Origin of the sequence: Streptomonospora mangrovi (assembly GCF_027604915.1) — a bacterium.
Taxonomy (GTDB): Bacteria; Actinomycetota; Actinomycetes; order Streptosporangiales; family Streptosporangiaceae; genus Streptomonospora; species Streptomonospora mangrovi.
Genome location: NZ_JAJAQC010000025.1, coordinates 1 through 57,671, shown reverse-complemented (window position 1 = coordinate 57,671; position 57,671 = coordinate 1). Strand labels below are relative to the sequence as shown.

General features: G+C 76.1%; 46 protein-coding genes (1 of these 46 running past the window's edge). 33 read left to right on the top strand and 13 right to left on the bottom strand.

Annotation, left to right across the window (positions count from 1 at the left end; genetic code table 11):
* From LG943_RS15305 to LG943_RS15295, 3 genes are all read left to right on the top strand, one after another.
* On the top strand, nucleotides 1–303 hold the final stretch of the coding sequence (locus LG943_RS15305) for an SAM-dependent methyltransferase (protein WP_270072961.1). 501 nt of this gene lie to the left of the window's left edge; 303 of the gene's 804 nt are visible here — the last part of the coding sequence; its start codon lies beyond the left edge, outside the window; its stop codon occupies nucleotides 301–303.
* 225 nt (nucleotides 304–528) lie between these two features.
* A complete protein-coding gene (locus LG943_RS15300; RefSeq protein ID WP_333486370.1) occupies nucleotides 529–1,647 on the top strand; it encodes a YihY/virulence factor BrkB family protein in 1,119 nt (372 codons plus the stop codon).
* A gap of 124 nt (nucleotides 1,648–1,771) precedes the next feature.
* A complete protein-coding gene (locus tag LG943_RS15295; protein ID WP_270072960.1) occupies nucleotides 1,772–2,221 on the top strand; it encodes a DUF4383 domain-containing protein in 450 nt (149 codons plus the stop codon).
* A gap of 31 nt (nucleotides 2,222–2,252) precedes the next feature.
* Here LG943_RS15295 and LG943_RS15290 read toward each other — a convergent pair whose 3' ends face one another.
* The 4 genes from LG943_RS15290 to LG943_RS15275 all read right to left on the bottom strand — a co-directional run bounded on the left by LG943_RS15290 (nucleotide 2,253) and on the right by LG943_RS15275 (nucleotide 6,264).
* A complete protein-coding gene (locus LG943_RS15290) occupies nucleotides 2,253–3,149 on the bottom strand; it encodes an alpha/beta fold hydrolase (protein WP_270072959.1) in 897 nt (298 codons plus the stop codon).
* Entirely contained in the window at nucleotides 3,146–3,652 is a 507-nt protein-coding gene (locus LG943_RS15285; RefSeq protein ID WP_270072958.1) for a GbsR/MarR family transcriptional regulator, read from the bottom strand. The genes LG943_RS15290 and LG943_RS15285 overlap by 4 nt, the downstream gene beginning before the upstream one ends.
* A gap of 182 nt (nucleotides 3,653–3,834) precedes the next feature.
* Nucleotides 3,835–5,436: a glucuronyl esterase domain-containing protein gene (locus LG943_RS15280; protein WP_270072957.1), complete on the bottom strand. Its 1,602-nt coding sequence runs from the start codon at nucleotides 5,434–5,436 to the stop codon at nucleotides 3,835–3,837.
* Between the two features lie 675 nt (nucleotides 5,437–6,111).
* Nucleotides 6,112–6,264: a hypothetical protein gene (locus LG943_RS15275; RefSeq protein ID WP_270072956.1), complete on the bottom strand. Its 153-nt coding sequence runs from the start codon at nucleotides 6,262–6,264 to the stop codon at nucleotides 6,112–6,114.
* Between the two features lie 813 nt (nucleotides 6,265–7,077).
* Between LG943_RS15275 and LG943_RS15270 the strand changes: the two genes are divergently transcribed.
* The 7 genes from LG943_RS15270 to LG943_RS15240 all read left to right on the top strand — a co-directional run bounded on the left by LG943_RS15270 (nucleotide 7,078) and on the right by LG943_RS15240 (nucleotide 17,109).
* Nucleotides 7,078–7,347: a hypothetical protein gene (locus tag LG943_RS15270; protein ID WP_270072955.1), complete on the top strand. Its 270-nt coding sequence runs from the start codon at nucleotides 7,078–7,080 to the stop codon at nucleotides 7,345–7,347.
* A 491-nt stretch (nucleotides 7,348–7,838) separates the two neighbouring features.
* The gene (locus tag LG943_RS15265; RefSeq protein WP_270072954.1) at nucleotides 7,839–10,838 is read left to right on the top strand and encodes a type I polyketide synthase; all 3,000 of its coding nucleotides are present in this window, start codon (nucleotides 7,839–7,841) and stop codon (nucleotides 10,836–10,838) included.
* Nucleotides 10,839–11,474: 636 nt separating this feature from the next.
* Complete coding sequence (locus tag LG943_RS15260; protein WP_270072953.1) at nucleotides 11,475–12,122, top strand: RibD family protein; 648 nt, start codon at nucleotides 11,475–11,477, stop codon at nucleotides 12,120–12,122.
* Between the two features lie 350 nt (nucleotides 12,123–12,472).
* Nucleotides 12,473–14,023 carry a protein kinase domain-containing protein gene (locus LG943_RS15255; protein WP_270072952.1) on the top strand — a complete coding sequence of 517 codons (1,551 nt, stop codon included), beginning with the start codon at nucleotides 12,473–12,475 and terminating at the stop codon, nucleotides 14,021–14,023.
* A 360-nt stretch (nucleotides 14,024–14,383) separates the two neighbouring features.
* Entirely contained in the window at nucleotides 14,384–15,778 is a 1,395-nt protein-coding gene (locus tag LG943_RS15250; protein ID WP_270072951.1) for an APC family permease, read from the top strand.
* Between the two features lie 267 nt (nucleotides 15,779–16,045).
* Nucleotides 16,046–16,381 carry an ArsR/SmtB family transcription factor gene (locus tag LG943_RS15245; protein WP_270072950.1) on the top strand — a complete coding sequence of 112 codons (336 nt, stop codon included), beginning with the start codon at nucleotides 16,046–16,048 and terminating at the stop codon, nucleotides 16,379–16,381.
* A complete protein-coding gene (locus LG943_RS15240) occupies nucleotides 16,381–17,109 on the top strand; it encodes a cation transporter (protein WP_270072949.1) in 729 nt (242 codons plus the stop codon). Before LG943_RS15245 ends, LG943_RS15240 begins: the two co-directional genes overlap by 1 nt.
* 130 nt (nucleotides 17,110–17,239) lie before the next feature.
* Here LG943_RS15240 and LG943_RS15235 read toward each other — a convergent pair whose 3' ends face one another.
* A complete protein-coding gene (locus tag LG943_RS15235; protein WP_270072948.1) occupies nucleotides 17,240–17,659 on the bottom strand; it encodes a VOC family protein in 420 nt (139 codons plus the stop codon).
* An 85-nt stretch (nucleotides 17,660–17,744) separates the two neighbouring features.
* Here LG943_RS15235 and LG943_RS15230 point away from each other — a divergent pair, with 85 nt between their 5' ends.
* Together LG943_RS15230 and LG943_RS15225 are read left to right on the top strand one after the other, a co-directional pair.
* A complete protein-coding gene (locus tag LG943_RS15230) occupies nucleotides 17,745–18,332 on the top strand; it encodes a TetR family transcriptional regulator (protein WP_270072947.1) in 588 nt (195 codons plus the stop codon).
* A 128-nt stretch (nucleotides 18,333–18,460) separates the two neighbouring features.
* Entirely contained in the window at nucleotides 18,461–18,979 is a 519-nt protein-coding gene (locus tag LG943_RS15225) for a lamin tail domain-containing protein (RefSeq protein ID WP_270072946.1), read from the top strand.
* Between the two features lie 98 nt (nucleotides 18,980–19,077).
* Here the strand turns inward: LG943_RS15225 and LG943_RS15220 are convergent, their stop codons facing one another.
* Nucleotides 19,078–19,887 (bottom strand): DeoR/GlpR family DNA-binding transcription regulator, encoded by an 810-nt coding sequence (locus LG943_RS15220; protein WP_270072945.1) that lies wholly within the window; start codon nucleotides 19,885–19,887, stop codon nucleotides 19,078–19,080.
* A gap of 355 nt (nucleotides 19,888–20,242) precedes the next feature.
* Here LG943_RS15220 and LG943_RS15215 point away from each other — a divergent pair, with 355 nt between their 5' ends.
* The 14 genes from LG943_RS15215 to LG943_RS15150 all read left to right on the top strand — a co-directional run bounded on the left by LG943_RS15215 (nucleotide 20,243) and on the right by LG943_RS15150 (nucleotide 36,061).
* Nucleotides 20,243–21,241, top strand: a complete 999-nt coding sequence (locus LG943_RS15215; RefSeq protein WP_270072944.1) for an aldo/keto reductase — start codon at nucleotides 20,243–20,245, stop codon at nucleotides 21,239–21,241.
* Between the two features lie 47 nt (nucleotides 21,242–21,288).
* Nucleotides 21,289–22,062, top strand: a complete 774-nt coding sequence (locus LG943_RS15210; RefSeq protein WP_270072943.1) for an HpcH/HpaI aldolase family protein — start codon at nucleotides 21,289–21,291, stop codon at nucleotides 22,060–22,062.
* A gap of 49 nt (nucleotides 22,063–22,111) precedes the next feature.
* On the top strand, nucleotides 22,112–23,059 hold the full coding sequence (locus LG943_RS15205) for a phosphoglycerate dehydrogenase (protein ID WP_270072942.1): 948 nt from the start codon (nucleotides 22,112–22,114) through the stop codon (nucleotides 23,057–23,059).
* A gap of 230 nt (nucleotides 23,060–23,289) precedes the next feature.
* Complete coding sequence (locus tag LG943_RS15200; protein WP_270072941.1) at nucleotides 23,290–24,708, top strand: Nramp family divalent metal transporter; 1,419 nt, start codon at nucleotides 23,290–23,292, stop codon at nucleotides 24,706–24,708.
* 252 nt (nucleotides 24,709–24,960) lie between these two features.
* The gene (gene nhaA, locus LG943_RS15195; RefSeq protein ID WP_270072940.1) at nucleotides 24,961–26,208 is read left to right on the top strand and encodes a Na+/H+ antiporter NhaA; all 1,248 of its coding nucleotides are present in this window, start codon (nucleotides 24,961–24,963) and stop codon (nucleotides 26,206–26,208) included.
* Nucleotides 26,209–26,468: 260 nt separating this feature from the next.
* Nucleotides 26,469–27,056, top strand: a complete 588-nt coding sequence (locus tag LG943_RS15190) for a DUF1707 SHOCT-like domain-containing protein (protein ID WP_270072939.1) — start codon at nucleotides 26,469–26,471, stop codon at nucleotides 27,054–27,056.
* Between the two features lie 31 nt (nucleotides 27,057–27,087).
* Entirely contained in the window at nucleotides 27,088–27,234 is a 147-nt protein-coding gene (locus tag LG943_RS15185) for a hypothetical protein (RefSeq protein ID WP_270072938.1), read from the top strand.
* Between the two features lie 755 nt (nucleotides 27,235–27,989).
* A complete protein-coding gene (locus tag LG943_RS15180; protein WP_270072937.1) occupies nucleotides 27,990–29,372 on the top strand; it encodes a radical SAM protein in 1,383 nt (460 codons plus the stop codon).
* Nucleotides 29,365–30,354 (top strand): hypothetical protein, encoded by a 990-nt coding sequence (locus tag LG943_RS15175; protein ID WP_270072936.1) that lies wholly within the window; start codon nucleotides 29,365–29,367, stop codon nucleotides 30,352–30,354. Before LG943_RS15180 ends, LG943_RS15175 begins: the two co-directional genes overlap by 8 nt.
* Complete coding sequence (locus LG943_RS15170; protein WP_270072935.1) at nucleotides 30,351–31,307, top strand: JmjC domain-containing protein; 957 nt, start codon at nucleotides 30,351–30,353, stop codon at nucleotides 31,305–31,307. The genes LG943_RS15175 and LG943_RS15170 overlap by 4 nt, the downstream gene beginning before the upstream one ends.
* Nucleotides 31,297–32,550, top strand: a complete 1,254-nt coding sequence (locus LG943_RS15165) for a hypothetical protein (RefSeq protein ID WP_270072934.1) — start codon at nucleotides 31,297–31,299, stop codon at nucleotides 32,548–32,550. Before LG943_RS15170 ends, LG943_RS15165 begins: the two co-directional genes overlap by 11 nt.
* Before the next feature lie 38 nt (nucleotides 32,551–32,588).
* Nucleotides 32,589–33,968 (top strand): MFS transporter, encoded by a 1,380-nt coding sequence (locus LG943_RS15160; RefSeq protein ID WP_270072933.1) that lies wholly within the window; start codon nucleotides 32,589–32,591, stop codon nucleotides 33,966–33,968.
* A gap of 185 nt (nucleotides 33,969–34,153) precedes the next feature.
* Nucleotides 34,154–35,299: a 3-oxoacyl-ACP synthase III family protein gene (locus LG943_RS15155; RefSeq protein WP_270072932.1), complete on the top strand. Its 1,146-nt coding sequence runs from the start codon at nucleotides 34,154–34,156 to the stop codon at nucleotides 35,297–35,299.
* A 117-nt stretch (nucleotides 35,300–35,416) separates the two neighbouring features.
* On the top strand, nucleotides 35,417–36,061 hold the full coding sequence (locus tag LG943_RS15150; protein WP_270072931.1) for a GNAT family N-acetyltransferase: 645 nt from the start codon (nucleotides 35,417–35,419) through the stop codon (nucleotides 36,059–36,061).
* A 1,183-nt stretch (nucleotides 36,062–37,244) separates the two neighbouring features.
* Here the strand turns inward: LG943_RS15150 and LG943_RS15145 are convergent.
* From LG943_RS15145 to LG943_RS15120, 6 genes are read right to left on the bottom strand one after another with little or no spacing between them, the layout of a single operon-like run.
* The gene (locus LG943_RS15145; RefSeq protein WP_270072930.1) at nucleotides 37,245–38,126 is read right to left on the bottom strand and encodes a hypothetical protein; all 882 of its coding nucleotides are present in this window, start codon (nucleotides 38,124–38,126) and stop codon (nucleotides 37,245–37,247) included.
* 32 nt (nucleotides 38,127–38,158) lie between these two features.
* The gene (locus LG943_RS15140) at nucleotides 38,159–39,322 is read right to left on the bottom strand and encodes an ACP S-malonyltransferase (protein ID WP_270072929.1); all 1,164 of its coding nucleotides are present in this window, start codon (nucleotides 39,320–39,322) and stop codon (nucleotides 38,159–38,161) included.
* A 16-nt stretch (nucleotides 39,323–39,338) separates the two neighbouring features.
* The gene (locus tag LG943_RS15135; RefSeq protein WP_270072928.1) at nucleotides 39,339–40,196 is read right to left on the bottom strand and encodes an SDR family NAD(P)-dependent oxidoreductase; all 858 of its coding nucleotides are present in this window, start codon (nucleotides 40,194–40,196) and stop codon (nucleotides 39,339–39,341) included.
* Nucleotides 40,186–41,391 (bottom strand): aminotransferase class V-fold PLP-dependent enzyme, encoded by a 1,206-nt coding sequence (locus LG943_RS15130; protein ID WP_270072927.1) that lies wholly within the window; start codon nucleotides 41,389–41,391, stop codon nucleotides 40,186–40,188. Before LG943_RS15130 ends, LG943_RS15135 begins: the two co-directional genes overlap by 11 nt.
* A complete protein-coding gene (locus LG943_RS15125) occupies nucleotides 41,388–42,398 on the bottom strand; it encodes a TauD/TfdA family dioxygenase (RefSeq protein WP_270072926.1) in 1,011 nt (336 codons plus the stop codon). Before LG943_RS15125 ends, LG943_RS15130 begins: the two co-directional genes overlap by 4 nt.
* Nucleotides 42,398–42,631 (bottom strand): phosphopantetheine-binding protein, encoded by a 234-nt coding sequence (locus LG943_RS15120; protein ID WP_270073007.1) that lies wholly within the window; start codon nucleotides 42,629–42,631, stop codon nucleotides 42,398–42,400. The genes LG943_RS15125 and LG943_RS15120 overlap by 1 nt, the downstream gene beginning before the upstream one ends.
* Before the next feature lie 402 nt (nucleotides 42,632–43,033).
* Here LG943_RS15120 and LG943_RS15115 point away from each other — a divergent pair, with 402 nt between their 5' ends.
* From LG943_RS15115 to LG943_RS15085, 7 genes are all read left to right on the top strand, one after another.
* Nucleotides 43,034–44,197 carry a sensor histidine kinase gene (locus LG943_RS15115; protein WP_270072925.1) on the top strand — a complete coding sequence of 388 codons (1,164 nt, stop codon included), beginning with the start codon at nucleotides 43,034–43,036 and terminating at the stop codon, nucleotides 44,195–44,197.
* A complete protein-coding gene (locus LG943_RS15110) occupies nucleotides 44,194–44,829 on the top strand; it encodes a response regulator (protein WP_270072924.1) in 636 nt (211 codons plus the stop codon). Before LG943_RS15115 ends, LG943_RS15110 begins: the two co-directional genes overlap by 4 nt.
* Entirely contained in the window at nucleotides 44,826–45,056 is a 231-nt protein-coding gene (locus LG943_RS15105; protein ID WP_270072923.1) for a hypothetical protein, read from the top strand. The genes LG943_RS15110 and LG943_RS15105 overlap by 4 nt, the downstream gene beginning before the upstream one ends.
* A gap of 19 nt (nucleotides 45,057–45,075) precedes the next feature.
* A complete protein-coding gene (locus tag LG943_RS15100) occupies nucleotides 45,076–45,789 on the top strand; it encodes a helix-turn-helix transcriptional regulator (protein WP_270072922.1) in 714 nt (237 codons plus the stop codon).
* A complete protein-coding gene (locus LG943_RS15095; protein ID WP_270072921.1) occupies nucleotides 45,786–53,081 on the top strand; it encodes a polyketide synthase in 7,296 nt (2,431 codons plus the stop codon). Before LG943_RS15100 ends, LG943_RS15095 begins: the two co-directional genes overlap by 4 nt.
* Nucleotides 53,074–55,701, top strand: a complete 2,628-nt coding sequence (locus LG943_RS15090; protein WP_270072920.1) for a type I polyketide synthase — start codon at nucleotides 53,074–53,076, stop codon at nucleotides 55,699–55,701. Before LG943_RS15095 ends, LG943_RS15090 begins: the two co-directional genes overlap by 8 nt.
* Nucleotides 55,702–55,834: 133 nt before the next feature.
* Nucleotides 55,835–56,479 (top strand): response regulator, encoded by a 645-nt coding sequence (locus tag LG943_RS15085; RefSeq protein ID WP_270072919.1) that lies wholly within the window; start codon nucleotides 55,835–55,837, stop codon nucleotides 56,477–56,479.
* Nucleotides 56,480–56,525: 46 nt separating this feature from the next.
* Here the strand turns inward: LG943_RS15085 and LG943_RS15080 are convergent, their stop codons facing one another.
* A complete protein-coding gene (locus tag LG943_RS15080; RefSeq protein WP_270072918.1) occupies nucleotides 56,526–57,248 on the bottom strand; it encodes a DUF998 domain-containing protein in 723 nt (240 codons plus the stop codon).
* Between the last annotated feature and the right edge of the window lie 423 nt (nucleotides 57,249–57,671).

Below are 57,671 nucleotides of genomic sequence, written 5' to 3'. Positions count from 1 at the left end.
GCCGAGGTCCGCGCGGTCCTGGACCGGCTGCTGGGCGCGCTGGCGCCGGGCAGCTACCTCGTGGTCTCCCACCCCACCGACGACATCGACCACGAGCGCGCCCACCAGGTCGCCCGCGCGTGGAACGAGCAGGGCACGCCCAAGCTGACGATCCGCTCGGCGGCGGCGATCGCGGCGCTGTTCGACGGCCTGGAGCTGCTGGAGCCGGGCGTGGTCTCGTGCTCCCTGTGGCGCCCCGAGACGACCGATATCGGCGCCGTCCGCCCGGTCGCCGAGTACGGCGGGGTGGCCCGCAAGCCGTAGGACGGCAGGGGCTGCCGCACACCGCCCCCGTCACCCGCCCCGACCACACACCCTGCAATCCGATGGCCGCCCGCTCCCGCCACCCGTCGCCCTCGGTGCCCCCTCACCCGCCCCGACCACTCGTGGGGGATTGGGTGTATCGGCGCGCCGTGCCTGGGTAGCCGGACCGCATCGGACGAGCGAGGACCGGCCACGGACCGGGCCAGTACTTCGGAGGTGAGGCGGGTGGCACGGCATGGGGAGCGGCACGCCAAGGCGCGGCCCGAAGCCGACGCGGGGCGGATCCCGCCCCAGCAGGCTCCGCAGCAGACTCCGCCCCAGGACCCCGAACAGGACCCGCGACACGGTCCGCAGCAGGCCCCACCGCAGGCCGGGGCCGGGCGGCAGGCTCCGCCCGAGCAGCCGACCGACATGCCCAAGCGGTCGTGGGTGGGGGTCCTGCGGCGCACCGCCGCCGAGTTCAAGGAGGACAACCTCAGCGACTGGGCCGCCGCGCTCACCTACTACGCGGTGCTGTCGATCTTCCCGGCGCTGCTGGCGCTGGTGTCGCTGCTCGGCCTGTTCGGCAGCGGGGCGATCCAGCCGCTGATCGACGCCCTGGGCCAGGTCGCCCCGGCCAACGTCCGCGAGATCCTCACCGAGGTGCTGACCAGCCTCCAGAACAGCCGGGGCGCTTCGGGAATCGCGTTCATCGCGGGTCTGGCGGTGGCCCTGTGGTCGGCGTCGGGCTACGTGGCGGCGTTCATGCGCGCCGCCAACGCGGTGTACGACATGCCCGAGGGGCGCCCCTGGTGGATGCTGCTGCCGCTGCGCGTGGGCATCACGCTCGTGGTGGTGGTGCTGGTGGCGGTGAGCGCGATCGCGGCGGTCTTCACCGGCGGGCTGGCGCAGCAGGCCGCCGCGCTGCTGGGGATCGGGCCGACGGCGGTGACCGTCTGGAACATCGCGAAGTGGCCGGTCATCCTGCTCTTCGTCATCTTCATCCTGGCGCTGCTGTACTGGGCGGCGCCCAACGTCAAGCCGCCGGGGTTCCGCTGGATCACGCCGGGCAGCGCGATCGCGGTGGTGCTGTGGCTGGTGGCCTCCGCGGCGTTCGCGTTCTACGTCGCCAACTTCAGCAGCTACAACCGGACCTACGGCACGCTCGCCGGCGTGATCGTGTTCCTGGTCTGGCTGTGGATCTCCAACATCGCCGTCCTGCTGGGGGTGGAGTTCGACGCGGAGATGCAGCGCGGGCGCGCCGTCCGCGCCGGGCAGCCGCCCGAGGCCGAGCCCTACGCCCGGCCGCGCAGCACGCGCAAATTCGACGAGCGGCAGCGGCAGCGGGTGCGCCACCCGGCCTGACCTCGGCCGGGGGCGCCCGGTCCGGATACAGCGGGTTGCGGCGCGGGCCGCGGGGTAGCGGCGCCCCTGTGCCGGCCGGGGTCCGGTCCGTTCCCCGGCCGTCCCATCCCTAAGGAGGAGCGAGATGAGCCGCTCAGCGCAACACACCACCGACGCCACCCACGGCCCCGCGCGCATCGCGGCGGGTGTGGTGGGAGCCGTCTTCCTCGTGGTGGGAATCCTCGGCTTCATCCCCGGGGTGACCACCGGTTACGACAACCTGGGCTGGGCCGGGCACCACTCGACCGCCATGCTCCTGGGCCTGTTCCAGGTCTCGATCCTGCACAACATCGTGCACCTGCTGTTCGGCCTGGCCGGGCTGGCGGCGGCCGCGCGGCCGGCGGCGGCGCGGGGGTACCTCGTCGGCGGCGGGGTGGTCTACCTGCTGCTGTGGCTGTACGGCCTGTTCGTGGACCCGCACTCGGGGGCCAACTTCGTGCCGCTGAACTCGGCGGACAACTGGCTGCACCTCGTCCTGGGGGTCGGCATGATCGCCCTGGGCCTGCTGCTGCGCCGGGCGCCCCGCCGCGCCTGAGGCGGGCGGCGCGCCCCTTCGGGGTTCGGCGCTACTCGGCCAGGAAGTCGGCGATCAGGGCGTTGACCCGCTCCGGCGACTGCCGGTTGGCCCAGTGGCCGTGGCCTTCGAGCACCTCCAGCCGGGCGCCGGGCACCAGGCGGGCCGCCTCGGCGGTGCGCGCGGGCGGGACGCCCACGTCGCGGTCGCCCTGGATGAACAGGACGGGGCAGGCAATCTCGGGCAGCCGGGGGCGCAGGTCGACCCGCATGCGCAGGAAGCCGATGGAGTCGTTCTGCCAGTCGGAGGATCCGGCGCCGGAGGCGCGGACCTCGGCGTGGACCTCGTCCACCACGGCGTCGAAGTCGTCGGTGGGCCCGGGGATGAGCGCGCCGCGCACGAAGCGCGCCACGGCCGGGCGGCCGCGCAGTGCCAGGGTCGGCAGGGTGCTGTTGAGCAGCGGCGTCTTGGCGGTGAGCCACAGGAGCTGGTGCACGACGGGCGGGAAGGACAGCACGCCGGCCGGGGCGAGCGCCACCAGGCGGTCCACCCGGTCGGGGTGGTCGATCGCGTAGGCCAGGGCGAGCGCGCCGCCCTGGGAGAGCCCGACCAGGGCGGCGCGCTCCACGCCGAAGTGGTCGAGCACGGCGGTGACGACGTCGAGCATGGCGGAGTGCGTGGCCTTCCCCCGCCAGGGCCGGCTGCGCCCCTGCTTGGGCCAGTCGGGGGCGAGGACCCGGTGGCGGGGGGCGAGGGCGGGGATGAGCCGGCGCCAGCTCAGCAGCGCGTTGTCGACGCCGGCGCCGCTGAGCAGCACCACGGGGGTTCCGGTCGCCCCGGCCTCCCCGGTTCCTCCGGTCTCTCCGGTTCCTCCGGCCTCCAGGACGTGCAGGTCGCCTTCGGGGCGGCGGATCCAGTGGCTGCGCGCGGCGGGTGCGGTGTCGGTCATGCCCGCTCCCCGGTGTCGGCGCGGCCGGGCGCGGGTTCTTCCTCGGCGCGGCGCTCCCAGCGCCGCCACAGGGCGGGCAGTTCGTCCTCCAGGAAGAGGTAGAGCCGGTGGACGTTGGCCAGCCGCTCCCGGCGCTCGGGAGGGGCGTCGGCCAGCGCCGCCAGGCCGCGCTCGGTGACCTGGCGGAAGGCGGCGGTCTTGGCGTAGCGGGCGGCCAGCATCCGGCTCCACCCGTCGGGCGGGATGCTGAGGTACTGGTCGCGCCGGCCGGGCCTGCGGGTGCGCCGGACCAGGCCGCTGGGGGTGAGCAGGCGGACGGCGCTGCTGATCGAGCTGCGGCTGACCGCCAGGGCCTCGGCCAACTGGGCGGGGGTCTGCTCGGGCGGGTCGCAGACCAGCAGGCGGCCGATGACGCGACCGGCGATCAGCGGCATGCCCTCCTCCTCGAAGAAGGCCGCGACCTCCTCGACGAACTCCGCCTCGGCTGCGGTGGGTGGTTCCATGCGGATCAGCGTACTGTCGTTGCAGTCATGACTGCAATGAGCACAACGACGGCGCTCGGGGAGAGGCGGCAGGAGGGGGCGGCCGAGCCCCCGCTCCGGCGTTGGGAGTGGGGCCGGAACGGGGGCTCGGGTTCGGTGGGGCCGGGACCGGTCCCGTGGGACCGGAACCGGCGGTGGCCGGGTCAGGGGCTGGCGCAGGTGAGCCCCGTGGGTGGGGCGGCCGAGCCGGTGGCGGTGAAGCCGAACGTGGTCGTGCCCTCGGCCGCGACGGTGCCGTTCCAGGGGGTGTTGGTCACCGTGACGGTGCCCCCGCTGGTGGTGTGCCGTCCGTTCCACAGGCTTCCGATGGACTGTCCGGACGCCAGGTCCATGGTGACCGTCCAGCCGTTGAGCGCCCCGGTGGTGGTGTTGCGGACGGCGACCTCGCCCTGGTAGCCGCCGGACCAGGTGTTGACCGCCGCGAACTCGGCGGTGCAGGAGCCGGTCGGGTCGCCACCGCCGTCGTCACCGCCCCCGTTGTCACCGCCGCCGTTGTCGCCGCCGCCGGTGCCGTCGTTGGTCAGGGTCGGCGTCTGCCAGTTGCGCCAGGCGGACAGGTCGCCCGAATCCCGGGGCGAGACCCGGAAGACGCCGGGCGCGCTGCCGGTGTCCACCAGGAACCGCTGGATGTGCTGGCGCAGGGGGCCGCTCCACTCCGACCGGGACGCGCAGTGGGTGCCGTCCTGGACGTCGGACCAGTAGGAGATGTTCTGGCCGGCGCCCAGCGCCCGGTACACCTCGGCGCCGCCCAGCGCCGCCACGCTGCCCGACGTGGCGCCCAGCCAGTCCACGTGCGGGTTCTCCATGATGAACAGCCCGCGCGGGGCGACCATCGCGACGATCTGGTGGGTGTCCACCGGCAGGCCGGCGGGGTTGCCGGTGGAGGAGCCGAACGCGTCGCCCAGCCACGGCTGCTCGGAGTAGGCGCTGCTCAGCGGCTGGGCGCCGCTCTCCCGGGCCACCGAGCGGAACGCGGGCACGCCGCCGGTGCCCGACTCGATGGGCATGGTCAGGTCGATGCGCTCGTCGAACGCGCCGGCCACGAAGGCGCCCTTGCCGAACCGCGAGCACCCGGTCACGCCGGTGGAGTCGGCCCGCAGCACGCTGCCGCCCGACTGCTCGATGACGTCGATGACCCGGCTCACACCCCAGGACCAGGCCATGAGCAGCCCGGTACCGCTGGAGGAGCCGTAGAGGGTGTAGAACGCGCCCTGCTTGTTGTTGCGCGGGGTGCCCTCGCGGCCGATCGCGTAGGGGTCGAGGTTGATGACGGCCGCGCCGGAGGAGCGGATGGTGGCGGTGTCGGCGCCCATCCCGCCCAGCACCACGACGGCCGGGAAGGGGCCGGTGCCGCTGGGCAGGTCGACGCTCGCGGTGAAGCTCGCGGTGCGGCCCTGATGGGAGACGTTCACGGTGATACCGGTCCGCGATACGGTCCCGGTGACGCTGTCGGGCTTGGGGGGCTTCTGGCCGTAGACGGCGGTCTCGGCCAACTCCCGGATCTCGGCCCGGCGGCAGCGCCACTCCGAGGTGCGGGTGATGCGGGTGCCGTCCAGCCGGGTGAAGGGGTCGGGCAGCAGGGACGTGGAGGCGGTCTGGCCGGGGTTGACCGCGCAGTCGGCGCCGCTGTCCTCAGGATCGGCCTGGGCGGCGGCGCCGGTCTGCGAACTCAGCACGGCGGCCAGGCTCAGCACCACGGCGGCGGCCGCGGCCGCCCACCGGGGGCGGTGTCGATGGAAGGGCAAGGGGACCTCCGAGGGGCGGCGCGCGCCCGGCGGGAGCGGCCCGCCGCCGAGGGCGCCGGGCCGGCGGATCCGCCGCCGCGCGCCGAGTGGGGGATGTGCGCCGGTCCGGAGGGGGTACCGTCCCCCGGCGCGGCGGCCGGGCCGGGCGCCTGCGGACGTCCGGCGGGCTGCCGTCGCGGGGGCCACCGACCGGGACCGGCGTTGAAGGGCCTCCATCGTAAGAAGAACTTTCGGCAACATTCCAGTCTCGGAGCGCGATTTTCCGGAATGTTTTGGTGTCTTCTCGACCGCCTTTCGGTGCGGGCATCCCTGACCTCGGCGCTCGGGCGGGCCTGCGCTTCGGTGGTTCCGCCGTTCCGTGGGGGACGCCGCGACAATCCCGTCGCGCGAGTGGCCACCGGGCTACCGGACGCACGCGGTCCTGCGCGAGGTCGAGTGGCCCGAACCGGGCACCGCTCCGCGCGAAGCGCGGGACCTGTTCGACGTGGTGGCCGACCTCGTCCTGCGCGAGGCGTACCGCGCGCTGACCGAGAACCGGCCGCCCGGCCCATCGGCCGCCACCTGCTCCCCCCGCCGCCCGCCATCCCGCGCGCCCTGCGAGACGTGGAGGCGCGGTATCACAAGCGCGGAGGCTGCGGAGGGACGTTCGCCCTGGCCTGGGTGGACGTCGAACCGCTACCCGCAGGAGGCGCCGACTTCGCGTTCGTGGACGCGCGCCCCGCAGTCGGCGGCCGCGCTCGGGACCGAGCGGAGCCGGTCTTCGTCACGGCGTTCGCCCAAGGTCTGCGCGAGGGCCTGGAGCAGCACGGCGGAGGACGTCCGCCTCATGCGGCCCGCGTCCTGCTGCGCGACGCCGTCCGGCACATCACCGACTCCAGTGAGGGCAGCTTCCGAAGCGCCGGGCTGTTGGCGGCCCCGGGAGATCACGGCGTGCATCGCCGAGGACCGGGAGCCGCGTCCCCGGTGGCGTCCACCACGACGGTAGCCCGAGGCGGGGCGCGGGCCGGGGCAGCGGTCGCCGGTCCCGGGGCGGATGGTCGAGGAGGCATGGGGCCGCCGAAGCCAGCCGCCGCCCCAACCCCCACCCCCGACCGATCGCCGCCACGCCGAACCGTTCGGCGGCTTGACGATCATGGCCGCCGGAGGGGCCGCCAACCCACTCCACGCCCCTCAGCGGTCCGGCCGAGCACGCCCCTCACCCCCACCCAGACTCCCCTCGAGGGCCGACGGCGCCGGACCATCCCCTGACCAGCGGAACGGCGCGGCGGGGCGGCTCGGCGGAACGATGCCGTTGCGCGAGGCGGTCGAAAGTCGCAGAATCGGCGGCAAAACGCCCGTATATCATCACAGCACGCGCAACGGGACAAGTGGCCGGGCGAATTCAACCGACGCCCATGTCATCCGATGTTGCCTTACCGATAAGAGCATTTCGGAAAGACCACTTCCCCCTGTCCTCCGCGCCTGGATCGCCGGGCACACCCGCCCTCGCGCGCTCCCCGCGCCGCGCCCGGCCAGGCCCACCCGGCGCCGCCGCACCGCCCGTGACCACCGGAAACAGCGGTCCGTCGCGGCGCCCCTTTCCCTTCCGGCGCACGAATACCCTCCTCACCCCCCGCAGCGGCGCGCACAAAATACTGATTTGTGACCAAGATCATGTTCGGCCGGAAAGGGGGACTGGGAACGAACGAATTCGTGCTGCTTGGCCGCCTTCTTCCGCTCGTGTCCCGCTACTCCGGTTTTCCTGGTCGCACCGATGCCCCGACGGCACTGGCGGCCCATCGGTGGAGCACACGCGTGCGCGGCGCCCGTCGCGGAGCCGACCCGACCCGTCTCTCCGCATCCCCTGTAGGGCAGGCGATGGAGCCCTCCCCGCAGCCCGCCGATCCGATCATGAAGCGGTACTGTCTTTAGGGCATTAGCGGGCAAACCGGTCATTGTTCGCATAGCGCCCGCGACCGGAAAAGACAGGAGGAAATATGCGCACGAGCACGCGCGTGGGCGGCGACCGGGCCGCGCCCCGACCTGCCCGCCTCCCACCCGTCCGCGTCCCGCCCGCTGCGAGCGCGTCGGCCTGACCGCCTCCAGCCACCGGCCCGCCCCCACCGTGCCCCCCGGTACCGCGTTCGGCACCCGCCCTTCGCGCGTTCCGCTCTGCGTCCGACGTACTTCCGTGCTCTCTTGACGATCCCCTGAAGTAACCAAGCGCACTCGCGCGGCTACGAGGAGTGGTTCATGTCCTTCCCCGTCCCCTCCAGCCCACCGCCCGCCCCCGGCGGCCCCGCCGCCGCACCGCCGCCGGGCTCCCGCCACGGCCGGCGCGGCGGCTCCGCCCCCGCCGCCACCCTTTCCCCCCCGTCCGCCACCGGCCGCGCGGCGGCCGGACGGCGCGAGGGGAGGACCTCATGACGGCGGCGGGCGGCGCCGACAACCGGGCCGCGATCGTGGGCATCGGGTGCCGCCTGCCCGGCGGTGTCGACGGCCCCGACGCGTTCTGGGCGCTGCTGCGGAGCGGCCGCAGCGCCCTGGGCCCCGTCCCCGAGGACCGGTGGGCCCAGATGGCGGCGGAGCTGCACGAGGAGGACCGGCCCGACGCCCCCTGGGCGGCGGGCACGCTCACGGCCGAGGAGGTGGCGGCCTTCGACCACGCGTTCTTCGGCATCGACCCCGCCACGGCCGAGCGGATGGCGCTGCTGCACCGGCTGCTGACCGAAACCGGTGTGGAGGCCCTGCAAGACGCCGGGACCACCGTCGCCGAGGCAAGCGACCGCACCGGCATCTACACCGGTTCGGCCAGTGTCGACGCCTCCGCCGCCGTGTTCGGCACCGGCCGCCGCCCCGGCCTGCTCGACGTGGGCGGCAGCGGCTCGGGCATGCTGGGCACCCAACTGGCCCGCTACCTGGACGCGCGGGGGCCGCTGGCCACCATCGACACCGCCTGCTCCGCCAGCCTGAGCGCGCTCCACTACGCGCGGCGCGACCTGGAGGCGGGGGACGTGGACATCGCGATCGTCGCCGGCGTCAACTCGATGACCTCGGCGGTGGCGACCCGCGCCTTCAACGACGGCGGCGTCCTCTCCGACGTCTGCCGCCCCTTCGACGCCAAGGCGGACGGCTACGTGCGCGGCGAGGGCGTGGTGGTGGTCGTGCTGCGGCGCCTGGCCGACGCCCGCGCACGCAACGACCGCGTGTACGCGGTGGTCGCCGGCAGCGCCCTCAACAACGACGGCCGGTCCCCGCAGGGGCTGGGCGCGCCCAGCGCCGACGCCCAGGCCCGGCTGCTGGCGGACTGCTACTCCCGCTTCGGGATCGACCCCGGGCGCGTGGCCTACGTGCACGCCCACGGCACCGCCACCCGGGCCGGCGACCGGATCGAGGCCCAGGCCCTGGACCGGGTCTTCGCCCGCCCGGCCGACGACCCGCTGTGGGTGGGCTCCAGCAAGGGCGCCATCGGCCACCAGGAGGGCGGCGCCGGTATCGCGGGTCTGGCGGCGGCGGCCCTGGCGGTCCACCACGGCGAGATCCCGCCGACCGCCGGGCACACCAGCCTGCGCCCGGCGCTGCGCCGCCTGGGCATCCGGGTGCCCACCGAGCCCGTGGCCTGGCCCGACCGGGGGCCCGAGCGCGTGGCGGGGGTGTCGTCGTTCGGGTTCAACGGCAGCAACGCCCACGCCGTCCTCACCAGCCCGCCGGCGGTCGGCCCCGCCGAGGAGGGGGACGGCGGGCGGGAGCGCGCCGCCCACGTCCTGCCCGTCTCCGCCCACACCCCCGAGGCGCTGGCCGCCACCGCCGGCGCCTGGGCCGAGGCCCTGGAGCGGGCCGCCGAAGAGGGCGCTGCGGCCCCGGCCCCGGCCGGCGCCGGCCTGCGGGGCTTCGCCGCCACCGCCGCGCACCGCCGCGACCACCACGGCCACCGCGCGGCGGTCGTCGCCGCCACCACGGCCGACGCCGCCCGGGCGCTGCGGGCGCTGGCCGCCGGCGACGGCGACCCGCGCCTGGTGGGCCCCCACCGCGCCGACGCCCCGCCCCGGCGGCTGGTCCTGGCCTTCGGCGGCCACGGCGCCCAGCGCCCGGCCATGGGGCGGGTCCTGGCCGAGCGCTCCCCGGCGTTCGCGGCGGCGCTGGCCGAGGTCGGCACCCACCTCGACGCCTGGGGCGCCGACCCGTCCTGGAACCCGCTGCGGGGTGAGCCGGCCGGCTACGCCGCCACCCAGCAGGCCGTGTTCGCGTTCCAGGTCGCCGCCGCGCGCACGCTCGCCGACTGGGGGCTGGTGCCTGATGCGGTGATCGGCCACAGCCTGGGCGAGGTCGCCGCCGCACACGTCGCCGGGGCGCTGACGCTGGACCAGGCCGCCCGCGTGGTGGTGGCCCGGTCGCGGCTGCTTGAGGAGGTGGTCGACAAGGGCGCGATGCTGGCGACCGGGCTGAGCGAGGGCCAGGCCCGGGAGCGCCTGTCCCGCCATCCCGACCTGGACGTCGCGGTCCTCAACGGGCCGCAGGCGACCGTGGTCTCGGGGCCCTACGGCGCCCTCGACCGGCTGGCGGCGGAGTTGGCGGCCGACGGCGTGTGGCACCGCGTGCTGGCGGACGCCCCGCCCGCCCACTCCCGGATCGTGGCCCCCGGCGCCGAGCGCCTGGCCGCCGAACTGGCCGGGATGGCGGCGGCCGCCCCCGTGGTGCCGATGGCCTCCACCGCCCGGCACGGCGCGCCGGCGCCGGTGCTGGACGCCGCCTACTGGGGCGCCCAGCTCCGCGACCCCGTGGACCTGCACGCGGCGGTGGCCCGCACCGCCCACGCCGGTCCCGCGCTGTTCGTGGAGGTGTCGCCGAACGCGGCCCTGGCCACCCCGATCACCCAGACCATCACCCACCACGCGCTGCCCGCCGTTCTCAGCGCCCCCGGCGCGCTGGACACCGACGAGCACACGGCGCTGCTGCACGCGGTCGCCGACTGCTACACCCACGGCCGCACGCCGGCCTGGCCCGACCGGGGGCTGCCGCACGCCCCGCTGCCCCCGCTGCGCTGGCACCGCGCGGTCGCCGAGTCGGCGCCGCCGCTCCAGGAGCAACTGTCGGGGCTGGGGGCGGCCGAACGGCAGGCGCGGCTGGAGCGCCTGGCGCGCAGCCTGGTGGCCGAGTTGGCGCCGGTGCCGGTGGGGCCCGACGACCGCGACACCCACCTGGAGGAGTTGGGGCTGACCTCCCAGGCCCGGCTGGTCTTGCGCGCCCGGCTGTCCGGGCTGCACCCCGCGCTGTCCCGGCCGGGGGCACTGGACGTGGAGAGCGCCCCGACCATCGCCGGGCTCGGGGAGTCGCTGGCGACGGTGCTGGCGGCCGACCCCGCCCGGACCGAGGCGGCGGGGCACGGCTCAGGATCGGCGGGGACCGTGAAGGGGGCCGGGTGACCCGCTGACCGCTCACCGCTGACAGGCTGACCGGCCGACTGACCGCCCGGACGAGCCGGGCCGGGTGAACGGAGCAGGTGTGGGCCGGTGGGTCCGCCGACGCGAGTCGGGGGACCCACCGGCCCACACCTCCCCGGCCATCGCAGGGCTCGGTGGGGGGCGCGTGCGACCGCGCTGGCGACGGATCGGCGGATCGGCGGACCGGCCGGCCGCTCGGGCGGGCCGGGCCAGGCGGGCCGGGGGACCCGGCCGGGTGAACGGGGTCGAGGCGAGCGGTGGGGCCACCGACGCGAGTCGGCGGACCCACCGACCCGCCTCCCTTCCCTCCTCCGCGCCCCTCCCGGCCGCCGGTCGCCGGCCGCCCGGACTCCCGCGTCCCCTCCTGCCCCTTCCATCCCTCCGCTCCCCTCCCCGGCCTCCGGCTGCCCGGAGTCCGCGCTCCACCCCTGGCCCTTCCCTCCCGCCCGTCTCCCGGCCAGCGGGCTTCCGCGCTCCCCGCTCCCCCGTGCCTCCCGCCCCGCCCTGCTCCTCTCCTTCGCACCTCTCCCCCGGTCCTTCCGCCGCTCGTCTCCACAGGGCCGGGCCGTCCCGCGTGGCCGTGCCCGCGCCGACGGGGGTACGCGCTAGCGTCGCGGCATGGCGACGCACGCGCACTCCCCGGCCCGGCCGCACGTGGTGGCGCACGTGGCGGTCTCCCTCGACGGCGCGACCACGGGCTTCTCCCCCGACGTCGGCCGCTTCTACGCGCTGGCCCAGACCTGGCGCGAGGACGCCACCCTGACCGGTGCCGACACCGTCCTGGCGCAGGAACCCGCGCTGCGCGGCGCCGCGCCCGTGCCCGCGCCCGAGGGCGCGCCGCTGCTGGCCGTGGTCGACGGCCGCGCCCGGGTGCGGGAGTGGGCGGCGCTGCGCGGCGCGGGACACTGGTCCTCGGTGGTGGCGCTGCGCGCCGAGGCCACGCCGCCCCGGCCGCGCCCGCCGGTGCCCGAGATCGTGGCCGGCGCCGAACGGGTCGACCTGGGCGCGGCCCTGGCCGCGCTCGGCGAGCGCCACGGCGTCCGGGCGGTGCGGGTCGACAGCGGCGGCGCGCTGCTGGGCGCCCTGCTGGAGCGCGGCCTGGTGGACGAACTCAGCCTGCTGGTCCACCCGCTGACGGCCGGTCCCGGCGAGCGGGTGTGGCACGGCGGCGTCCGACCTCAGCCCGCCGGGTGGACCGCGCTCGCGGCCGAACTGCTTGACGACGGCCTGGTGTGGCTGCGGTACCGCTCCCGGTCGCGCCCCTGACCGCGTCGTCGACCACACCCGTGGCCCCGCCGACCGCCCCCGGCGCCCCCGGCGCCCCGGCGATCCCGGCAGTCCCAGCCCCGGCGGTCCCGGCGGCCGTTGACTCGGGCGGCCCCTGACCTCCGCCGACCGGGGCGACCGGGACGGCCGCCCCTCCCCACACCCGTTCGCGCTCCCTCCCGGCTCCCCTTCCCAGCCCCGTTCCCCGGCCCCTGTCCGAGAGATCCTGGTGGGATCCGGGCGCGTTATGCGCAACACGGCGGCACCGGCGGCATCGGAACCGCCGGGGCCGGCGGCGCGGGGTGCGCGGCCGGTGCCGGACTGTCACTTCGTAGGTCGGACGGTGGACGATGGTCGAGGCGGGGCGGGTGCTGTCCGGGCGGTACCGGCTGGTGGAGCCGCTGGGCGCCGGAGGCTTCGGCCAGGTATGGCGGGGCGTGGACCACCGCCTGGAGCGCGAGGTCGCGGTCAAGGTGCTGCTGGGCTCCCCTGCCGGAGGCCACCAGGCCGCGCGGCTGTTCGAGCGCGAGGCCACCCTGGCGGCCCGGCTGTCCCACCCGGGCATCACCGTGGTGCACGACGTCGGCGTCGACCCCGCCTGCCGGTTCGTCGTCATGGAACTGCTGGCCGGGCGCGACCTCGCCGCCGTGCTGGCGGACAGCCCCGCCGGGGTCGCGGTGACCGACGCCGCCGACTGGGGCGCGCAGGCGGCCGACGCCCTGGCCGCCGCGCACCGCGCGGGCGTGGTGCACCGCGACATCAAGCCCGCCAACCTGATGCTGCTGGACGAAGGCCGCATCAAGGTGTGCGACTTCGGTATCGCCCGCGCCGTGGGCGCCGCCGGCGGCGCCGCCGCGCGGGGCTACGCCTCACCGGCCTACGCCGCGCCCGAGCAGATCTCCGACACCGCCGTCGACGGCCGCGCCGACCTCTACTCCCTGGGCTGCACCCTCTACCACCTGCTCACCGGGCACCCCCCGTTCACCGGCGACACCCACGTCGCGGTCCTGGCCGGGCACCTGTCGCGCACCCCCGACCTCCCCTCCGCTCTGCGCGGCGAGATCCCGCCCGCCCTCGACGACCTCCTGATGGCGCTGCTGGCCAAGGACCCCGCCCAGCGCCCCGGCGACCCCACCGCGCTGGCCGCGCGGCTGCGCCACCTCTCGGCGCCCCCGCGGCCCACGTTCCGCCAGGAGCCGCGCGCCGCGGCGTCGGGGGCCGCCGGGCCCGCGCGGTGCGCGGTGTTCCTCGGCGCGCTGGACTGGAGCACCACGGCCGCCACCTTCCGGGGCCGCGACCACGAGGTCTTCACCGCCGTCTACCCGCCCGGCGGCACCCGCCACGCCGGGCGGGTGTGGGGCGACGGCGTCTACACCGACGACTCCTCCGTGGGCCTGGCCGCCGTCCACGCCGGACTCCTCTCCCTCACCGAAGGCGGCGCCGTCACCTTCGAGATCCGCCCCGGCCAGCGCGCCTACGGCGCCGCCAGCCGCAACGGCGTGAAGAGCACCCGGTGGGGCCGCTGGTCGGGCAGCTTCGTGTTCCCCGAGGAGGCCGAGCGGGGACTCCTCGGCCGGCCCAAGCCGCAGCCGGTGTTCGTCGGCCCCATGGACTGGAGTTCCACGGCCACCGCGTTCCGCGGCCGCGACCACGAGTCCTTCACCTTCCTCCTGCCGCCCGGCGGCCCCCGCCACGTGGGCCACGTCTGGGGCGACGGCGTCTACACCGACGACTCCTCCGTGGGCCTGGCCGCCGTCCACGCCGGACTCCTCTCCCTCACCGAAGGCGGCGCCGTCACCTTCGAGATCCGCCCCGGCCAGCGCGCCTACGGCGCCGCCAGCCGCAACGGCGTGAAAAGCTCCCGCTGGGGCCGCTGGTCGGGCAGCTTCGTGTTGCGCTGAAACCACATCGTGTTCTACCGGCCGCTTGCGCGGGGGCGGCAGCGGGGACATGCTTCCTCGGTACCGAAGTCGGGTCCAGGGTGCCCGGCCGGGCGTCCGCTGGTGCCGTTTTCGCGTGGAAGTGGCGTGGTTTCGGACGAGTGGACAGGTGTGCACCCGGTCGGCCACCATAGGCAGATTGTCCGGTGGCGGCTGGTCGCCTCCTGTGCTGCCCACACCCCATGACCTGGGGTGACGGCACAGGGGCCTTCCGGTCAGCCATCGGTCCGCGGGCGCGCCTCCAGCGCCCGTTCCGACAGCCACGTACGGGCCGGGGCACGCGTGTGCCCCGGCCCGTCGCCGGACGACAAGTGAGAGCGCATGAGCGATAGCACCAAGGCAACCCCGACACCGGAGTCGGGTGAGTCCGCGGGCCCGCTGAAGCGGGTGATGGGGACGAAACTGCTGCTCCTCCTCGTGGTGGGCGACATCCTTGGCACCACCATCTACTCGCTGACCGGCGCGGTCTCCGCCCAGGTCGGCGGCGCCCTCTGGGTGCCGTTCGTGGTCGCGTTCGTCGTGGCCTTCCTGACCGCGTTCAGCTACCTGGAGCTTGTCACCAAGTACCCGCGCGCGGCCGGGGCCGCGCTGTACGTGCACAAGGCGTTCGGGATCCACTTCCTGACGTTCATGGTGGCCTTCGCCGTCATGTGCTCGGGTATCACGTCGGCCTCCTCGGCGGCACAGGCGTTCAGCGGCGACTACCTCCAGCAGGTGCTGGGCACCGGGTACCCGCCGGTGCTGCTCGCCATCGGGTTCATCCTGGTCATCGCGGCGGTGAACCTGCGGGGCGTGGGCGAGTCGGCCGGGCTGAACGCCGTGCTGACCGTCATCGAGCTGACGGGCCTGGCGATCGTCATCCTGACCGGCCTCTACGCGATCTTCCTTGGCACCGCCGACCCCTCCGTGGCGCCCGACCCCGGCCGCCTGCTGGAGTTCAACTCCGAGACCTCGCCGTTCATCGCGGTGACCTCGGCGACCGCGCTGGCGTTCTTCGCGATGGTCGGCTTCGAGGACTCGGTGAACATGGTCGAGGAGGTCAAGAACCCGGTCCGGACGTTCCCCCGCGCGCTGCTGCTGGGCATGTGCGTGGCCGCGTCGGTCTACCTGATCATCGCGCTGGTGACCTCCACCCTGGTGCCCAGCGAGGAGCTGGCCGGCTCCACCGCCCCGCTGCTGCTGGTGGTGCAGGCTGCCGCGCCGTGGTTCCCGCCGGTGCTGTTCGCGGTGATCGCGCTGTTCGCGGTGACCAACACGGCGCTGGTGAACATGCTGATGTCCAGCCGCCTGCTGTTCGGCATGGCCAACGAGCGGGTGATCCCCCGCCAGCTCGGGTCGGTGCTGCCGAGCCGGCGCACGCCGTGGGTGGCGATCCTGTTCACCAGCGCGCTGGCGATCATCATGGTGAGCTTCCTGGACATCGCCTCGCTGGGCGGGACCACCTCGCTGCTGCTGCTCATGGTGTTCAGCGTCGTCAACGTCTCGGTGCTGGTGCTGCGCCGCGAGAAGGTCGAGCACGAGCACTTCAAGGCGCCGACCATCGCCCCGGTGCTGGCCGTGATCCTGTCGGTGTTCTTCGCCAGCCCGCTGACCGGGCGCCCGCTGCGCGAGTACGCGATCGCGGGGATCCTGCTGGCGATCGGCGTGGTGTTCTGGCTGCTCAACTACGCCATGACCCGCAACAAGAAGTTCGCGCCGGAGAACTTGAACGGCTAGCCGGCTGTTCGGACGGCCGACTCCTCGGCTGTCCGGCCGGCCGCCGCCGACCCGCCGCCCCCACCGCCACGCGCGGTGGGGGCGGCGGTGCTTCCAGGGGAGGCCGGGCGGGGGCCGTCACCCGCGGGCGGGCGCGCGAGGTCGGGGCCGCATCTCGCCGGATCCTCCTGCCGGTCCCGGGCCGCAGGGACGCGCCACGAATCCCTGGATCCACCTTTCCCTGCATCCACCCTTTCGTGGATTCAGGGATTTGTGTACCGTTGTGCCGTGCTCACCATCGCCTCCGACGTCGACGCCCTCGCCCGCTTCGGCCGCGCCCTGGCCGACCCCATCCGCTGCCGCATCCTGCTGGCGCTGCGCGCGGCCCCCGCCCACCCCGCCGACCTCGCCGAGTCCCTGGGCGTCAGCCGCACCCGGCTGTCCAACCACCTCGCCTGCCTGCGCGACTGCGGCCTGGTCGTGGCCGTGCCGGTGGGCCGCCGGGTGCGCTACGAACTCGCCGACCACCGGCTCGGCCACGCCCTGGACGACCTGCGCTCGGCCGTGCTCGCCGTGCAGACCGACGCCCACTGCCCCGACGCCGCCGACAAGGACTGCTGCTGATGGCCGCGCCCGCCGTGCCCGCCGCATCCGGCCCGGCCGAGGCGCGCCGCGCCGTTCTGGTCCGCCGCGTGCGCCTGCTGGTGGCCGCGACCATCGCCTACAACACCGTCGAGGCGGCCGTGGCGCTCGCCGCCGGAGCGGCCGCGTCCTCGGCCGCGCTCATCGGCTTCGGCCTGGACTCCCTGATCGAGGTCAACTCGGCCGCCGCCGTCGCCTGGCAGTTCTCGGCCCGCACCGCCGAGGCGCGCCGCGCCCGCGAGCGCCGGGCGCTGCGGATCATCGCGGTGTCGTTCTTCGCGCTGGCCGCCTACGTCACCGTGGAGGCGGTGCGCTCGCTGACCGGTGCGGGCGGCGAGGCCGACGCCTCGGTGCCCGGCATCGTGCTCGCGGCCGCGTCGGTGGCGATCATGCCGTTCCTGAGCCTGGCCCAGCGCCGCGCGGGGCGCGAACTCGGATCGGCCACGGCGGTGGCCGACTCCAAGCAGACCCTGCTGTGCACCTATCTCTCGGCCGCGCTGCTGGTGGGGCTGCTGGCCAACGCGCTGCTCGGGTGGTCCTGGGCCGACCCGGCGGTCGCCCTGGTGATCGCGGCCCTGGCCGTCAAGGAGGGCCGCACCGCCTGGCGCGGCGACGCCTGCTGCGCCCCCGCCGGAATCGCCCTCACCGCCCGCCCCACGGCGGAGGCCGAGGACACCTGCGGCTGCGGCCCCGGCTGCACCTGCTGCTGAAGCCGTGGCCGTCGCCTCCGTCCGCCGGCGCGGCGCCGTGGTCGGTGGCGGACGGAGGCGACGGGGCGGCGAGGGCCGGGGGTCACGCGCCCGGCCCTCGGGGTACCTCCTACCTCACACCTCCTGCCTCTCACGAGGCCGCGGCATCGCCGACATAGGCGTCGGCGTACTCTCCGGTCGGCGGGATCGGCTGGATGACGTCGAGCAGCACGCCGTCGGGCGCCGCCACGATGAAGTGGCGCTGGCCGAACGGCTCGTCGCGCAGCGGCAGCACCGGCACGCACCCGTGCTCACCGGTCAGCCGCGCGTGGACCGCGTCCACGTCGTCGACCTCCAGGTTGAGGAGGAGTCCGCGAGCGGGGGTGCCGAACCCCTCGGGGACGGTGCCGTGTGCGGGGTCGAGCACGGCGAGTTCGAAGTCCCCCAGCCGCAGGCTGACGTACCAGTCGCTCGCGAAGGTCGTCTCAAAGCCCAGAACGTTCCGGTAGAAGTCCGCCGCCGCCGTGACGTCGGCGGACATGACGACCGGGTAGAAGCTGGTGACCGCCATGGGGCAGTCCTCCTTTTACGTACAATGCGTATGTATCACTGACACGGCAAGCTTACATACACAGCGCACGTAAAGGAACCCGCCCGTGCCCCGCGCCTCCGCAGCCGCCGCAGCCCAGACCGCCCGCCAGGTCCTGGCCTCGGCGGCCGACCTGTTCGCCGCCCAGGGGTTCGCCGCCGTCTCCCTTGACGACGTGGCGCGCGCCGCCGGGGTGACCCGCGGGGCCGTCTACCACCACTACGCCAACAAGACCGGCCTGTTCCGCGCGGTGGCCGCCCGCCTCCAGGCCGACGTGGCCGCGGCCGTGGTGGCCGCCGCCGAGGGCGCCGACCCCGACCCCCGGGCGCGGCTGCGGGCGGGCAGCCACGCGTTCCTCGACGCGATCACCGCCGCTCCGGCGGTGCGGGTGCTGCTGGTGGAGGCCCCCGCCGTCATCGGCTGGGCGCAGTGGCGGGCGCTCGACGCCGAGCACTCCGCCGCCCACCTCCGCGACGCGCTGGCCGAGACCGGGGTGGACGGCGGCCTCCTCGACGCGCTGACGGCGCAGTTGTCCGGCGCCATGAACGAGGCCGCGCTGTGGTTGGCCGAGCGCGCGGACGATCCCGGCGCGCGGAAGTCCGCCCACCGGGCCCTCGACCGGCTCCTCGACGCGGCGGCACCTCCGGCCGCCTAGCACGCCTCGCCCGCCACAGTGGGCCTTTCCGGCATTTCTGACCCAATATGGACAAACCGTCTCACGTGCCCCGCGACCTGCGAAGAATGGGAACCCCCAGCGGACCACCGCCTCCAAGGAGCGTTCTCATGCCCGGCCCCATCCTGCGCGCGGCCGCCGTCGCCGCCGCCACCGCCGCCGTCCTCAGCCTGCTCTCGGCCCCGGCCCAGGCCGCCTCCACCACCGGCGCGCTCATGCTCACCCAGGTGCGCCCCAACGCCAGCGGCGCCGACGTCAAGAACGGCCGCCAGGTCAACCTCAACGGCGAGTTCTTCGTGATCAAGAACGTCACCAACCGCCCCGTCAACATCCGCGGCTACGTCCCCGACATCACCAGCAACAGCTACGGCCGGGCGCTGCCCTCTTACACCCTCCCCGCCGGGGCGTCGGCCCAGGTGCACACCGGCAGCGGCACCAACCGCCGCGCCTCCAACGGCGTCCACCACGTCTACCGCGGCTACGCCCGCCACGTCCTCAACAACGACGGCCCCAAGAACCCCGACCTGCGCCTGAAGAAGCCGGGCAGCACCGACAACAACTCCTCCAGCGGCAGCATCACGTCCTGCAACTGGGGCAGGGTCGCCGACGGGCGCACCTACCGCTGCTGAATCCACCTGGTGAATCCCGCCGCTGATTCCCGCTGACGGGCTCCCGCGCCGTCCGCCGCCCCTCGCGGCGGACGGCGCCGCGCGTTCGGCACGCGGACTCAGTCGCCGCCCGGCGCCGGCGGGTGCCAGGCCGTGCCGTCCGGGGCGACGGTGACGACCTCGACTCCCGCCGCGGTGAAGGGCAGGAGGGACTCCTCTGCGGCGGTGTGGTCGGTGACCAGGGTCCAGTGGTCGGGGAGCTTGGCCCAGGCGTGGAAGGGGCGGCGGCCGAGTTTGGCGGCGTGGACCAGGACGTAGACACGGTCGGAGCGCTGGGCCATCAGCTCCTTGAGGTGGGTCTGCTCCAGGGTGGCCTCGCAGATGCCCTCCTCCGCGGTGACCGCGTCGGCGCCGAGGAAGACGCGGTCGAACGTCATGCGGCTGAGCGCGGCCTCCGTCTGGGGGCCGAAGAACCCCTGGCTGAGGTGGCGCAGGGTGCCGCCCAGGCACTCCACGCGCAGGTGCGGGGCGCCGACCAGTTCCTCCAGGGCCGTCAGGCCGGTGGTGGCCACCGTGAGGTCGCGGCGCTCGCGCAGTTCGTGGGCCAGCGCGCCGGTGGTGGAGCCGGAGTCCAGCAGCACGGTCTCACCCGCCCCGATACGGGCGGCGGCCCAGCGGGCGATCGCGCGTTTGGCCTCGAACGCCTCGCCCAGGCGCTGGCGCAGCGACGCCTCGGGGTGGGCCACCAGCGACACCACACCGCCGTAGGTGCGGGCCAGCCGGCCGTCGGACTCCAGGCGGGCGAGGTCGCGGCGGATGGTCGACGCGGTCACCCCGAAGGTCGCCGACAGCTCCTCGACGCTGGCCAGGCCGGAGGTCGTGGCGAGCTGGACGATCGCGTCGCGACGCGCCTTGGTACCGCGGGACATGGACGTCCTCTCGTGTCCGGAGCGGGCGGGGGCCACGGGCGAGCCTGAGAATACAGCAGCACCACCGAATTGCGCGTTATACGCAGAAAAGCCGACCGCGCCGTGCCCGCGTCCCCCTCACCCCGTCCCCGTCCGCTCCCCGCCCGGCCTCCTGCCCCGCGCGCTCCCACCTGCCCGTCCGCTTCCCAGGGCGGTCCGCGTGGCCGCCCGGACGCCGCCGACCGCCTCAGCGCGGCACGGATTTCGCGTGGACCGAGCCGAAGATATTGCGCAGAACGCGCAATCGTGTCAGAGTGACGCGGGCAACAGCAGCGCGGCGCCGGCCGCTTCGGCCCGCGCCGACCAAGGAGGCACGATGACCGCGAGCGCGACCCGTCCCGACACGGTGGACATCCCCGGCCTTCCGGTGCCGATGTCCCGCCTGGTGCTGGGCACCATGACCTTCGGCGACACCGTGGACGAAGCGGGCGCCGCGCGCATCCTCGACCTCGCGCTGGAGGCCGGCGTCACCGCCGTGGACACCGCCAACGGCTACGCCGGCGGCGCCAGCGAGGAGATCGTCGGCCGCCTGCTGGCCGCCCGCCGCCCAGACGTCGTGCTCGCCACCAAGGCCGGGATCCCCCACCCCGACGCCGAGGGCCACGCGCCGCTGTCGGCGGCCGGCCTGCGGGCGAGCCTGGAGGGCAGCCTCCGCCGGCTCGGCGTGGACCGGGTCGACCTCTTCTACCTGCACCAGCCCGACCGCGCCACGCCCCTGGCCGAGACCCTGGGCGCGGTGGCCGACCTGGTCGCCGAGGGCAAGGTCGGCGCGCTCGCCGTCTCCAACTACGCCGCCTGGCAGATCGCCGAGCTGAACCACGCGGCCGACGCCGCCGGCGCGCCGCGCCCGGTCGTCGCCCAGCAGCTCTACAACCTCCTCGCCCGCCGGATCGAGGAGGAGTACACCGAGTTCGCCGCGGCCACCGGCCTGCTCACCATGGTCTACAACCCCCTGGCCGGCGGCCTGCTCACCGGGCGCCACCACTTCGACCAGGCGCCCGCCTCCGGCCGGTTCGGCGACTCCCGGATCGCCGCCATGTACCGCGAGCGCTACTGGGACGCCGCCCTGTTCGAGGCGACCGCCGAGCTGGCGCGCGTCGCCGAGGAGGCGGGGCTGTCCCTGACCGACCTGTCGCTGCGCTGGCTGCTCGGCCGGCCCGCCACCGGCGCCCTGCTCCTGGGCGGCTCCCGCCCCGAGCACCTGAGCGCGAACCTGGCCGCCGCCGCGGCCGGCCCGCTGCCCGCCGACGTGGCGCGGGCCTGCGACGCCGTCGGGGCGTCGCTGCGCGGCCCCATGCCCGCCTACAACCGCTGAGCCGGCTCCCCATCCGGCTGCCGAGAGAGGGACAAGAGGTGTTGCCAATGAGCGCGGCCGAGTTCGCCCGCAGAATCCGCGCCCGCGAGAGGGCCGTGGGCTACTGGATGGTGCTCGACGCCCCCGCCGCCGCCGAGCGCATCGCGCGGCTGGGCTACGACTACGTCGCCTTCGACGCCCAGCACGGGCTGTTCGGCTACTCCGGGCTGCTCAACGGCCTGATGGCCGTGGACGCCGGAGGCCGCTCCACGGGCCTGGTCCGGGTGGAGGCCAACGACGCCGCCGCCATCGGCCGCGCCCTGGACGCCGGCGCCGGCGGGGTGATCGTCCCGATGGTCGACACCCCCGAGGACGCCGCCGCCGCGGTTTCGGCCACCCGCTACCCCCCGCACGGCACCCGCTCCTACGGCCCGATGCGGTCGGGCCTGCGGATCGGCCCCACCCCGGCCGAGGCCGACGCCGCCACCCTGGTCCTGGCGATGATCGAGACCCCGCAGGGTTTGGCCAACGTGGAGGAGATCTGCGCGGTGCCGGGCCTGGACGGGGTCTACGTCGGCCCCTCCGACCTGTGCCTGGCCGTGGGCGGCGCCCGCCCGGGCGACCCCGCCGTCGCCGACGTGTTCGAGGCCGCCGTGACCCGGGTGCGCGAGGCCGCCGCGGCGGCCGGGATCGCCGCCGGGATCCACACGCCCGACGGGTCGAGCGCGGCGCGCCGGCTGGCCGAGGGCTACACCTTCGCGACCGTGGCCTCCGACCTGGTCCACCTGGAGCAGGCCGCCCGGGGGCACCTGGACGCGGCCGGCGAAGGCGGCGCCGCGTGAGCGCCGCGCGGCGTCCGACCGCCCCGGCGCCCGGACGGGAGGCGGCCCCGTGCCCACGACGCTGATCACCACCCCCACCTTCGGCCGGTTCTCACCGGAGCCCTGGGACATCCTGCGCGAGGCCGGCGAGGCGGTCCTGGCGTGCGAGTCGGGGGTGCTGCCCGCCGACGAGCTGCTGGCGCGCGTGCCCGAGGCCGACGCCCTGGTCGTGGGCCTGGACGCCATCACCCCCGAGGTGCTGGCGGCCGCGCCCCGGCTGAAGGTGATCGCCAAGCACGGCGTGGGCGTGGACAACATCGACCTGGCGGCCGCCCGCGAGCGCGGGATCCACGTGACCTTCGCCCCGGGCAGCAACAGCCGGGCCGTGGCCGAGCTGGCGTTCGCGCTGCTGCTGGACACCGGGCGGCGCATCACCCGCACCCACACCGAGGTGCTGGCGGGTGGCTGGCCCAAGCACTTCGGCCCCGAACTGGCCGGGCGCACGCTGGCCGTGATCGGGTTCGGCCGCATCGGGCGGCTGGTCGCCGGGTTCGCCCAGGCGTTCGGCATGGCCGTGGTGGCCTACGACCCGTTCCTGCCCGAGGCGGAGTTCACCGAGCGCGGCGTGCGCTCCCTGGACCTCCCCGCCTGCCTGGCCGAGGCCGACTTCGTCAGCCTGCACATGCCCGGCGGGTCGGGCGCCCCGCTGCTGGACCGCGCGGCGCTGGAGGCGATGAAGCCGGGCGCCTGCCTGGTCAACACCGCGCGCGGCGACCTGGTCGACGAGCACGCGCTGGCCGAGCTGCTGCACAGCGGCCACGTCGGCGCCGCCGCCCTGGACGCCTTCGACCCCGAGCCGCTGCGGGCCGACAGCCCGCTGCGCTCGGCGCCCAACACCGTGCTGACCTCCCATATCGGGGCCTGTAGCCACGAGGCCAACCGCGGCATGGGCGTCACGGTGGCCCGGGACGTCGTGCGCGTCCTGCGCGGCGAGGAGCCGCTGCACCCCGTGGGCTGACACCCGCCCGCACCACACGCCGCACCCCCCAGCGCCGCGTCCGCCGCCGAAGCCGTTCCGTCCCGGCGGCCCCGCCCACCCCTCCCCGGCCCGGGGGCGCCCCCGGCGCCCCTCGCCGTACCCTCCCCCGCCCCGCTCTCCGCTCCGCCCCTTCCCCCCGTCCCCCTTCCCCGTCTTCCCCGTTTCCCTGATCCCCGCGCGGCGGCGCCGCGCCAAGAGGAAGTCGTGCCATGAACCAATCCGCATCCGCGGCGGCGGCATCCGCGCCCGCCGACCCCTACGCGCTGCGCCCCCAGGACGCCCAGGACCCGCCCACGACGTTCACCGGCCGGCTGCGCCACCTTGGCCCGGGCCTGGTGCTCTCGGCCGCGGTGGTGGGCTCGGGCGAGCTGATCGTCACCACCTCGCTGGGCGCCGAGGCCGGGTTCGTGCTGCTGTGGCTGGTCATCATCTCCACCGCCGTGAAGGTGTGGGTGCAGATGGAGCTGGCCCGCTGGACCATCCTGACCGGCAAGCCCGCCCTTGAGGGCTACAGCCAGGTCGGCCCGCGCATCGGCCGGGTCGGCTGGATCAACTGGCTGTGGATCGGCATGGACTTCGCCAAGATGCTCCAGCGCGGCGGCATCATCGGCGGCACCGCCTCGGCGCTGTCCATCGTCTGGCCGATCTACGGCGAGCCGCTGAGCTTCGGCTCGCTGGCGGTGTGGACGGTGATCGTCATGGCCACCACGGTGCTGCTGCTCCAGAGCGGCCGCTACAGCGCCGTGGAGCGGGTCACCGTGGCCACGGTGGTGCTGTTCACCGCCTCGATCGTGGTGCTGGCGCTGGGCCTGCCGCTGACGGAGTTCGCCTACGGTCTGGACGACCTGGGCACCGGCCTGAGCTTCATGATCCCCGCCGGCACCGTGGGCATCGCGGTGGCGATGTTCGGCCTGACCGGTGTGGGCGCCGACGAGATGACCACCTACACCTACTGGTGCATGGAGAAGGGCTACGCCCGCTGGACCGGCCCCGACGACGGCACCGAGGCGCGCGCCCGCCGCGCCGAGGGGTGGCTGCGGGTCATGCGCCTGGACGTGGGCGTGTCGTGGCTGGTCTGCACGGTGTGCACGCTGTCGTTCTACGTCATCGGCGCCTCGGTGCTGCACCCGCAGGGCCTGGTGCCCGAGGGCAACGCGATGATCTCCACCCTGGCGCGGATCTACACCGACACCATGGGCGAGTGGGGCCTGACGCTGTTCGTCATCGGCGCGGTGGCGGTGCTGTTCTCCACCAACGTGGGCTCCACGGCGAGCGTGCCCCGGCTGTGGACCAACACCCTGGGCCTGCTCGGGGTGATCGACTGGACCGACATGAAGGTGCGCACCCGCACCATCCGCATCCTCACCTGCTGCCTGCCGCCGCTGTGGGCGTCGTTCTTCCTGTTCCTCCAGTCGCCGGTGATCATGGTGCAGATCGGCGGCATCGCCGGCGGGATCTTCCTGCTGGCGGTGGTGATCGCGGTCTGGTACCTGCGCACCACCGAGGTCGACAAGCGGTTCCGCGCCAACCCCTGGCTCACCGGGGCGCTGGTGGTCAGCAGCGTACTGATCGCTGTGCTGGGCGTGTACTCGGTGCTGGAGGTGTTCGGCGTCAGCGTCGGCGGCTAGCCGGCGCCTCACCCGCCGACGCCGACGCGTCCTTCCGTGCCCGGTACCAGCGCGCGAGCGCCGGTGCCGGGCACGGCCGCGTCCGCGCCGCGGCGGTCCCCCGGCGGCCCCCGCATCGCCGCGTAGGCGGGCGAACTGGACAGCGGGCACCGCCATCAGCCAGGATGGGCGGCGGTGCGCATCGCGCGCCTGGTGTGCCGGGAAGTCTGGTCGGCGTCGTCCCACCCGTGCCGACTTCTCCGGAGCCGCCCCGTGGCCTCTGCCGCGCCCACCGCCCTGACCCGCCTCACCGACGCCCTGCGCGGCGACACCGTGGGCGGGCTGATCCTGCTCGCCGCCGCCGTGCTGGCGCTGGTCCTCGCCAACTCCCCGGCCGCCGCACTGTACGAGGGGCTGCGGCACTTCGAGATCGGGCCCGAGGCGCTGCACCTGCACCTGTCCATCGAGGCGTGGGCCGCCGACGGCCTGCTGGCGATCTTCTTCTTCATCGTGGGCAACGAACTCAAGCAGGAGTTCGTCCACGGCGAGCTGCGCAACCCCCGCCGCGCCGCGCTGCCGATCGTGGCGGCGGTGTGCGGCATGGTGGTGCCGGCCGCCGCCTACGTCGCGGTCAACGCCGCCAGCCCCGAGACGCTGGGCGGCTGGGGCATCCCGATGGCCACCGACATCGCGTTCGCGCTGGCGGTCCTGGCGGTGGTGGGGCGCGGCCTGCCTCCGGCGCTGCGCACGTTCCTGCTGACGCTGGCCGTGGTGGACGACCTGGGCGCGGTGCTGGTCATCGCGGTGTTCTACACCGACGCCATCGCGTTCGCGCCGCTGGCCGGGGCGGCGGCGGGCCTGGCGCTGTTCGCCTGGCTCCAGCGCGGCACGGGCCCGGCGGCCGCGCTGCGCCGCTCGCCGCTGCTGAGCGCGGCGGTGTACGTGCCCCTGGCGTTCGCGGTGTGGGCGCTGGTCCACGCCTCCGGCGTGCACGCCACCATCGCCGGGGTGGCGATGGGCCTGCTCATGCGCACGAGCGTGCACGAGGGCGAGGCGCACTCCCCCAGCCACCGGATGGAGCACCGGATGCGCCCGCTCTCCGCCGGCTTCGCGCTGCCGGTCTTCGCGTTCCTGTCGGCCGGGGTGCCGATGGCCGGCCTGGGCACGGCCCTGGCCGACCCGGCGGCCGCCGGGATCGTGGTGGGGCTGGTGGCCGGCAAGTTCGCCGGGGTCCTGGGCGGCTCGTGGGTGACCACCCGTGTCACCGGCGCCGAACTCCACCCCGACCTGGGGTGGGCCGACATCGCCGGGCTGGCGCTGCTGACCGGCGTGGGGTTCACCGTCTCGCTGCTGATCGCCGACCTGTCCTTCGCCGGCGCGCCCGCCACCCTGGAGCACGCCAAGGCCGGGGTGCTGATCGCCTCGCTGGTGGCCGCCGCGCTGGCCGGCGCGGTGCTGGGGCCGCGCTCGGCCCGGGTGCGGCGGGCGGCGCGCGCCGCCGCGGCGCCGCCGGCGCCCTGAGCCGAAACCCGCCCGACCGGCCCTTGAGGTAGGGCCGCCAATGCCCGGCGGGCGGTGCCGCGCGGGCCGGGGGTTGTTTACCGGCGCGGCAAATACCGGGCTTTGTCCTTTTACCGCGGACCCCACCGATATACCGTTTCCGCATCGTTTCGGACTCCGTATCGGTGTCACCATAATCCGCGCATACACATTTGTGAGGACACCAATCTCCGCTTGGAGGACGATCCGCGGGCGGGGGTCGCGTCGCTAGCATCAAAAGCGTGGAAACCGACGACATTCGGGCTTCGGACACCGAACGAGACGACGCCGTGGAGCTGCTGCGCGAGGCGTGCGCCGAAGGGCGGCTCACCCTCGAGGAGCTGAGCGAGCGCACCGAGGCGGTGTTCACCGCACGCACCCGCGCCCAACTCGCCCGCGTCGTGGCGGACCTGCCCCAGCGCCCCTCGGCCGAAGTGGTGGACGCCTCCGGCGGCACCGCCGCGGCCCCGCGGCTGTTCGCCCTGGGCGACGACCTCGAACGCGGCGGGCGGTGGGTCGTGGACGACGGCCTCACCGCGACCGCCGTCCTGGGCCACATCAAATTGGACCTGCGGGAATCCTTTTTCGTTTCGCCGACCGTCACGCTGCATCTGCGCACCGTGCTGGGCAGCATCATGGTCTGGGTTCCGCCGGGTATCGGCGTGGAACTCCACGGAACCGCCTACCTCGGTGACCGGTCGGTCGAAACCGTCCCCGCGCGTCCCGGCTCCCCGGTCGTCAAAATCCACGCCACCGCGATGCCGGGAAGTATTCGGATTTCCAACAACCGGCGCCGCGGCCGCATAATGCGCGCGCTCTGGGGCGAGTGAGCGCGCCAACCACGAGAGAGGGTGAGCAAGGGTGAACACGGTGGACCACACGCGGGCGATGACGCTCGTCTACGACACCACGATCGGCATCGGCCCCTGGGAGCTGAACATCGGCCTGGTGGGCGGCCTGGTGGTGCTGGGCCTGATCGTCGTCCTGGTCATCGCCAACCTGAAGTAGGCGGACCCCGGTCGCGAATCGGCGCGCTTTTCCGTCCGGCGCGCCGACCATCGCCGCCGGGGTCTCTTTTTTCGGCGGATTTTCACCGGCGGGCGCGGCCGCACACGGCCCCCGCCGCCCGAGCGGGGTCGTCCGCCCCGCGCCAAGACCGGCCGGGTGGAGCACCGCGCGGGAGTCCGCTCCCCGGCCGCCGTACATATTTTTATGTACCCGCAGCATCCCGGGCGTAGTAGCGCAACGTCGCCCCAGCGGACGATGCCCCTTTCCCGGCGCGCTGCCTATTGTCATTTCCGCGATGACAAAACGGAAATCGCGCACCGCCGCACCGGAGCGCCCCTGACCCGCCGGCCCCTTCCGGGAGCGGCCCGCCGACCCCCATCCCCCACCGCGGAGGCCCCGCCCCCGCACCGTCCGCGCCGCGCCCGGCGCCGCCCGATGGCCCCGGCGGCGCGCGCGGACCCCCCGATCGCCCCGGCTCGCCGGAAGCCGGTGCCCCTCGACCCCGCGAAGGAGGTGAACCAGCATGCAGAGCTTTGACGAGTTCGAGGAGATCGTCGTGGAGTCGCAGGAGACCCCCGAGGTGTCCGACATCGACTTCGGTTGCTGACATCCCGCGTGAACGGTCCGTTCACCGAAAGACCCGGGGACGCGGACCGCGACCCAGCCGCCGCGGCGTGGCCACACACCTCGCCGCGGCGGCACGCGTCCCCTCCGGCGCGCCGCGCCGGGCACCCACTCCCCACGGAGGGATCCCGATGAGCAGCAACCGCGTCTTCAGGCCCTCGCGGTTCACGATCCTGACCCCCCACGACGCCGGCGGTGCGGTGCTGTACAACTCCCTGCGCGGCAGCGTCTTCTACGTGCGCGACCCGCTGGCCGGGCGGGTCCACGACCTGCTGCACAACCGCAGCGCCCGGTTCAGCGCCGACGAGGCCGAGGCCGGCCCCGAGCGCGCCCGGCTGATCACCGCGCTGGCCGAGCGCGGCTACGTGGTGCCCGAGGACCACGACGAGGGCGCCGAGGCCAAGGAGCTGCGCGACGCCCGGCTCCAGCGGCGCGACACCCTGGAGCTGATCCTCATGCCCACGGAGTCGTGCAACTTCCGCTGCACCTACTGCTACGAGGACTTCGCCCTGGGCCGGATGCTGTCGGGCGTCCGCGAGGGCGTGCGCGAGCTGGTGCGCCGCCGCCACGCCGAGGGCGGGCTGAAGGCGCTGCGGGTGTCGTGGTTCGGCGGCGAGCCGCTGGTGGCCTTCGACGTGATCGAGGAGCTGAGCGAGTACTTCCTGGAGTTCGCCGCCGCCAACGGGATCGACTACCGGGCCGGCATGACCACCAACGGCTACCTGCTCACCCCCGACGTCGCCGAGCGCTGCGTGGACCTGGGCATCCGCCAGCTCCAGATCACCCTGGACGGCCCCCGCCACTCCCACGACGCCAGCCGGCCGCTCATGGGCGGCGGCGCCACCTTCGACGACATCGTGGCCAACGTGCGCGGCCTGGCCGAGAGCGGGCTGGACTTCTCGGCGCTGCTGCGCACCAACTTCAGCCCCTCCAACGTCGGCAGCGTGCCCGAGCTGCTGGAGGAGCTGGGCGGCATCGTGGACGGCGACGACCGCTTCCAGGTGATCTTCCGCCCGGTGGGCAAGTGGGGCGGCGCCAACGACGCCGGCACCGAGACCGCCACCGGCCGCGAGGCCGAGGACGCCAAGCTCGCGCTCTACCACGACGCCCAGTGCCACGACCTGCCCAGCGGCGACACCCGCACGCTGCGCCCCGGCGGCAGCGTCTGCTACGCCGCCAACCCGTGGTCCTTCCTCATCCGCCCCAACGGGATCGTCAACAAGTGCACCGTGGCGCTGCGCGACGCCCGCAACATGGTGGGCCGGCTAAGCCCCGACGGCGCGCTCAACCTGGACGACTCCCTCATGCGGCTGTGGACCGACAACGACGAGGCCCACGACACCGGCTGCCAGGCGTGCTTCTTCCGCCCCTCCTGCCAGGGCGCGCACTGCCCCCTCATCCGCATCCAGGACGGGGTGCGGCCCTGCCCGCCGCAGAAGGTGTGGATCGGCCCCAACCTGCGGACCTACGCCGACCTGGCCGCCGAGCGCGCGAAGGCGGCGGCCGATGTCTGAGCCGTGGCTGACCACCGACGCCGACGGCCGGATCCTGGCCCGCACCGCCGCCGACGCCACCCTGCTGCTGGCCGACCTCGCCGAACTGCCGCCCACCGCCCGCCCGGTGCCGGGCGTGCGCGCCGACGCGGTGGTGCCCGGCGCGGCCTCCGGCTCCTTCCTGGCGGTGGACCACCGGGCCGGCGCGGTCGTCCCGGTCCGCTGGGACGACGGCGACATCACCGTGGACGCGGCCGTGGCGCTGCCCGCCGGCACCCGCGCCATCGCCGCCGCCGGCCCCGGCACCGACCCGCCCGCCCTGGCCGCGGCCACCGCATCGGCGCTGCTCACCTACGACGGCGCCTGGCGCGAGCGCGCCGCCCTGCCCGCCGAACCGGTGGTCCTGGCCCGCCAGGCGCGGCGCCGCTGCCTGGTGGTGCTGACCCGCGACGGCGGCCTGCTCCGCCTGGATCCGCGCACCGGCGCCGCCGACCGCCACCGCGACCCCGCGCGGGCCGCCGGGGTCGGCGCCTACGACGAGATCCTGGGCGGGGTGTGGTCGGCGCCCGCCGCCGGCCGGCTGGTGCTGGCCCGGATCGAGCCGTGGCCGCCGCGCACCACCTACGACCTGCCCGCCCGGCCGGGCATCGCGGCGCTGACGGTGTCGGTCAACGGCGAGTGGCTGGCCGTGCGCCGCACCGGTCGCGCCGCGCCGCTGGAGCTGTTCAACGTGGCCGGGCAGCGGTCGTTCCACCCGCCGCTGGGCGGCCTGGACGGCCGCGTGGGCCTGGTCTTCACCCACGACAACCACCTCGCCGCCGTCGGCGCCGACGACCGCGTCGTCGTGACCGAGCTGCCCGCCCGCGTCGACGTCCGCGCCGAGACGGCCGACATCCGCCACCTCGACCCGTTCTGGGAGGGCCGCATGGAGAAGGCAAGCCGCGCGCGCCGCCGCCGCGACGACGCGCGCACGGGCGCCGGGGCACCGGGAGGCGCGCCGTGACCGGGGCGCTGGAGCGCCTGGTCGGCGACGTCGCCGAGCTGCGGCGCCGGTGGGAGGAGCGCCCGCTGGTCAGCCGCGGCCTGGGGGACTTCGACGACGTGTTCTCGCTGGAGCTGCTGGACCGGCTGTTCTTCGAGGTCGCGCTGCCCACCTCGGCGCTGCGGCTGATGCGCGACGGCGCGGTCTCGGAGGCCGGGGCCCTGGCGCGCGCCCGCGAGCGCACCGGGCCGACGTCGGAGACCCTGGTGGACCCCGCCAAGGCAGCCGCCGAGCTGCGGCGCGGCACCACCCTGGTGTTCGAGGAGGTGCGCTCCTGGTGCCCGCCGGTGGCCGACCTCGCGCGCGGGGTGGCCGAGGCCACCGGCTACGACACCTACTGCGCCGCGTTCCTCACCCCGGCCGGCGCGCGGGGCGCCCGCGCCCACTACGACATGGCCAGCGTGTTCATCCGCCAGGTCCACGGCTCCAAGCGGTGGACCGTGGGCGCGCCCGCCGAGCGGCCGCCGGCGCGCCCGTGGAAGGGCCGCGACGTCGCGCTCACCGACCCCGAGGAGGTGCTGCTGCGGCCGGGTGACTGCCTGTACCTGCCGCGCGGCTACATCCACGTCGGCGACGCCACCCACGAGGCGTCGCTGCACCTGTCGATCGCCCTCAAGCCGGTCACCTGGCGCGACGTGCTGGTCCGCGAGATCACCGCGCTGGCCGAGGCCGACCCCCGGCTGCGCCGGTCGCTGCCGTTCGGCTTCCACCGCGACGGCGGCGCGGCCGGCGCCGACCTGCTCGCCGAGCACACGAGGATCGCGGTCGGGCACCTGGCCGACACCGCCGCCGTGTGGCGGCGCGCGGCCGACCACTACGCACCGCCCGCCCCGCGCACCGGCGGCGGGCTTGCCAAGGCCCTGGCCGAGGGCGGCGCCCCGGCGGGTGAGGAGGAGGAGTCCGATGTCGGGTGAGGCGCGCGCCGTGTGGGCCGAGGTCGAGGCCCGCTCGGGCGGCTTCGAGGAGCAGGTGCTGCTGGAGTCGCCCTTCGCCACCGTGCCGGTGGACCTGGGCGACGCCGTCGCGCTGGTCGGCGCCCTGGCCGCCGACAGCGACCACGCCCGCGTGCTGCGGATGCTGGACGTGACGGTGGAGGGCCGGCGCTCCGCCGCGCTGAAGGCGGCGGTGCTGGCCGACCCGCCCGGCCCCGACGAGCGGGTCGAGGACTGGGGCAAGCGGGTGTTCGCGGGGCGGACGTTCAGCGTCATGGTCAACGCCGCCGAGCGGTGGAGCGAACCGGTCGCCCGTGCGGCGGCCGAGCTGTTCGCCCCGGCCCGCGAGGCGTTCGGGATCCCCCAGCACCTCTACCGGGTGTCGCTGTTCATGGGCGACTACGGGTTCACCCCCTCGGGTGTGCACCGCGACGTCGGCCGCGACGAGCGGGTGCTGCACCTCAACGTCGGCCCGGGCCGCAAGACGTTCCACTCCTGGCCGGTGGAGACCTACCGCCGCCTCACCGGCACCACCCGGGCCACCTTCGACCCCGACCCGCTGCTGCCGCACGCCGACACCCACGAGATGCGGCCGGGCGACCTGCTCATGCTCAACGTCTCCCGCTACCACGTGGGCCACTCGGCGGAGCTGAGCGCCACCTTCGGGTTCGAGATGTCGAAGATGACCGCGCGCGAGGTTGTGCGGGAGGCGGCCGCGGCCGCCCTGGGCGAGGTGCTGGACGCCGGCGCCGACCCGGTGGGCCGGGGGCCGGGATTCGCCCCCGTGCCGGTGGACTACACCGACCTGGACTGGGCCGGGCTGCCGGCGGCGCGCCTGGACGCCTGGCTGGCCGACGCCGTGGAGACCTACACCGCCCGCCAGCGCAGCAACGCCGGGCTGTCGCTGTCGCCGGTGCCGCTGCCCGAGGTGGACGCCGCCGCCCTGGCCGCCGGCGCCGTCCGCCTGGCCGCGCCCTTCCCGCTGGTGGTGCGCGAGCACGCCGACCGCTGCGACGTCTACGTGCGGGGCCGCCGTGTCACCGTGCCCCGCGCCGACGCGCTGCTGGGGCTGGTGGAGCGGCTGTCCACCGGCGAGGAGGCGGCGACGGCCGACCTGCTGCCCACCGAGGAGCGCGAGCGGCGGCTGGTGCTGCGCCTCCTCACCCAGCTCACGCGGCTGCGCGGGGTCGACGCGGTGCCCCCCGCAGCCGCCGCGCCCGCGTGAGCGCCCCGGGCCGGGACGGGGAGGGCACCCGGGCACCCGTGCTCCCCCCGTCCCGGCCGCCCGCGCCGCCGCTGCGGCGCAACGGCGCCTTCCGGCTGCTGTGGACCGCCCAGTGCCTGTCGCAACTGGGCTTCTACACCGGGATCGTCGTCTACCCCCTGCTGGTGCTGACCACCGACGGCGGCGCGCTGTGGGCGGGTGTGCTGGGGTTCACCGCCTCGGCGGCGGGCCTGGCGGCGCGGCTGCCCGCCGGGCTGGCCTGCGACCGGTTCGACCGGCGCCGCCTGCTGCTGGGCGCCGCGCTGTGCCGGGCGGCGGCGATGGCCCTGCTGGCGGTGGGCTGCGCGGCCGGCACCGTCCCGCTGCCGCTGCTGCTGGTGGTGGCGGCCGTGGACGGCGGCATGCTGGAGGTCGCCCGCTACGCCGAGCGCGCGGCGCTGCGCCACGTGGTGCGCCCCGGCGACCTCACGGCGGCGGTGTCGGGCAACGAGGCGCGCGGCCAGGCGGCGGGGCTGGCCGGGCCGGCGCTGGGCGGCTGGCTGTTCGCGCTCGCGCCCGCGCTGCCCTTCGCCGGCAACGCCGCCGCCCACCTGCTGGCCGCCGGACTGGTGACGCGGGTGCGCGGCCCGCTCCAGGGGCACGCGGAGGGGCGCGCGGGTGGCGAGGGGCACCGGATTGAGGGGGCTGCGGGTGAGGGGGCCGGCGATGGCCGGCCGGGCAGGGATCGCCCCCGCGGTGATCGGCCCCGCGCCGACCGCCCCCGCGTGCTGCGGGAGGCGGCGCGGGGCTTCGCGCTGATCCGCGCCGACCGCACGCTGCGCGTGCTCGTACCGGCATCGCTGTGCCCCAACGCCTGCTTCGGCGGGGTGGCGCTGCTGATCGTCGCGGCGGCCGAGGGGCGGGGCGACGGGGCCGCCGCCATCGGCGCCGCCCTGTCGGTGGCCGGCCTGGGCGGGGTGGCCGGCGCGCTGGCCGCGCCGGCGCTGCTGCGCCGACTGCGGCCCTCGGTGCTGCTGCTGGGCGCGCTGGCGCTGATGCCGTGCGCGGTGGCGGGGCTGGCGGCGGCACCGGGGCCGGTGGCGGCCGCCGTGCTGCTGGGCGCCTGCATGTTCACCGTCCCCGTGCTCAACGCCCAGCTCACCGTCTACCAGATCCGGCGCACCCCCGACGCGCTCCAGGGGCGGGTGTTCGCCGCCACGGCCTTCGCCATGGGGGTGACCCAGCCGCTGGGGCCGCTGCTCGGCGGCGCCGGCTACCACTTCCTCGGGCCCACCCCAGCGTTCCTCGCGCTCGCCGGCCTGCTGGCGGCCGGCGCCGCCTGCGTGGCGGCGCTGCCGGCCGCGCGGCGCCTGCCGCCGGCGGAGGCGGGGATGGGGGCGGCGACGGAGGAGGAGACGGCGGAGGCGCCGCCTCCCTGACCGCATGACCGAAAGGACCGGAAGCCCGCATGGCCTTCGACCGCGTGACCGACTGACCGCCCACCGCATGACCGCCTACCGCGTGACCGTCCGCCGCTGACCGCACGACCCGCCTGAACCCGCCCCCGCCGCCACCTCGACCCCGCCTCCGGGAGGACACCCCGGCACACACCGTGGAGGACACCGTGAACGACACCCACCGGCCGCCGGCGCAGGCCAGCGCCCCGTTCCGGGGAGGGCTGGGGCTGCCGGTCGGCATCGCCGGCACCGGCGTGCACATCCCCGACCAGGTCGTGACCAACGCCGACCTGGTCGCCCACCTGGACACCTCCGACGCCTGGATCCGCGAGCGCACCGGCATCCGCGAGCGCCGCTTCCTGCGCCAGGGCGAGACGACCTCCGACATGTGCGTGGCCGCCGCCGAGGCGGCCCTGGCCGACGCCGGTGTCGGCGCGGCCGCGCTGGACGCGGTCATCGTCTCGACCTTCACCCATGACCAGCCGCTGCCCTCCACGGCGCTGATGGTCAAGGACCGCATCGGCGCGCACCGCGCCATCCCCCTCGACCTCAACCAGGCCGCCTGCGCGGGCGGGGTCTACGGCATGTGGCTGGCCGCCCACCTGCTCCAGAACATGGAGCTGGACAGCGTGCTGGTGATCGGCGCGGAGGCGCTGTCGCGGTGCACCGACCCCCAGGACCGCGCCACCCGGGTGTTCTTCGGCGACGCCGCCGGCGCGGTGGTGCTGCGCCGCACCCGCCCCGGCCACGGGATCCTCGCCTGGCACGCCGACTCGCGGCTGTCCCACGCGGTGGAGATCCCCGCCGGGGGCTCGCGCCGGCCCGCCTCGGCCGAGACGGTCGCCGACCGCGCGCACTTCCTCAAGATGGACGGGCGCGTGGTGTGGAAGGAGGCCACCGAGCACCTGCCCGCGAGCGTGGAGGAGGTGGTGGCCGCCGCCGGGGTCCGGGTGGCCGACGTCGACCGGTTCGTCTTCCACCAGGCCAACCTCAACATCGTGCGGGAGGCGATGCTCGCCCTGGGCCAGCCCATGGACAAGGCGGCGGTCAGCGTGGACCGCCTGGGCAACACGGGCGCGGCCACCGTCTTCGTCGGCCTGCACGAGTCGCTGGCGCAGGGCCGCGTGCGCTCGGGCGACCTGGTGGTCGTCTCGGCGATCGGCGCCGGGTTCCTGTGGGGCTCGCTGTGCATCCGCCACTGGGCGGGCGCGGGCGCGAGCGCCGACGAGGGCGCGGAGGCGAGTGCTGAGGCGGGCGCGGAGGCGAGTGCTGAGGCGGGCGCGGCCGACGGCGCGTCGGGCGCGGAGGGCTGACCCCGGCGCGGACCCACCGCCTACCCGGCGGCCACCGCTCCCTCCCCCGGCCACTTCACGTACCGGCGCCCGCGCGGGTGCCGGACCCACCGACCACACCCCCACAGGAGGATGCACATGGACGGGCACCTGGTGACGCTGCGGCCGCCCACCGAGGCCGACTTCGAGCTGATCAGCGAGTGGATGCGGCCGGGCCGCACCGCCGCCCTGGCGGGCGGCGGCTCGGAACTGGCGTCGGCGGACCTGATCCGGCGCCGCGCCGAGATCAGCGGGGAGTCGATCCTCATGGTGCACACCAAGGCCGCCGTGGGCCGCCCCATCGGCTTCATCCGCTGGCAGACCCGCAAGTACGCGGGCCACTACGAGATCGGCGGCGCGGTGGGCGACGCGGGATTCTGGGACAGCGGCTGCGGCGCCGAGGCGACGTCGCTGGTGCTGGAGCACCTGTTCCACGCCCGCAACGCCCACCGGGTGCAGTTCGTGGTGGGCCTGTACAACCGGCGCACCGTGAAGATGCTGCTCAACTCCGGGATCGTCGTGGAGGGCCTGCTGCGCGACTACTTCTTCCTCGACGGGGAGTACCACGACGCCGTCGTGGCCTCGGTGCTGCGGGACGAGTTCTACCGGCTGGACGCCTGGGGTCCGATCCCCGACGCCATCCCCCGAGAGGAGAAGGAGGAGGCGGTCGCGGCCTTCCGCGAGGCCATGCGCGAACGCTGGTCGGGCGAGATGTTCAAGAAACTCGTGGAGCGCGAGCGCTGAACGCCCTGATCAAAGAAAACGGCAGCAGGACAACGACGGCGGCGGAGGTCGAGGCGGGCGGACATCGGCCCGCGTGTCGGGGCTCGGGCGTGCGACGGGGCGGCGACGGCGGCAGGCGGCCCGGGCGGCGGAGATCGGACCGCGCCTCGGTAGTCCGGGCATGCGACGAGGCACCGACGGCGGCAGGTGGCAGGGCGCGCGATCACCGGACCGCGCCTCGGGGGCTCGGGCATGCGACAAGGCGCCGAGGGCAGCGCGTGGCCGGGCAGGGCGGGACCGGCTCGGCTTGGCGACGGCCCTCACCTTGCGCGAGACCGGAGCGACCGCCTCGTTCGCAAACCAGGACAAGGCGGGCACCACCCCTCTGCAATCTCACATGGTGAGAAGAAAACAGCCTTTTTCATCGCGAGATCCCTCTACCGTTCGCCATTCCGGCGGGTAGGGCGCATACATCGCTCGCCCAAACAGGCATCGCGGACAAAAGGGTGTGGCACACACTCCCGGCATCTCATTATGTGGTCACCGAGGCGCCCGCGTGACCCCGGAGGGCCGCTGGAGCTGGCCTGCGTGGCGACAAAAGGGGCAAGGCGCGACAAAGGACCGTCTTGTATACCGTAGACATGCGAGTTTTGATCCGCCGCCCCAACCGGAGCCACTTCTAACGGTCGGCACCGCCGAACGCCGCCCCCGGCCCCCGCCCGCCGTCGCCGCCCCCGTCGCGACCCCGGCCATCCGCCCCGCGAACCGATGGCCGCACGCCCGAACCCCCGCCCCGCCTCGGCGCCCCGTCGCGGCCTCGGCCATCCGCCATGAGGACCGCTGGTCGCGGCCCCGGACCCGCACCTCACCTCGGCGCCCCGTCGCGACCCGAGCCGACCGCCGTCTGGATCGATGGTCGCGGCCCAGGCCCCCACCTGCCTTCGCTGCCCTCGTCGCCACCCCGGCCATCCGCCATGAGGACCGCTGGTCGCCGACCCGAACCCGCACCTCACCTCGGCGCCCCGTCGCGACCCGAGCCGACCGCCGTGAGGACCGCTGGTCGCGGCCCAGGCCCCCACCTGCCTTCGCTGCCCCCGTCGCCACCCCGGCCATCCGCCCCGAGCACCGACGACCGCACGCCCGGGGACCCCCATCCCACCTCGGTGCCTCGGCGCCCTCACCTCGGTGCCCCGCCTCTCGCGCCTCAACTGCGGGCCGGGACGGCGTCCTCCGGGGTGACCGTGCGCACTGTCGGGAAGTGGCCCTGGGACAGCCGGTCGAACAGGTTGCTGGGGCCGGGGACCCAGACCTCGGTCACGCCTCGTCGGCGCATGGCCGCCACGGCGTCGGGCCAGCGCACCGGGCGGACGAAGCCGTCGGCGACCAGGGCCGCGACCTCCTCCGCCGTCTCCAGCACCGCGCCGTCCTGGTCGGACACCCACGGGATGCGGGGGTCGGCCGGTCCGGCGGCGGCCAGCAGAGCGCGCGCCTCCTCGCGCAGGGCGCCGAAGGCGCGGCAGTGCACGGGCGGGCGCATGGAGTACAGCGGCACCCCGCCCGCCGCGCGGACCGCGTCCTCCAGCAACCCGACATGGCCACAGGCCAGGGTGATGGCGTAGAACCCGCCGCCCAGCAGGCACGACAGGTCGTACCACACCTCGGCGTCGTCCAGGTCGGCCAGCACCCGGCGCAGCTCGTCGGGGGGCGTGCGGAAGAAGAAGTGGGTGACCAGGTCGCGCTCCTCGGCCGCGAAGTAGGCGGCCTCGCGCCGGGCGAGTTCGGCGGTCAGCCGGACCAGGTCGGGGTAGGCCAGCACCCCGGTGAACGCCATCGCCGCCATCTGGCCGAAGCTGGGACCGGCGCACAGCGACGGCGACAGGCCGTGCAGCTCCACCGCGCGGTCGGCCAGGGCCAGGCAGTTGACGACGAACGCGACCCGGCTCGACTCGTCGTAGTCGGTGTCCACGTCGCGGAACCGCTCGACCAGCCGGTAGCCCAGGGCGTCGTCGGCCTCGGCCGCGCGGCGGCGGGCGTGCGGGTCGCGCTCCATGAACGCGCCCACCGCGCGGTGGTTGGATGGCGCCATGCCCGGGAAGACGACCGCCGATGCCCCGCCGCTCACCGCCGCGCCCCCTCGGCGGCGGTGGCGGCCGCACCCGTCGCGCCCGCCGCACCTGTAGCACCGGCCCCACCGGCCGCCGCGCCGGGCGCGGGCGCCCCGGCGGCCCCCGGGGCGCCGGCCTCGGACGCGGCGGCCCCGGCCCCCGCCCCCCTCTCGGCCCCACTCCCGGCCACGGCCCCGGCCTCGGGCAGGTCGCCCGCGCCCAGGTAGGCGGTGACCTCGAAGTCCACGTCGGTGAAGCGCAGCGACTTCAGCACGAAGTGGCCCGGCCCGATCACCGTCACCCGCCGCACCCCCCACTCGGCCATGGCGCGCACGCCCCGCTCCCAGTGGACGGTGCGGCTGTACTGGCGGATGAAGGAGTCGGTGACCTCGGCTGCGGTGCGCAGCGGGCGGCCGGTCAGGTTGCACACCAGCGGGACGTCGGGGTCGCGCGGCGGGTCCAGGTAGCGCCACTCCGCCGCGAAGCGCCGCTCGACCTCGTGCAGCACCGGCAGCGGGCTGTGGGCGGGCGGGCCGTGCGGGATCACCACGCCCACGCCGCCGCAGGCGGGCGCGTGGGCGTTCATCACCCGCAGCGCCGCCAGGTCGCCGGTGAGGATGAGCTGGTCGGCGGCGGTGTAGGCGCAGGGGCTGAGCACCAGGCCCTTCTCGCGCTCGGCGCGCATCAGCTCCTCGAAGCGGGCCAGGTCCACGCCGTAGTAGAACGCCACGCCCAGCCCGTGCCCGGCGAAGACCTCGTCCTCGATGACGGGCATCAGGTGGGTCATGCGCACGGCGTCGCGGAAGGTCATGTGGCCGCTGAGGTGCCCGGCCACGATCGAGCCGAGGCTGAGCCCGGCGATGTAGTCGGGGCGGTCGCCCCCGGCGACGGTCGTCTCGTGGATGGCGGCGGCGATGGCCAGGGACGCCGGGCGCACCACGCGGCCGCTGTTGATGGCGGCGGGGTCCGCGCCGAAGAACGCGGCGGCCAGGTCGCTGCCCAGGATCTCGGACGCCTCGGCGAACCTGCGGCGTACCAGCGGCTGGGCGTCGTAGAGGTCGCGGTAGTCGCCGGGCTGCACGACGACCTGGGGGTTGAGCAGGACGGCGCTCTTGGCGGCGCCGCCGGGCTCGGGGGTGGCGGGGGTGGCGGGGGTGTGCACGGTCGGCTCTCCCATCGGGGGCGGTGCGCGGTCAGGCGGTGAGCCCGCCGTCCACGACGAGGGTGTGCCCGGTGATGTAGGCGGCCTCGTCGGAGGCGAGGAACGCGACGGCGGCGGCGATCTCCTCGGGGCGGGCCAGGCGCTCCAGGGCCACCCGCCCCACGATCTCCTTCAGCGAGGCGTCGTCGATGCGGGCCACCATGCCGGTGTCGGCGGTGTAGCCGGGGGCCACGGCGTTGACCCGGACGCGGTGGCGGGCGTACTCGCGGCTGAGCGCGCGGGTCATGCCGAGGATCCCGGCCTTGCTGGCGGCGTACCCGCTCAGGCCGGCGATGCCGGTGATCCCGGCGATGGAGGCGACGTTGACGATCGCGCCGCGCCCGCTCATCAGCAGGTAGGCCGACGCCGCCTTGATGCAGTGCAGGGTGCCCATGAGGTTGGTGCGCACGGGCGCGGCCCACTCCTCGACCGGGCCGGTGGGCAGCACGGCGGCGGCGTCGCCCACCCCGGCGTTGTTGACCAGGACGTCGACGCGGCGGTGGGCGCGCACCACCCCGGCGACGGCGGCGGTCACCGCCGCGTAGTCGGCGACGTCGAACCGGCAGGGGGTGGCGGGTTCGCCGCCCAGGGCGGTGCAGCGCGCGGCGGTCTCCTCGGCGCCCCGCTCGTCGGCGTGGTAGCCCACGACCACGCGCGCGCCCCGGCGGGCCAGGGCCTCGCAGACCGCGCGGCCGATCCCGCGCGAGCCGCCGGTGACCACCGCGACGCGCCCGCCCATGCCGGGGCCGGTGGAGCCGGCGGGGTCCACCTGGCCCGACGAGCCGGCGGGGCCGGCGGCGGTGCCCGCCGCGCCGGCGGGCCGGGGCCGGTTCTCCTCCTCAGCCGGCATCGGCGGCCACCTCCTTCAGCGCGCCCGCGAACGCGGCCACGTCCTCGCCGGTGGTGTAGCCGGCCACGCCCGCGCGCAGCGCGGCGGGCAGCCCGGGGGCGGCCGCCGCCATGGGGCCGGGGGCGTAGAAGCGGCCGTGGGTGAGGCTGACCCCGCGCGCGGCGAACGCCTCGGCCGCCTCGGCGGCCGGCACCCCGGGCAGGTAGAAGACCTCCACGGGCACGCGGTCGCCGCCCGCCGGGCTCACCCGGCGCACGCCGGGCGCGGTCTCCAGCACCTGGGCCAGCTCGCCCGCCAGCGCGGCCTCGCGCTCGGCGACGGCGGCCCGGTCCCAGCCCAGCAGCACCTCCGCCGCCACGGCCGTGCCCAGCAACTGCTCGAAGGCGAGCGTGCCCAACTCCAGGCGGCCGGGCAGGTCGTCGCCCGCCGGGGCCGGCTGCTCGGCCAGGCGCAGCGGCTCGGCCGCCTCGTCGCCGATCCACAGCACCCCGGCGTGGGGGCCGTAGAACTTGTAGGCCGAGGCGACCACGGCGTCGGCGCCCCACGCGGCGGCGTCGACCGGGCGGTGCGGCACCGCCTGCACGGCGTCGACGTAGACGCGGGCGCCCACGCGGTGGGCGGCGGCGCAGATCGCGGCGACGTCGGGGGCCGAGCCCAGCGCGTTGGACGCCGCGCTGACGGCCACCCAGCGGGTGCGCCCGGTCAGCACCTCGGCGACCGCGTCGGCGGGCAGGGTCCCCTCGACCAGCCGGGCGGTGCGCACGGTCGCGCCGCGCCGGCGCGCCATGGCCCGCCAGGGCGCCACGTTGGCCTCGTGGTCCAGTTCGGTGCACACGATCTCGTCGCCGGGGCGCACGTGCTCGCCGGCGGCGCGCACGAACAGCGCCGTGAGCGTGGTCATGTTGGGGCCGAAGACGACGTGGCCGCCGGGCGCGCCCAGCAGCCGCCGCACCGCCGCGCGCGCCCAGTCGGCCAGGGCGTCGGAGTGGCGGCCGGCGGGGTAGGCGCCGCCGTCGTTGGAGACCATGGGGCCGGCCAGGTAGCCGGCGACCGCGTCGGCCACGGCCGCGTGGACCAGGGTGCCGGCGGGGCCGTCGAAGCGGGCCTGGCCGGCGCGCCGCCCGGGGAACTGGGCGGTGAGGGGGGCGGCGAGGTAGTCCGCCAGCGGGCGCGGCAGCAGGTCGTCGGCCCTCATCGCGGCGCCCGGGGTCCGGTGGCGCGCTGGCCGAACCCGCTCTCCCGCGCCTCGGCCTCGGGCCGGGGCCGGTCCAGGCGGACGATGGCGCGCTTGAGCCAGCGGTCGGTGCCGTCGTAGCGGGGGCGGAAGGGCTTGCGCCCGTGCACCGCCACGTCGTTGTCGATGAGGATGATGTCGCCCGCCTGGAGCGGTACCTCCTCCTCGTTGATCTCCAGCCCCTTCTCCAGGGCGGTGTAGGCGTCGGTGAACTCCGGGTCGTCGGGCAGCCGGCTGTAGGCCGGGTCGAACCGCAGGCACGGTCCGTCGGGCGCGGCCCACACCGTGGCGATGCCGGGGGCGGCGAGCGCGGTCCAGGAGCCGGCGCCCTCGGGCGGGCGGTAGGAGTCGTCGGGGGTGATCACCACGCGGGGTTGCGCCAGTTGGGCGCGCTGGGCGTCGCTGAGGCCGACCCGGCGCACGCTGGAGACCAGGCTGCCCACGCCGTCGGGGTTGCGCAGCGCGGCGAGCAGCAGCAGGTGGGGGCGCATCGGGTGGAACGCGTCCTCGGTGTGGCGGGTGAGCGTGGTGGTGCTGCTCGCGCCCACCTGCGCCTTCTCCTGACCGGGGATGGGCAGGATGTTGTGCACCAGTCGGCCGCCCTGCTGGTTGGCCCAGCCGTAGAGGTCGCCCAGGGCGGCGGCCACGAGCGCCAGCCCCAGGTCGAGCGCGTTGGCCTCCTCGCCCTGGGGGCCGCTCCAGTGCGGCGGGGTGGGGCCCAGGGCGCCGAAGGCGTCGAGCAGGCCGGTGACGACCCGGTAGCCGCGCTCGCGGTCGGGGCGGGGCAGGGCCGCGGCGAGGTCGCCGGCCAGGGGGTGGGGCGGGCCGGCGGCGACGTCCTCGGGGGACCGCCCGGCGGCCGCCAGGTCGCGGGCGGCGCGGGCCAGGCGGGCGGCCAGGCCGGGGTCGGCGGGGTGGGGGGTCAGCGGCGCGCCGGCCGGTGCGGGCGCGCCGGTGTGCTCGGACATCAGTCGCCCTCGCCGACGGGCTCGGGCGCGGCCGGGCGCGCCGCGCTGTCGGCGTCGAGGGTCGCGACGATCCGGTCGAGGGTGCGGAAGGAGTCGGTGTTGGTGGAGGCGATGTCCAGCCCGTAGCGCTCGTGCAGCTCCGAGATGAAACGGAGCGTGTCCATGGAATCCAGTCCGAAGCGTGAACTGAGGCCGAACAAGGGCTCGTCCGCGGCGACCTCTTCGGGGCGCACGTCGAGCTGGTAGACCTGGACAAATAGCTTTTGAATATCCTTGATCACGGTTCACCTATTCCGCCGCGGCGGCGGCCAAAGAAGTCACGCATTGCAACCATGCATTGCCGGGATGCGGAAAACTCCTCCAACGTAGGAGCGCGTTATCGAGGGGGTCAACGAGGATGTCCTGAACCGGACACGGCCGGCCGCCCTTGTATTTCCCCTGCTAGGCTGCATCGCATGCCACCGATGAGAATGCCTTTACCTGCGCGGAAATGGCTCGCCCGCGGTCGCGTAAACTCCGGCGTACATAGAAGTATGTACGCCGTCTCCTTTTAAAGAAGGATGTCCGCGGCAGCGGAGGGTGATGCAATGGTCCGCATGGTGTGGCAGGTACTGAGAAAGCGCGACGCAAAAGCCGTGGCAATAGCCGTCGCGGTCTTCTCCGCAGGGTTCGTGCTGCTCCATTCCGGCGCCTACGCCTCGCGCGACGCCTCGACGGCGTGGGCCACCACCGAGTACGGCTACCCGGCGCCGCTGCTGGTCGGCACGCTGGCGCTGGTGTGCGTGGGGGTGTCCCTGCGCTACCGGGCGCCGCTGCTGGGCCTGGCCATCGGCACGGTCGGGTTCGTCAGCGACATCGTCATCGGCGCGTCGCTGGCGACCATCCTCATCTACACCGACAACATCTACGCCGCCTGCACCTACGGCCCGCGCTCGACCTGGCGGCTGATGCTCATGGTGACCACCACCATGAGCATCGTCATGGGCGGCGTGGTGTTCGCGATGCAGCGCCACCTGGCCGGCAGCATCATCCTCATGGCCGTGATCGCGGCCGTGCTGGTCAGCCCGGTGGTGACCGCGGCGGTGGTGCGCCAGACCCGCGACCGCGCCGAGGACGCCCGCCTGCGCGCCGAGCAGACCGCGCGGCTGGCCGAGCTGGACCGGCGCAACGCCGTGGCCACCGAGCGCACCCGCATGGCGCGCGAGCTGCACGACTCGGTCGCGACCCGGCTGAGCATCATCGTGCTCCAGTCCACCGCGCTGCTGGCGCGCGACGACCTCGACGCCGAGACCCGGCGCCGGCTGCTCACCACCATCCGCGAGGACAGCACCCAGGGCCTGGCCGAGCTGCGCGGCATGATCGACGTCCTGCGCGACGAGCGCGACGAGGAGCCGGTGGCGGTGCCCCGGCGCATGGGCGACATCCACGACCTCGCCGAGAGCCTGGGCGAGGAGGCCACCCTCCACGTGGAGGGTGAGCCCCGCCCGCTGCCGCCGGCCGTGGAGCTGGCCGCGTTCCGCATCGTGCAGGAGTCGGTGACCAACGCGCTCAAGCACAGCGGCGGCCCCGCGCACGTCCGCGTCACCTACCGGGAGGACGAGATCGAGCTGACGATCGAGAACGCGATGACCGGCAGCGCGGTGTCGCGGCTGCCCAGCGGCAGCCTGGGCCTGACGGGGATGCGCGAGCGCGCCGAGGTGCTGGGCGGCGCCTTCAGCGCCGGTCCCGTGCCCGGGTCCGGCGACTGGCGGGTGCGCGCCGTGCTCCCGGCCAAGGCGGCCACGGAGGCGGTGCTGTGATCCGCGTGGTGATCGCCGACGACCAGGTCGCCGTGCGGACGGGGCTGTCCCTGATCCTCGACGGCGCGCCCGACATCGAGGTGGTGGCCGAGGCCGGCGACGGCAACGAGGCCGTGGCGCTGGCCCGCGACCTGCGGCCCGACGTGCTGGTGATGGACATCCGCATGCCGCGCAAGGACGGCATCACCGCCACCCGGGAACTGGCCGGGGTCACCGACGTGCTGATCATGACGACGTTCGACCTCGACGAGTACGTGTTCGGCGCCCTGCACGCCGGGGCCGCCGGGTTCCTGCTCAAGAGCGCCGACAGCGACGCCCTCCTCCAGGCGGTGCGCACGGTCGCCCGCGGCGAGGGCATGATCTCGCCCTCGGTGACCCGGCGGCTCATCCGCTCCTTTGCCGAGCGGGCGCCCGCCCGCCAGGAGGAGCACCGCCTGGACTCCCTGACCCGGCGCGAGCGCGAGGTGCTGCGGTGCATCGGGGAGGGGCTGTCCAACTACGAGATCTCCGAGCGGCTGGAGATGGCCGACGCCACGGCCAAGACCCACGTCAGCCGCATCCTGTCCAAGCTCGGGCTGCGCAGCCGCGTGCAGGCGGCCATCCTCGCCCAGGAACACGAGCACGAACTGTGACCCCCGCCGACCGCGCGGCCGCCGCACCGGCCGCGCCCGACCGCTCCCCCGAGGGCGCCGTGCGGGCGCCCGGCCCCCGCGCCCGCACCGCCACCCCCCGCCGCGCACGCGTGAACCGCGCCGCGCCGCGGGATCGCCGGGCGGCACCGGAGACCCCGGCCCGCCACCCCCACCACCGCCTGCTCATCGGCGGCACGGCCTGGAACACGGTGCCGCACCACCCCTAGAGCACACGAGGTACCCCCCATGCGCAGAACCGCGTCTACGCACCCCACCTGGCGGGCCACCACCCCCTCCCAGCCCGCCTACGGCGAACTGCTGAGGTTCGCCTCGACCTTCACCAAGGACTTCTCGGCGATCGTGCCCTGGCAGTGGGTCACCGGGCTGGTGATGGCCACCGCGCGCGGCGACCGCCGGGCGGCCCCGGACGGCCCCGCCTCCTGCCGCATCGCCTGCGTGGGCGGCGGCAACGGGGCCTCGGCGCCCGCGTGGCCGCCCGCCACCGAGGTCCGCCAGCTCGCGGCCTCCCCCATCTGGCTGGCCATCGGCGACCGCCGCGCCGCCTTCATCGCGCCGGCGTCGGGGCACCACCGCGGCCGGGCGTGGATCACCACCGACTCCGACGACGTGCGCACCGCCAAGGGGTTCTTCGAACTCGCCTGGTGCGGCGCCCGGCGCGGCTCGCCCGCCCGGCCCACCGAGCGCCGCTCGGCCGTGCTGCTGTGCCTGGCCCGGGGGCTCACCGACGCCGCGATCGCCAAGCGCCTCAACGTCACCGACCGCACGGTGCGCCGCGAGATCAGTTCGCTGATGCGTGACACCGGCTCCACCACCCGCTTCCAGTTGGGCCTGCGCACCGCGCTGGGCGGTGTGGGGCTGCCCTCGCTGGCCCTGCCGCCGGGCCCGGCCGACGCGCCGGCCGACGCACCCGCCCACGACGGCCAGGAGGTGTCGGCGTGAGCCCCCAGGCCGGTGCGGTCGACCCGCTGGACCGTCTGCCCGCGCTGGAACTGCACCGCATCTTCGAGCACCGCGCGGCCGCCGCGCCCGAGGCCGTCGCCGTGGTGCACGGCCCGCGCTCGGTGACCTACCGCGAGCTGGACCGGCACGCCGACGCCGTGGCCGCGCGGCTGCGCGCGGCCGGCGCCGGCCCCGGGAGCCTGGTGGGGATCCGCACCGGGCGCGGCCCGGCGATGATCGCCTCCATGGTCGCCGTGCTCAAGACCGGCGCGGCCTATGTGCCCGTGGACCCCGGCGACCCCGAGGAGCGGTTCGGCCACATCGCCGCCGAGGCCGGCATGGGCGTGCTGGTCACCGACGACCCCGAGGCCGCCGCGCCCGGCGGCCGGCCGCTGCGCCTGGTGCGGCCCGACGCCGATCCGACGGACGCCGCCGCCCCCGCGCCGGCGGCGCCCGCCGACCCCGACGCCCCCGCCTACGTGCTGTTCACCTCGGGCTCCACCGGCGCGCCCAAGGGGGCGGCCATGACCCACCGGGCGCTGGCCAACCTGCTGAACTGGCACGACCGCACCCGGCCGGGCACCTGCGCGCTGCCCACGCTCCAGTTCTGCGCGGTCAGCTTCGACTTCTCCGTGCACGAGATCTTCTCGACGCTGTGCTTCGGCGGCACCCTGGTGGTCGCCGACGACGCGGTGCGGCGCGACCCGTTCGCCCTGGTCCGCTTCGTGGCCGAGCACCCCGTGGAGCGGCTGTTCCTGCCGGTCACCCCGCTCACCCGGTTCGCCGAGGCGTTTGGCGAGCGCCCGCTGGAGCTGGCCGTGCGCGAGGTCGTCACCACCGGCGAGCGGCTGCGGATCACCCCGGCGCTGCGGGAGCTGTTCACCCGCACCGGCGCGCGCCTGCACAACCACTACGGCGCCACGGAGTTCCAGGACGCCGCCGTGCACACCCTGGAGCCGCCGGCGGCGGCGTGGCCGGCCGACGTGCCGGCCGGGCGGCCCATCGACAACGTCGCCGTCCACGTGCTGGACGCCGACCTGCGCCCGGTGCCCGACGGGCGCGAGGGCGAGCTGTACATCGGCGGCGCCGGGGTGTCGCCGGGCTACGTCAACCGGCCCGACCTCACCCGCGAGCGGTTCGTCACCGGGCCGGGCGGCACGGGCCGCCTGTACCGCACCGGCGACCTCGCGCGCGTCGGCCCCGGCGGCGTGCTGGAGATCCTGGGCCGCGCCGACGACCAGATCAAGGTCAACGGCGTGCGCGTGGAGCCGGGCGAGGTCGAGGCCGCGCTGCTGGAGCACCCCGACGTGGCCGAGGCGGCGGTCGCCGCGCGCGGCCCCGCCGGGCGCGAACGGCTCGTGGCCTACGTGGTGCCGCGCGCCGGCGCGGACGGGGACCTGGCGCGGCGGCTGCACCGGCACACCGCCGAGCGGCTGCCCCGCGCGCTGCGGCCCACGGGGTATGAGGAGCTGGCGGCGCTGCCGCTGACCTCCAGCGGCAAGAAGGACCGGCGCCGGCTGCCCGAGCCCACCGCGCGGGAGCGACTGCTGGACACCGCCGCGCTGCCGCCCGCCTCCGAGGCCGAGCGGGTGCTGGCCGGGCTGTGGCGGGAGATTCTGGACCTCGACGAGGTCGGGGTGGAGGACAACCTGTTCGACGCCGGGGGGACCTCGGCGCACGTGGTGGAGCTGCGCCGGGCGGTCGCCGAGCGGCTGGGGGTGGAGCTGTCGGTGGTCGACGTCTTCCGCACCCCCACGATCCGCGCGCTGGCCCGCCGCGTCAGCGGCGGCGGCACGCCGGCGGCGGCCGGCGGGCCGCGTCCCCACGGCGCGGCGCCCGGCGCGGACGCGGGCGGCACCGCCGGCGGGGACGCCGTGGCGGTCATCGGGATGGCGCTGCGCTTCCCCGGCGCGTCCGGCCCCGAGGAGTTCTGGGCCAACCTGGTCGCCGGAACCGAGTCGGTCACCCGGTTCGCCGAGGGCGAACTCGACCAGCCCGACCCCGACCTCGCCGGGCACCCCGACTACGTGCCGGCCGCGCCGGTGATCCCCGGCGTGGAGCTGTTCGACGCCGCGTTCTTCGGGATCGGCGCGCGCGAGGCCGCCACCATGGACCCCCAGCAGCGGCTGCTCCTCCAGTGCGCGTGGGAGGCGTGCGAGAACGCCGGGTACGTGCCCGGCGCCGGCTCCTCGGCCGCCGTGGGGGTGTTCGCGGGCTCGGCCATGAGCACCTACCTGCTCAACAACGTCGCGCCCGCCGAGGGGTTCCCCGCGCGCGGCCCGTTGACCGAGGCCGACCTGCGCCAGTTCCAGTTGAAGCTGGGCAACGACCGCAGCTACCTGGCCACCCGCGTGTCCTACAAGCTCGGCCTGACCGGGCCGAGCGTGAACGTGCAGACCGCGTGCTCGACCTCGCTGGTGGCCGTGCACCAGGCGTGCCGCAGCCTGGCCGCCGGCGAGTGCGACGCCGCGCTGGCCGGCGGGGTGTCCGTCCCGGTGCCCCAGGCCACCGGCTACCTCTACGAGGACGGCATGATCCGCTCCCGCGACGGGCACTGCCGCCCCTTCGACGCCGCCGCCCAGGGCACCCTGTTCGGCAGCGGCTGCGGGGTGGTGCTGCTCAAGCGGCTGGCCGACGCGATCGCCGACGGCGACCACATCCACGCCGTCATCCGGGGCTCGGCGGTCAACAACGACGGCGCCGACAAGGTCGGGTTCACCGCGCCCAGCGTCGAGCGCCAGGCCGAGGTCGTGGAGCGGGCGCTGCGCGCGGCGCGCGTGGACCCCGCCACGGTCGGCTACGTCGAGGCCCACGGCACCGGCACCCAGGTGGGCGACCCCATCGAGATCGCCGCGCTGACCGAGGCGTTCGCGCGGGCCGGCGGCCGCCCCGAGGGCGCCGGGCGGTGCGCGGTGGGGTCGGTGAAGTCCAACATCGGGCACCTGGACGAGGCCGCCGGGATCGCCGGGTTCATCAAGGCCGTGCTGGCGCTGCGCCACGGCACGGTCCCGCCCACCCTGCACCTGGAGCGGACCAACCCGGCGATCGACTTCGCCTCAAGCCCCTTTTACGTCAACACCGAGGTGTTGGACTGGCCCGCCGGCGCCGTCCCGCGCCGGGCCGGGGTCAGCTCGTTCGGCATGGGCGGCACCAACTGCCACGTGGTGCTGGAGGAGGCGCCCCCGCCGCCCGCGCGCCCCGCCGCCGGCGCGGACGCCGGACCGCAGGTGCTGCCGCTGAGCGCCCGCACCCCCGACGCGCTGGCCGACCTGGCGCGGCGCCACGCCGACCACCTGGCCGCGCGGCCCGGCACCGACCTCGCCGACGCGGCGGCCACCGCCGCCACCGGGCGCCGCCACTTCGAGCACCGGCTGGCCGTGGTCGCCGGTACGCCCGCCGAGGCCGCCGAGCGGCTGCGCCGCGCGGCCGACGCCGCCGGCGCCGCGCCCGCCCCGCCCGGCGCCACCGCGTTCCTCTTCGGCGGGCAGGGCTCGCACTACGCCGGGATGGGTCGGGAGTTGCACGCGAGCCTGCCCGCCTTCCGCGCGGCCCTGGAGGAGTGCGCCGCGCTGATGGACCCGCACCTGCCCGAACCGCTGCTGGACGTCCTCTTCGCCGAGGGCGACCGGCTCACCGACACCGGGTGGGCCCAGCCGGCGGTGTTCGCCGTGGAGTACGCCCTGGCCCGCGCCTGGGCGGCGCTGGGGATGGAGCCCGACGCGGTGCTGGGCCACAGCCTCGGCGAGTACACCGCCGCCTGCGTGGCGGGGGTGTTCCCGCTCGCCGACGCCGCGCGGCTGGTCACCGCCCGCGCCCGGCTGATGGCGGCGCTGCCGCGCGGGCGCATGGCGGCGGTACTGGCCGGTGAGGACGTGGTGGCGCCGCTGGTGGCCGCCGAGGGCGGCGCGGTGGCCGTGGCCGCCCTCAACGGGGCGCGCTCCACCGTGGTGTCGGGGCCGCCGGCGGCCGTGGAGCGCGTGTGCGCGGCCCTGCGCGAGCGCGGCGTGCGCCAGTCGCCGCTGGCGGTCTCCCACGCCTTCCACTCCCCCATGATGGAGCCGATGCTGGCGGAGTTCGCCGAGGCCGCCGCCACGGTCGCCTACTCCGCGCCGCGCCTGCCGATCGTCTCCAACGTCACCGGCGAGCGCGTCGGCGCCGAGATCGCCACCCCCGAGTACTGGGTGCGCCACACCCGCGAGCCGGTGCGCTTCGCCGCCGGGCTGGCCGCGCTGCGGCGGCTGGGCTGCGCCTGCTATGTGGAGCTGTCGGGGCGGCCCAGCCTGCTGCCGCTGCTGGCCGCCGAGACCGGCGCCGAGGCGCCCGGCACGGAAGTACGCACGGCCAGCATGCACCCCCGGGGCGAGCGGGAGCGGTTCCTCGGCGCGGTCGCCGACCTCTACGGCGCCGGCCGCGACATCGACTGGTCGGCGCTGCACCCGCCGGGCACCCGCCGCCGCGTCGAACTGCCCACCTATCCCTGGCGGGCGGTGCGGCACTGGATCGACCCGCCGCCGCGCGGCGCCCGCACACCCGCCCCCGACCCCGCCGCCCACCCCCTGCTGGGCGCCCGGATCGACCTCGCCGGCAGCGACGAGGCGCGGTTCGAGGCGGTGGTGGGGCCGGGCACGCTGCCGTGGCTGGCCGACCACCGGGTGTTCGACACGGTGGTGCTGCCGGGCGTGGCGTTCATGGAGATCTCCCTGGCGGCGGCCGGCGCGCTCCTAGGTGACGGGCGCGGCCGGGAACTCGCCGACACCGTGATCCACCGCGCCATGGACTTCGCCGACGGCGCGCCGCGCACCGTGCAGACCCTCGTCGCCGCCGAGGAGGCGGGCACGCGGGCGCTGCGGGTGTACTCCCGCCCGGCCGGCGCCGCGCCGGGCACCCCCTGGACCCACCACTTCTCCACGCGGCTGCACACCCAGGGCGCCGGCGCCGCGCCCGCGCCCGAGGCCGGGGAGGCGTGGCCGGCCGCCGCAGCCGGGCCGGGCGCCGAGGCCGACCCGGAGGTGATCTACGCGGGCGAGCGCGCGCGCTCCATCGACCTGGGGCCCAGCTTCCACGCCACCCGCCGGCTGTGGCGCGCCGACCTGGCCGCGCGCTCCGAGATCGCCGCGCCCGAGGCCATCGGCGGCGAGACCGGGCGCTACCACGCCCACCCGGTGCTGCTGGAGGCGCTGTTCCTCGCCCTGACGGTGGCCTACCCCGCCGAGCACGGGCACCGCACCTACGTGCCGGCCGGTGTGGAGCGGCTGCGGGCGTGGGCGCCGCTGCGCGGGGAGGTCCGCTGCGCCGCGCGGATCCGCCCGGTGCCGGCGGGCGCCGAGGCGCCCGAGACCCTGCTGGGCGACGCCCGCCTGATGGCGCCCGACGGCCGCCTGCTGGTGGAGCTGACCGGGATCGTGCTCAAGCGGGCCGAGCGCCGCACCATGATCGGCTCGGCCGAGGAGCCCTGGCGGGCGTGGCTGCACCGCACGGTGTGGCGCCCGCTGCCCCTCACCCCCGACGGCGGCGCCCCCGGCACGCACTGGGTGGTGCTGGCCGACGCCGACCTGGGCGCCGGCCTGCGCGCAGCGGCCGGCGAGCGCGGCGCCCGCTGCACCGTGGTGACCGGCAGCCCCGCGCCCGACCCCGGCGCGCTCGCCGGCGCCGACCTGGTGGTCGACGCCCGGCCCGCCGCGCTCGCCGGAACCGCCGCCGGATCGCCCGAGGCGGCGGCCGAACACGCGGTGGCGGTGGCGGCGCTGGTGCGCGCGCTGGCACGCGCCCCCGGCCAGCCCCCGCCGCTGGTCCTGGTCACCCGGGGCGCCCACGCCGTGGACGCCGCGCCCGCGGCCGTCCCCGCCCAGGCGGCGGCGTGGGGCGTGCTGCGGGTGGCCGCCACCGAGCACGACGACCTCGCCCTGGGCGCCGTCGACCTCGACCCCGCCCTGGACACCGCCGACCAGCTCGCGCGGCTGGCCGCCGAACTCGCGGCGGCGGCCCGGGCGGGCGGCCCCGGCGAGCCGTGGACGGCGCTGCGCGGCGGCGCCCGCCACGCCGCCCGCCTGGTGGCCGCGCCGCCGGCGCGCACCGGCGCGGCACCGCGCGTGCGCGCCGTTGCCGCCTACCTGGTCACCGGCGGCCTGGGCGGGCTCGGCCTGCGCCTGGCCCGCTTCCTGGTGGAGCGCGGCGCCCGCCACCTCGTGCTGGTTGGACGCTCCGCACCCGGCGCGCAGGCGCGCGCGGCGCTGGCGGACCTGGCGGCGGCCGGCGCCCGCGTCGTGGTGCGCCGAGCCGACGTCGCCGACCCGCGCGCGGCGGCCGCGCTGCTGGCCGCCGTCGACGGCGACCCCGATCTGCCGCCGCTGGCGGGTGTCGCCCACCTGGCCGGCGTGCTCGACGACGGCGCCCTGACCGAGCTGACCCCCGAGCGGTTCCGGCGGGCGATGGCGCCCAAGGCGGCGGGCGCCTGGCACCTGGCCCGCCACCTGGGCGGACGCGACCTGGACTTCCTGGTGCTGTACTCGTCGGTGTCGGCGGTGCTGGGCACCCCGGGCCAGGCCAACTACGCCGCCGCCAACGCCTACCTGGACGCCCTGGCCGCGCGGCTGCGCGCCGAGGGCGTGCCCGCGCTGGCCGTCCAGTGGGGCTCCTGGGCGGGGGACGGGATGAGCGCGCGGGCCGAGGACACCGCCAAGGCCGCCCGCCACGGCGAGTACCCGATGGAGCCCGACGACGCGCTGGCGGCGCTGGCGCACCTGCTGGCCGCCCCGCCCGAGGACGCCGCCGTGGCGGTCCTGCGGGCGGACTGGGCCGTGCGCGCCGCCGCCGAGGGCGCGGTGCCCCGGCTGCTCAGCGAGCTGGCGCGGCCCCCGCGCGAGGAGCCCGGACCGGGCGGCGCACCGGTGTGGGACGTCGCCGCCGCGCCGCCCCGGGAGCGCCGGCGGCTGCTGGCCGACCACCTGCGGCGCGAGCTGTCGCTGGTGCTGGGCGTGGCCGAGGACATCGACCCCGCGCAGGGGTTCGTGTCGCTGGGCCTGGACTCGGTGGCCTCCATCGAGCTGCGCAACCGGGTCCAGCGCAAGCTGGGCCGCCGGCTCGACCTCACCCTGGCCTACGACCACCCCACGCTGGACGACCTCGCCGCCCACCTCGCCGAGGTCGTCGGCGCGGACGGACCCGCACCCGCCGTACCGGCCGCCTCCGCCGCCGGGGCGGACGCCCGCGCCGGAGCCGCAGGGGCCGGCGGGGGCGACGCCGCGCGGCGGCTCGCCGCCAAGCTGGGGGTTGGGCTGGGCTGCGATGACTGAGCCCATGGACTCCTACGACGCCCTGTTCGAGCGGTCGCTGGCCCGCATCGAGGAACTGGAGGCCGAGGTCGCCGCCCTGCGCCGGAGCCGCGAACCCGTGGCCGTGGTCGGCATGGGCTGCCGCTTCCCCGGCGCCGAGGACCCCCGCGCGTTCTGGCGGCTGCTGGAGCGCGGCCGCGACGCCACCGGCGAGGTCCCCGCCGACCGGTGGGACCCCCGCGCCCTGGCCGAGCGCGGGGTGCGCGCCCCCGCGCGCGGCGGGTTCGTCGGCGGCCTGGCCGACTTCGACGCCGAGTTCTTCCAGATCGCCCCGCGCGAGGCGGCGCGCGTGGACCCCCAGCACCGGCTGCTGCTGGAGGTCGCCTGGGAGGCGGTGGAGAGCGCCGGGCGCGCGCCGACCGACCTGCCCGCGCGCACCGGCGTCTACGTCGGGATCGGCAACAGCGACTACCGCGAGGCCGCCGCCGCCCAGGGGGCGGGCGCGGTGGACGAGTACTTCGCCAGCGGAGCCACCGCCAGCACCGCCAGCGGCCGGCTGTCCTATTTCCTCGGCCTCTGCGGGCCGAGCCTGTCGGTGGACACCGCGTGCTCCTCCTCGGCGGTGGCCGTGCACCTGGCGGTGGGCGCGCTGCGCACCGGGGAGTGCGACCTGGCCCTGGCCGGCGGGGTGAACCGCATCATCACCCCGCACGAGCACGCCGGCCTCACCGCCGCCGGCATGCTCGCCCCCGACGGGCGGTGCAAGCCGTTCGACGCCGCCGCCGACGGCTACGGCCGCGCCGAGGGCTGCGGGGTGCTGGTGCTCAAGCGGCTGGCCGACGCCCGCCGCGACGGCGACCCCGTGCTGGGGGTGGTGCTGGGCTCGGCCGTGGCCCAGGACGGCCGCCGGGCCGGGCTGACGGTGCCGCACGGCGCCGGCCAGCGGGCGGTCATCCGCGCCGCGCTGGCCGACGCCGGGGTGGCGCCCGACGCGGTGGGCTACGTGGAGGCCCAGGCCACCGGCACCGCGCTGGGCGACCGGATCGAGGCGGCGGCGCTGTCGGCGGTGTTCGCCGGGCGCGCGGAGCCGCTGCCGGTGGGCTCGGCCAAGGCCAACGTCGGGCACATGGAGGCCGCCGCCGGGGTCGGCGGGCTGATCAAGGTGCTGCTGGCGATGCGCGCGGGCACGCTGCCGGGCACCCCCACCTTCCGCACCCCCGACCCGCACATCGCCTGGGACGACGCGCCCTGGCGGGTGTGCGCCACGTCCCGGCCCTGGCCGGCCGGCCCGCGCGTGGCGGGGGTCGACTCCTTCGGGTTCGGCGGCACCAACTGCCACATCGTGCTGGGCGAGGCGCCGCCGGCGCCCGCGCCCGCGCCGAAGCACCCCGACCGGCCGTGCCACGTGCTGGCGCTGTCGGCCAAGAGCGCGGCGGCCCTGCGCGACCTGGCGCGGCGCCACCTGCGCGAACTGCAGACCGCCGAGGATCCCTCGCCCCTGGGCGACCTCTGCCACACGGCCGCCACCGGCCGCGCCCACTTCGCGCACCGGCTGTGCCTGCCGGCCGCCGACCACGCCGAACTGGCCGGCCGGCTGGCCGACTGGCTCGACGGCGGCGCCGGCGAGCACGGGGTCGTGCGGCGGTCGGCGGCGCCGACGGCCGTCGCCCGCTTCACCGGCGCCATCCCCTACCCGGGGGCCGGCGGCGAACTCCTCGCCACCAGCCCCACGTTCGCCGCCGCCGTGGCGCGGTGCGCCCAGGCGTGGACCGAGGCGGGCGGCGCGCCGGTGGCCCCGGCCGACCTCGCCGGCGGCGCGGCCCCGCCGGGCGGCCCCGCGCTCGCGGAGTTCGCGCAGTTCGCCGTGGAGTACGGCCTGTGGGAGCTGTGGCGCTCCTGGGGAGTGCCGCTGGCGGCGGGCGCAGGCCGCGGCGCGGGCCGTTGGGCCGCCGCCTGCGCGGCGGGCGACCTGGACGTGCCCGGGGTGGCCGCCGCGCTGCTGGCCGGCGCCGCGCCGCCCGACTCCCCCACCGCGCCCGCCGAGGGCGCCGAGGACGCCGTGGTCGTGGAGGTCGGCCCGGCCGAGGCGCCGCCCGGCGCACCGGCCCACACCGGCGCGCCGGCCGTCCTGGCGGGGATCGGCCCCGGCGGCGAGTGGCGGAGCCTGCTGGCGGCGCTGGCCGCCCTCTACGTGCGCGGGGTCGGGCTGGACTGGCACGCGGTGCAGGCCGACCACCGGGCGCACCGCCGCCCGGCCGCGCTGCCGACCTACCCCTTCCAGCGCACCCGCCACTGGTTCGCGCCGCGCCCACCGGCCCCCGGCGGCGCCGCGCCGCCCGCAGCGCGGCCCCCGGCACCGCCCCCGGCCGCCTCCCCCGCCGGCGCCGGCCCCGCCCGCGCCGCCTCGCTGGCCGAGACCGCCGAGGCCCTGGCGCGCGAGACGCTGCGCGCCGCCCGGCCGATCGGCCCCCACGACGACCTGCTCGACCTGGGCATGGACTCGCTCATGGCGGCGGAGTTCCGCGAGCGCCTGCAAGAGGCGTCCGGGCGCCGCCTGCCCCTCACCCTCGTACAGGACCATCCGACCCTCGCCGGGCTGCTGGCGGCGGTCGAGGAGCAGGACGCCACCGGGGACCCGTGAGGCCGCGGCGGCCCGACGGCCGCCGCCGGGCCGCGCGGCGCCCCTACCCCCGGCGTCCGCGCGGCCGCCCGTCGAGGGGCGCGCCGCGCCCCGGCCCTGCCCGCTCTCGCACACCTGCCGGATGGAGACACCCATGACGATCCGAGTGGTCCTGACCGACGACGAAGCGGCCGTCAGAACCGGGTTCGCACTCATACTCGACCACTACGCCCAGGACATCGAGGTGGTCGGCAGCGCCGTCGACGGTGCCGAGGCCGTGGCGATGGCACGGGAGCTGCGGCCCGACGTGGTGCTGATGGACGTGCGCATGCCCCGCATGGACGGCATCTCCGCCACGCGCCGCATCTGCGACCTGACCAAGGTGCTCATGCTGACCAACTTCGCCCACGACGAGTACGTGTTCGGCGCGCTGCGCGCCGGCTGCCACGGGTTCCTGCTCAAGGACGTCGAGCCCGAGCGCCTGGTGGAGTCCGTGCGCTCGGTTCACCGGGGCGAGGGCGTGCTCGCGCCGGTGGTGGCGACCAAGCTGATCCGGACGTTCTCGGCGCGGTCGATCTCGGTGGGCTGGGAGGCCGACGCGCTCACCCCGCGCGAGCAGCAGGTGCTGGCCTACCTGGGGCGCGGGATGTCCAACACCCAGATCGCCGCGCGCATGCGCGTGGCCCACACCACCGCCAAGACCCACGTCGCCCGGATCCTGAGCAAGCTCAACCTGCGCAGCCGGGTGCAGGCCGCGATCGTGGCCCAGGAACTGGGGCTGACCGACACGGTGTCGTGAGGGCGGCGGGGCCGCGCCCGGGGCGCGGCCCCGCTCGGCCGTCCCCTCAGCGCGCGGCCGCCGGCGGGCGCCACCGCAGCAGCGCCACCGCCAGCACCGCCGCCCACAGATGGCCCGGCCACAGCGCCAGGCGCTCGAACAGGCCGCTGAAGTGCTCGACGTCCACCCGGGCGGCGAACACGGCGGTGCCCGCAACGCACACCGCGCCCACGGCGATGGTGGACCAGCCCAGCAGCCGCCGGTGGCGGCGCAGCGCCACGCCGGTGGTGATGAGCGCGCACGGCTGGGCCACGAACACCGGCAGGGAGGCCACCGTGTGCGCCGCCGGCGCGCGGTCCAGCGGGAACACGCCGCTGCCGATGGCGCTCAGCCCGGCCAGAATCCACAGCGCCACCGCCGCCTTGGCGGCGCGGTCGCGCGGCAGCCGGGCGGCCAGCAGCGGCGCGCCCACCGCCAGGGCCAGGCCCAGCACGATGAACGCGGTGTTCATCACCGCGCTCCACGGCGAGCACACCGGCACCGGCCCGTGGGCGTACTCCACCCGCGTGCACGAGGTGGCGCCGAGGTCGCTGATGGCGTTGTCGAGGAAGGAGTAGGGCGCGGCGAAGCGGCCCGCCGTGACGGCCTCGGCCGCCAGGTAGAGCGGCTGGGCCAGCCACAGCAGCGCGCCCGCCGCCACGGCCGCCCCGCCGGGGCGGGGCAGGCGGCGGGCGGCGGTGCCGGTGCGGGCGGCTCCGGCGGGGTGCTCCCGGGGCGGGGGTGGGGCCATGCGCTGCTCCTCGGGGGGCCGGCGGCCCGGAAGGCCGGTGCGGGGCCGGCCGGCCGGGCGCGTGCGGGCCGCGTCGGGGGCGCGGCGGGGGCCGCCGGCGCGCCGGGGAGCGCCCCGTTCGCGATGGGTCGCGGCCGGACTACCCGCGACCGCGACCGCGAAACGCGGTGGACCGGTCGCAGTGGGTGACCGCGCAGGTCCGCGTGCGGGCCGGCGGCGGCGCGCGGAGGTTCGGCGGAGGACCCCGCGCGCGGCCCCGGCGGCGCGCGGAGACCTAGATCGTTGATGGGGGTTTCCTGAATCTCCTGCGGACATGGCGAAGGGCGTCGAGGATCGGTGTGTGACGACCAACCTTGACGCCCTTCTGACCGCACTCTACGTCCATCTGGACGACCACGTCCTGCCTTCGCGCGAACAACCCGT

Coding starts and splice junctions, on each gene's coding strand:
- LG943_RS15215 (WP_270072944.1), top strand. CDS start 20,243: ATGACCGCGAGCGCGACCCGTCCCGACACGGTGGACATCCCCGGCCTT.
- LG943_RS15220 (WP_270072945.1), bottom strand. CDS start 19,887: ATGTCCCGCGGTACCAAGGCGCGTCGCGACGCGATCGTCCAGCTCGCC.
- LG943_RS15295 (WP_270072960.1), top strand. CDS start 1,772: ATGAGCCGCTCAGCGCAACACACCACCGACGCCACCCACGGCCCCGCG.
- LG943_RS15235 (WP_270072948.1), bottom strand. CDS start 17,659: ATGGCGGTCACCAGCTTCTACCCGGTCGTCATGTCCGCCGACGTCACG.
- LG943_RS15140 (WP_270072929.1), bottom strand. CDS start 39,322: ATGGGAGAGCCGACCGTGCACACCCCCGCCACCCCCGCCACCCCCGAG.
- LG943_RS15250 (WP_270072951.1), top strand. CDS start 14,384: ATGAGCGATAGCACCAAGGCAACCCCGACACCGGAGTCGGGTGAGTCC.
- LG943_RS15240 (WP_270072949.1), top strand. CDS start 16,381: ATGGCCGCGCCCGCCGTGCCCGCCGCATCCGGCCCGGCCGAGGCGCGC.
- LG943_RS15175 (WP_270072936.1), top strand. CDS start 29,365: ATGTCTGAGCCGTGGCTGACCACCGACGCCGACGGCCGGATCCTGGCC.
- LG943_RS15225 (WP_270072946.1), top strand. CDS start 18,461: ATGCCCGGCCCCATCCTGCGCGCGGCCGCCGTCGCCGCCGCCACCGCC.
- LG943_RS15130 (WP_270072927.1), bottom strand. CDS start 41,391: ATGAGGGCCGACGACCTGCTGCCGCGCCCGCTGGCGGACTACCTCGCC.
- LG943_RS15135 (WP_270072928.1), bottom strand. CDS start 40,196: ATGCCGGCTGAGGAGGAGAACCGGCCCCGGCCCGCCGGCGCGGCGGGC.
- LG943_RS15260 (WP_270072953.1), top strand. CDS start 11,475: ATGGCGACGCACGCGCACTCCCCGGCCCGGCCGCACGTGGTGGCGCAC.
- LG943_RS15125 (WP_270072926.1), bottom strand. CDS start 42,398: ATGTCCGAGCACACCGGCGCGCCCGCACCGGCCGGCGCGCCGCTGACC.
- LG943_RS15265 (WP_270072954.1), top strand. CDS start 7,839: ATGACGGCGGCGGGCGGCGCCGACAACCGGGCCGCGATCGTGGGCATC.
- LG943_RS15090 (WP_270072920.1), top strand. CDS start 53,074: ATGACTGAGCCCATGGACTCCTACGACGCCCTGTTCGAGCGGTCGCTG.
- LG943_RS15080 (WP_270072918.1), bottom strand. CDS start 57,248: ATGGCCCCACCCCCGCCCCGGGAGCACCCCGCCGGAGCCGCCCGCACC.
- LG943_RS15165 (WP_270072934.1), top strand. CDS start 31,297: ATGTCGGGTGAGGCGCGCGCCGTGTGGGCCGAGGTCGAGGCCCGCTCG.
- LG943_RS15145 (WP_270072930.1), bottom strand. CDS start 38,126: ATGGCGCCATCCAACCACCGCGCGGTGGGCGCGTTCATGGAGCGCGAC.
- LG943_RS15255 (WP_270072952.1), top strand. CDS start 12,473: ATGGTCGAGGCGGGGCGGGTGCTGTCCGGGCGGTACCGGCTGGTGGAG.
- LG943_RS15285 (WP_270072958.1), bottom strand. CDS start 3,652: ATGGAACCACCCACCGCAGCCGAGGCGGAGTTCGTCGAGGAGGTCGCG.
- LG943_RS15180 (WP_270072937.1), top strand. CDS start 27,990: ATGAGCAGCAACCGCGTCTTCAGGCCCTCGCGGTTCACGATCCTGACC.
- LG943_RS15100 (WP_270072922.1), top strand. CDS start 45,076: ATGCGCAGAACCGCGTCTACGCACCCCACCTGGCGGGCCACCACCCCC.
- LG943_RS15200 (WP_270072941.1), top strand. CDS start 23,290: ATGAACCAATCCGCATCCGCGGCGGCGGCATCCGCGCCCGCCGACCCC.
- LG943_RS15290 (WP_270072959.1), bottom strand. CDS start 3,149: ATGACCGACACCGCACCCGCCGCGCGCAGCCACTGGATCCGCCGCCCC.
- LG943_RS15275 (WP_270072956.1), bottom strand. CDS start 6,264: ATGAGGCGGACGTCCTCCGCCGTGCTGCTCCAGGCCCTCGCGCAGACC.
- LG943_RS15210 (WP_270072943.1), top strand. CDS start 21,289: ATGAGCGCGGCCGAGTTCGCCCGCAGAATCCGCGCCCGCGAGAGGGCC.
- LG943_RS15085 (WP_270072919.1), top strand. CDS start 55,835: ATGACGATCCGAGTGGTCCTGACCGACGACGAAGCGGCCGTCAGAACC.
- LG943_RS15150 (WP_270072931.1), top strand. CDS start 35,417: ATGGACGGGCACCTGGTGACGCTGCGGCCGCCCACCGAGGCCGACTTC.